At 52.5% G+C, this 57,671-nt stretch carries 44 protein-coding genes and 2 pseudogenes (2 of these 46 cut by a window edge); 15 read left to right on the top strand and 31 right to left on the bottom strand.

All coding sequences use genetic code 11. The features are described from left to right. The 3 genes from treC to NST04_RS13615 form a co-directional block, all read right to left on the bottom strand. Positions 1-1,331, bottom strand: the 5' portion of a protein-coding gene (gene treC / locus NST04_RS13625; RefSeq protein WP_341184676.1) for an alpha,alpha-phosphotrehalase. 388 nt of this gene lie to the left of the window's left edge; only the first 1,331 of its 1,719 coding nucleotides appear in the window; the start codon lies at positions 1,329-1,331; the stop codon falls past the left edge of the window. Between the two features lie 202 nt (positions 1,332-1,533). Next, a complete protein-coding gene (locus NST04_RS13620; RefSeq protein ID WP_341184675.1) occupies positions 1,534-2,637 on the bottom strand; it encodes a Gfo/Idh/MocA family protein in 1,104 nt (367 codons plus the stop codon). 24 nt (positions 2,638-2,661) lie between these two features. After that, on the bottom strand, positions 2,662-3,321 hold the full coding sequence (locus tag NST04_RS13615; RefSeq protein WP_341017837.1) for a ThuA domain-containing protein: 660 nt from the start codon (positions 3,319-3,321) through the stop codon (positions 2,662-2,664). 224 nt (positions 3,322-3,545) lie between these two features. Between NST04_RS13615 and NST04_RS13610 the strand changes: the two genes are divergently transcribed. The 8 genes and pseudogenes from NST04_RS13610 to NST04_RS13575 all read left to right on the top strand — a co-directional run bounded on the left by NST04_RS13610 (position 3,546) and on the right by NST04_RS13575 (position 14,500). Beyond that, positions 3,546-4,373: an AraC family transcriptional regulator gene (locus NST04_RS13610; protein WP_341184674.1), complete on the top strand. Its 828-nt coding sequence runs from the start codon at positions 3,546-3,548 to the stop codon at positions 4,371-4,373. Between the two features lie 121 nt (positions 4,374-4,494). Next, a pseudogene (locus tag NST04_RS13605) lies at positions 4,495-4,683 on the top strand (hypothetical protein); the annotation flags it as partial. 195 nt (positions 4,684-4,878) lie between these two features. Beyond that, on the top strand, positions 4,879-7,038 hold the full coding sequence (locus tag NST04_RS13600) for a hypothetical protein (RefSeq protein WP_341184672.1): 2,160 nt from the start codon (positions 4,879-4,881) through the stop codon (positions 7,036-7,038). Between the two features lie 590 nt (positions 7,039-7,628). Continuing rightward, positions 7,629-9,233: pseudogene (locus tag NST04_RS13595) on the top strand (hypothetical protein); the annotation flags it as partial. Between the two features lie 74 nt (positions 9,234-9,307). Next, complete coding sequence (locus tag NST04_RS13590; RefSeq protein WP_341184670.1) at positions 9,308-10,351, top strand: tetratricopeptide repeat-containing glycosyltransferase family 2 protein; 1,044 nt, start codon at positions 9,308-9,310, stop codon at positions 10,349-10,351. A 197-nt stretch (positions 10,352-10,548) separates the two neighbouring features. Continuing rightward, the gene (locus NST04_RS13585) at positions 10,549-11,580 is read left to right on the top strand and encodes an ROK family protein (RefSeq protein WP_341184669.1); all 1,032 of its coding nucleotides are present in this window, start codon (positions 10,549-10,551) and stop codon (positions 11,578-11,580) included. 102 nt (positions 11,581-11,682) lie between these two features. Further along, positions 11,683-12,882, top strand: a complete 1,200-nt coding sequence (locus tag NST04_RS13580) for an MFS transporter (protein ID WP_341185243.1) — start codon at positions 11,683-11,685, stop codon at positions 12,880-12,882. A 526-nt stretch (positions 12,883-13,408) separates the two neighbouring features. Then, complete coding sequence (locus NST04_RS13575; protein ID WP_341184668.1) at positions 13,409-14,500, top strand: hypothetical protein; 1,092 nt, start codon at positions 13,409-13,411, stop codon at positions 14,498-14,500. 131 nt (positions 14,501-14,631) lie between these two features. On the opposite strand, the gene NST04_RS13570 is transcribed toward NST04_RS13575, so the two are convergent. Further along, on the bottom strand, positions 14,632-15,312 hold the full coding sequence (locus tag NST04_RS13570; RefSeq protein ID WP_341184667.1) for a GDSL-type esterase/lipase family protein: 681 nt from the start codon (positions 15,310-15,312) through the stop codon (positions 14,632-14,634). A gap of 238 nt (positions 15,313-15,550) precedes the next feature. On the opposite strand from NST04_RS13570, the gene NST04_RS13565 reads away from it, so the two are divergent. From NST04_RS13565 to NST04_RS13550, 4 genes are all read left to right on the top strand, one after another. Further along, positions 15,551-16,234, top strand: coding sequence for a pectate lyase (locus tag NST04_RS13565; RefSeq protein WP_341185242.1), 684 nt, complete (start codon positions 15,551-15,553; stop codon positions 16,232-16,234). 316 nt (positions 16,235-16,550) lie between these two features. Continuing rightward, positions 16,551-17,321 (top strand): amino acid ABC transporter substrate-binding protein, encoded by a 771-nt coding sequence (locus NST04_RS13560; RefSeq protein WP_341184666.1) that lies wholly within the window; start codon positions 16,551-16,553, stop codon positions 17,319-17,321. Positions 17,322-17,350: 29 nt separating this feature from the next. Beyond that, entirely contained in the window at positions 17,351-18,010 is a 660-nt protein-coding gene (locus NST04_RS13555) for an amino acid ABC transporter permease (RefSeq protein WP_341184665.1), read from the top strand. Positions 18,011-18,025: 15 nt separating this feature from the next. Then, positions 18,026-18,769 (top strand): amino acid ABC transporter ATP-binding protein, encoded by a 744-nt coding sequence (locus NST04_RS13550; RefSeq protein ID WP_341184664.1) that lies wholly within the window; start codon positions 18,026-18,028, stop codon positions 18,767-18,769. 573 nt (positions 18,770-19,342) lie between these two features. On the opposite strand, the gene NST04_RS13545 is transcribed toward NST04_RS13550, so the two are convergent. From NST04_RS13545 to NST04_RS13500, 10 genes are all read right to left on the bottom strand, one after another. Then, positions 19,343-20,491 carry an AI-2E family transporter gene (locus NST04_RS13545; protein ID WP_341184663.1) on the bottom strand — a complete coding sequence of 383 codons (1,149 nt, stop codon included), beginning with the start codon at positions 20,489-20,491 and terminating at the stop codon, positions 19,343-19,345. Positions 20,492-20,823: 332 nt separating this feature from the next. Next, the gene (locus tag NST04_RS13540; RefSeq protein WP_341184662.1) at positions 20,824-21,888 is read right to left on the bottom strand and encodes a suppressor of fused domain protein; all 1,065 of its coding nucleotides are present in this window, start codon (positions 21,886-21,888) and stop codon (positions 20,824-20,826) included. Positions 21,889-22,197: 309 nt separating this feature from the next. Next, positions 22,198-23,382: an NAD(P)-dependent malic enzyme gene (locus NST04_RS13535; protein ID WP_341184661.1), complete on the bottom strand. Its 1,185-nt coding sequence runs from the start codon at positions 23,380-23,382 to the stop codon at positions 22,198-22,200. 267 nt (positions 23,383-23,649) lie between these two features. Next, positions 23,650-25,008, bottom strand: a complete 1,359-nt coding sequence (locus NST04_RS13530; protein WP_341184660.1) for a 2-hydroxycarboxylate transporter family protein — start codon at positions 25,006-25,008, stop codon at positions 23,650-23,652. Between the two features lie 605 nt (positions 25,009-25,613). Continuing rightward, on the bottom strand, positions 25,614-25,871 hold the full coding sequence (locus NST04_RS13525; protein ID WP_341184659.1) for a hypothetical protein: 258 nt from the start codon (positions 25,869-25,871) through the stop codon (positions 25,614-25,616). 97 nt (positions 25,872-25,968) lie between these two features. Next, positions 25,969-26,676: a response regulator gene (locus tag NST04_RS13520; protein WP_341184658.1), complete on the bottom strand. Its 708-nt coding sequence runs from the start codon at positions 26,674-26,676 to the stop codon at positions 25,969-25,971. 178 nt (positions 26,677-26,854) lie between these two features. After that, on the bottom strand, positions 26,855-28,465 hold the full coding sequence (gene dcuS, locus NST04_RS13515; RefSeq protein ID WP_341184657.1) for a DcuS/MalK family sensor histidine kinase: 1,611 nt from the start codon (positions 28,463-28,465) through the stop codon (positions 26,855-26,857). A gap of 82 nt (positions 28,466-28,547) precedes the next feature. After that, positions 28,548-30,140, bottom strand: coding sequence for a sensor domain-containing diguanylate cyclase (locus NST04_RS13510; protein ID WP_341184656.1), 1,593 nt, complete (start codon positions 30,138-30,140; stop codon positions 28,548-28,550). Positions 30,141-30,319: 179 nt separating this feature from the next. Further along, entirely contained in the window at positions 30,320-30,877 is a 558-nt protein-coding gene (locus NST04_RS13505; protein ID WP_341184655.1) for a 5' nucleotidase, NT5C type, read from the bottom strand. Positions 30,878-31,011: 134 nt separating this feature from the next. Further along, complete coding sequence (locus NST04_RS13500) at positions 31,012-31,158, bottom strand: lmo0937 family membrane protein (protein ID WP_209871657.1); 147 nt, start codon at positions 31,156-31,158, stop codon at positions 31,012-31,014. Positions 31,159-31,360: 202 nt separating this feature from the next. On the opposite strand from NST04_RS13500, the gene NST04_RS13495 reads away from it, so the two are divergent. After that, a complete protein-coding gene (locus NST04_RS13495; protein ID WP_341184654.1) occupies positions 31,361-32,389 on the top strand; it encodes an alpha/beta fold hydrolase in 1,029 nt (342 codons plus the stop codon). A 49-nt stretch (positions 32,390-32,438) separates the two neighbouring features. Here the strand turns inward: NST04_RS13495 and NST04_RS13490 are convergent, their stop codons facing one another. From NST04_RS13490 to NST04_RS13455, 8 genes are all read right to left on the bottom strand, one after another. Further along, on the bottom strand, positions 32,439-33,095 hold the full coding sequence (locus tag NST04_RS13490; RefSeq protein ID WP_341184653.1) for a class I SAM-dependent methyltransferase: 657 nt from the start codon (positions 33,093-33,095) through the stop codon (positions 32,439-32,441). Between the two features lie 208 nt (positions 33,096-33,303). Next, positions 33,304-36,111, bottom strand: coding sequence for an alpha-mannosidase (locus tag NST04_RS13485; RefSeq protein ID WP_341184652.1), 2,808 nt, complete (start codon positions 36,109-36,111; stop codon positions 33,304-33,306). A 22-nt stretch (positions 36,112-36,133) separates the two neighbouring features. Continuing rightward, complete coding sequence (locus NST04_RS13480) at positions 36,134-36,955, bottom strand: carbohydrate ABC transporter permease (protein WP_341184651.1); 822 nt, start codon at positions 36,953-36,955, stop codon at positions 36,134-36,136. Positions 36,956-36,976: 21 nt separating this feature from the next. Continuing rightward, positions 36,977-37,843, bottom strand: coding sequence for a carbohydrate ABC transporter permease (locus NST04_RS13475; RefSeq protein ID WP_036699600.1), 867 nt, complete (start codon positions 37,841-37,843; stop codon positions 36,977-36,979). A 68-nt stretch (positions 37,844-37,911) separates the two neighbouring features. After that, entirely contained in the window at positions 37,912-39,294 is a 1,383-nt protein-coding gene (locus NST04_RS13470) for an extracellular solute-binding protein (protein WP_341184650.1), read from the bottom strand. A gap of 93 nt (positions 39,295-39,387) precedes the next feature. Beyond that, positions 39,388-40,680: a glycoside hydrolase family 125 protein gene (locus tag NST04_RS13465; protein WP_341184649.1), complete on the bottom strand. Its 1,293-nt coding sequence runs from the start codon at positions 40,678-40,680 to the stop codon at positions 39,388-39,390. Between the two features lie 240 nt (positions 40,681-40,920). Continuing rightward, the gene (locus tag NST04_RS13460; protein ID WP_341184648.1) at positions 40,921-42,069 is read right to left on the bottom strand and encodes a GntR family transcriptional regulator; all 1,149 of its coding nucleotides are present in this window, start codon (positions 42,067-42,069) and stop codon (positions 40,921-40,923) included. 435 nt (positions 42,070-42,504) lie between these two features. Then, complete coding sequence (locus NST04_RS13455; RefSeq protein ID WP_341184647.1) at positions 42,505-43,806, bottom strand: MFS transporter; 1,302 nt, start codon at positions 43,804-43,806, stop codon at positions 42,505-42,507. A gap of 235 nt (positions 43,807-44,041) precedes the next feature. Here NST04_RS13455 and NST04_RS13450 point away from each other — a divergent pair, with 235 nt between their 5' ends. Continuing rightward, a complete protein-coding gene (locus tag NST04_RS13450) occupies positions 44,042-44,563 on the top strand; it encodes a DUF3231 family protein (protein ID WP_076154332.1) in 522 nt (173 codons plus the stop codon). A 150-nt stretch (positions 44,564-44,713) separates the two neighbouring features. Further along, positions 44,714-45,325 (top strand): LysE family transporter, encoded by a 612-nt coding sequence (locus NST04_RS13445; protein WP_179090382.1) that lies wholly within the window; start codon positions 44,714-44,716, stop codon positions 45,323-45,325. On the opposite strand, the gene NST04_RS13440 is transcribed toward NST04_RS13445, so the two are convergent. The 9 genes from NST04_RS13440 to NST04_RS13400 all read right to left on the bottom strand — a co-directional run. Then, positions 45,322-46,764: an amino acid permease gene (locus NST04_RS13440; RefSeq protein ID WP_341184646.1), complete on the bottom strand. Its 1,443-nt coding sequence runs from the start codon at positions 46,762-46,764 to the stop codon at positions 45,322-45,324. The genes NST04_RS13445 and NST04_RS13440 overlap by 4 nt on opposite strands. 69 nt (positions 46,765-46,833) lie before the next feature. Further along, a complete protein-coding gene (locus NST04_RS13435) occupies positions 46,834-47,775 on the bottom strand; it encodes an NAD-dependent epimerase/dehydratase family protein (protein ID WP_341184645.1) in 942 nt (313 codons plus the stop codon). A 194-nt stretch (positions 47,776-47,969) separates the two neighbouring features. After that, a complete protein-coding gene (locus NST04_RS13430; protein WP_341184644.1) occupies positions 47,970-49,100 on the bottom strand; it encodes a glycosyltransferase family 2 protein in 1,131 nt (376 codons plus the stop codon). A 97-nt stretch (positions 49,101-49,197) separates the two neighbouring features. Continuing rightward, the gene (locus NST04_RS13425; protein WP_341184643.1) at positions 49,198-50,601 is read right to left on the bottom strand and encodes a hypothetical protein; all 1,404 of its coding nucleotides are present in this window, start codon (positions 50,599-50,601) and stop codon (positions 49,198-49,200) included. A gap of 249 nt (positions 50,602-50,850) precedes the next feature. After that, positions 50,851-52,620, bottom strand: a complete 1,770-nt coding sequence (locus tag NST04_RS13420) for a thiamine pyrophosphate-binding protein (RefSeq protein ID WP_341184642.1) — start codon at positions 52,618-52,620, stop codon at positions 50,851-50,853. A gap of 1 nt (position 52,621) precedes the next feature. Further along, entirely contained in the window at positions 52,622-53,527 is a 906-nt protein-coding gene (rfbA, locus tag NST04_RS13415) for a glucose-1-phosphate thymidylyltransferase RfbA (protein WP_341184641.1), read from the bottom strand. A 90-nt stretch (positions 53,528-53,617) separates the two neighbouring features. Continuing rightward, the gene (locus NST04_RS13410) at positions 53,618-55,942 is read right to left on the bottom strand and encodes a hypothetical protein (protein ID WP_341184640.1); all 2,325 of its coding nucleotides are present in this window, start codon (positions 55,940-55,942) and stop codon (positions 53,618-53,620) included. A gap of 31 nt (positions 55,943-55,973) precedes the next feature. After that, entirely contained in the window at positions 55,974-57,197 is a 1,224-nt protein-coding gene (locus tag NST04_RS13405) for a hypothetical protein (RefSeq protein ID WP_341184639.1), read from the bottom strand. Between the two features lie 66 nt (positions 57,198-57,263). Further along, positions 57,264-57,671 carry the final stretch of a hypothetical protein gene (locus tag NST04_RS13400; RefSeq protein WP_341184638.1) on the bottom strand. The gene runs 774 nt beyond the window's last position, so only the last 408 of its 1,182 coding nucleotides appear in the window; its start codon lies off the right edge, out of view; it ends in the stop codon at positions 57,264-57,266.

The raw sequence follows: 57,671 nt of genomic DNA, 5'->3' as shown, positions 1-57,671 counted from the left end.
GGAGTTCCGGTGGTGAAGCCTGCATTCGAACTGTCATCCCACTGCATCGGCGTACGGGAGTTGTCCCTTGAACGTTCCTGGAGGATCGCGAGCGCCTCCCCGGGACTTGCACCCTGCTCACACAGAATCCGGTACATATTCAGCGACTCAATATCACGGAACTCTTCAATACCCTTCCACTTGGGATTCGGCATCCCGATCTCTTCTCCCTGATAGACATAGGGTGTACCCTGTAATCCGTGCAGTGTGGTCGCCAGCAGCTTGGCGCTCTCCTCGCGGTACGCAGTGTCGTCTGTGAACCGGGAGAGCGCGCGGGGCTGATCGTGATTGTTGAAAAATAAAGCGTTCCAGCCCCCGCCCTCCTGCATCCCGGTCTGCCACTCGCTGAACAGCCGCTTGAGTGCTTCGAAATCGTAAGGCATCAGCTCCCACTTCCGGCCGTTCGGATAATCCACCTTCAGATGATGGAAGTTGAAGGTCATTGAGAACTCCCGCCGCTCAGGATTGGAATAACGGATGCACTGCTCAAGTGTGGTAGAGGACATCTCACCGACCGTGATCAGCTCATGCGGGCCAAACACCTCATCGTACATCGCCCGGATGTATTCGTGGACCCGTGGACCGTCTGTGTAGTACTTCCGCCCGTCGCCCGGCGGCACACTCCCGTCATCATCCGGGAAGCGCTGGTCCTTGGAGATCAGATTGATGACATCCATCCGAAATCCATCCACACCCTTACGGGCCCAGAACAGCATCATCTGGTTCACCGCGCTGCGGACCTCTTCGTTCTCCCAGTTCAGATCCGCCTGTGTCTTGTCGAACAGAGTAAGATAATATTGGCCTGACGCCTCATCGAACTGCCAGGCGGGACCTCCGAACTTCGACTGCCAATTGTTCGGTACTCCCCCGCCTGGCGCCGGGTCCTTCCAGATATAATAATCGCGGTACGGATTGTCCCGGCTGGAGATCGCCTGCTTGAACCACTCATGCTCTGTCGAGGTATGGTTGACTACGATATCTGTCATCAGCTTCATACCGCGCCGGTGCAGCTCCGCTACCAGCTCGTCGAAGTCCTCCATCGTGCCGAATTCCGGGTTAATCCGCTCATAATCCGCCACATCGTAACCGTTATCATGTCCGGGCGAGACATAGACCGGCTGGAGCCAGACAATATCAATCCCCAGCTCCTGCAAATAATCCAGCTTCTCCGTCAGGCCTCTGATATCACCGGTTCCGTTCCCTGTCGTATCCTTGAAGCTCTTCGGATATACCTGATACACTGTGGACCGCCGCCACCATTCCGCTGGCCGGGCCTTACTCTCTTGATTCAAATGAAGCACCTCCATGAATAACTTGTTGAGATACATTAAACTTGTATATACAAGTTCAAACAGAGGGAGACCTCACAAAAAAACAGCGCCCCTCCCCGCAACTGGGGACAGAACGCTGCCTGTTAAATGCTATCTATTACCTTTACACTCTTTGCTTCTTCGCTTATTCGCGCTACTTTTCGCTATGATTAGCTGCTTTCTGCTACTCCAAATATCCCTTAATCAGTCCCGGAGCCAGCGGCTTCGGCTGGTCGCAGGTGGTGGTCAGCTCGGCATAGCGCTTCGAATCGGAGCTGGTGTGGAAGGCGTGCATGATCTCCAGCACATGATTGGCCAGCTCGCCGTTAGCACGCGGGGTCTCTCCGGTCTGGGTGCAGCGGGCCATATCTGCCACACCAATTCCCCGGCTGTTGCCTTCATAGCTGTGCACCACCGGAATCTCCTTGAATTCTGCGCTATGCGCCGGACGCAGGAGGATCGGGCCGCCGAAGGTGTTCGGGTCCGGCACAATCAGGGTGCCCAGCGAGCCGTAGATCTCGATGCGCGGCAGTGTGCTGTGCCAGACATCGAAGCTGGTAATCATCGTGGCAACAGCACCGCTGGCGAACTGAATCGTTCCGGCCACATGCGTAGGGACTTCAACCTCCACCACCTTGCCGAACTTCTTCTCGCTGGTGATCGTCCGTGTAGGGAACGAGGTCTTGGTCATGCCGCATACCGTAGTCGCCGGGCCCAGCAAGGATACCAGTGCCGTCAGATAATACGGTCCCATATCGAACATCGGGCCGCCGCCGGCCTGGTAATAGAACTCTGGGTCCGGATGCCAGCTCTCATGTCCGTGGCAGAGCATGAATGCCGTTGCCGCCACCGGCTCTCCGATATATCCGTCCGCGATCAGCTTGGCGCAGGTCTGTAGTCCCGCTCCAAGGAAGGTGTCCGGCGCGCAGCCGATGAACAATCCTTTTTCCTTAGCCAGCTCCACCAGCTCAGTCCCATGCTCAAGCGAGAGCGACAGCGGCTTTTCCACATACACATGCTTGCCTGACAGCAGCGCTTGCTTACACACTTCGAAGTGGTAATTCGGCGTGGTCAGATTTACGACAATCTCAATCTCCTCCGAAGCCAGCAGCTCCGCTGTCGTCCACACATTCGGAACCCCGTACTGCTCTGCGGCCTGCTGCGCCCGCTCCAGATTAAGATCCGAACAGGCATAGACCTCCGTATTCTTGAACATTCCCGTCAAATTCTCAAAATAAATGCTGCTGATATTCCCGCAGCCGACAATCCCAATTTTTACTTTACGCACACTGTTTCCCACCTTGTCCTTCGTTTATTTGGCTGCCCACAAGAAGCCCCGGCGCATCAGTTCCTTGGCCTCCGGGATATCGAACACATCCGCATGATGTCCAAGCGCGTTATAGAATACCTTGCCCTGGCCCCATTTCTTCGTATAGACTACCGGCATCGTGATGACACCATTGGCCGAATGCTCGCCTTCACTCATCACAAATGTGGTAGTAGCCAGTACATTCACCGCCGGATCGACATGAAGATAATACTGCTCCGACTTCACCATAAAGTCCTGCATGCCTTCCACAATCGGGCTGGAGCCGGATTTCACGATGTTCACTTCATAATCCACTCCATCATTGAAGGGATGTGCCACCCATTGTGATCCGGTCAAAAATTGCCATTCCGTATTGGTACGGAAGGAGTCGCACATCCCGCCGTGACAGCCTGCGATGCCTACGCCGGAAGCCACAGCTGCCAGAACCGCCGAGCACTGCTCCCCCTTGATTTCGCCCATGGTCCAGACCGGTACAATCAGGTTCAGCGCCTTCAGCGCCTCCGCATTATTGAAGCTGTCCAGCGTATCCGAGACTTCAACCTCGAAGCCTTCATTCGTAAGGATATCTGCAAAAATCGCAGCAACCTCGTTCGGTTCATGCCCGTCCCATCCACCTTTTACAATCAATGCCTTCTTTGCCATATCAAGTTCTCCTTTTTGTCCTATTTATTTAAGTTTGGGTTATAGATTGATTTAGATCAGGTCTTCCTGAAGAAATTGTAATCTATCCGCGCCGTTTCTGCTCGTCATTTTGCTTGTGGGAATGGTCATTTTTTGCTAAATTTAAGACTGCATTATGCGAATAGCAGCAAATCACTGAAACCGCTTCCTGACGGACTGCCGGGAGGACGAGAACAGGAGTAAACATGAGAGCGTTTCACGAGAACCGGACGTACGGCTATGCGTTTCCCTTCACTGCCTTTGTGAGCCGGAATATTAATTTCCTCGCCCACTGGCACAATGATCTGGAGATTGTCTATGTCCTGGAGGGTTCGATACGAATGGGCATTAATTCCGAGACACGCGTGCTGACCGCCGGGGATCTGGCCGTATGCAGCAGCGGAGATATCCATTATTATGACAGCAAGAACAGCGAGTCCAAGCTGCTGATGATTATTTTCAATCCTTCACTGATCGGATATCCGGCAGGCTGGCCTCTGAATAAGCGGCTGATGTCTCCTTTTCTGGACCAGAGCCAGTCTGCTTCAGACCAAATTAACCCCCGCCTGTCTGCAATTATGCAGGAGCTGCTGGAGGAGTATCTGGAGAAGCCCCCGCATCATGAACAACTGGTGACCGGCCTGCTGCACGAACTATGTGCGCTGATTCTGCGGCAGATGCCGCTGGATATCGTAAATCCGCATAAGGATAAGCGGCGCATTACCAATATGAAGATTATGCAGGAGGTGCTGGAGTACCTGGATGTCCATTACATGCACCCTATCACCCTGGCCGATGCCGCCCGGCATGCCAATATGAGCTTGTTTTACTTCTCCCGCTTCTTTAAAAGCATCACAGGCATGAGCTACGTGGCGTACCTGAACAGCATCCGCGTCAACCAGGCGGAACGGCTGCTGCTGGGCACCGACAAAAGCATTCTGGATATCGCGCTGGAATGCGGCTTCACCAATATCCGCACCTTCAACCGGGTGTTCAAGCAGGTCAAGCTGCGGACGCCGAGTGAGCTGCGTTAGCATTGTGCTGCCGCTTTTCCAGAGGATTGGCGAAATATCGGATACGCATAGGTTGTTACCGTCTCAGCGGGGAATTTCCAGGAATATGATGAAAGAACCCTACATCAAGGAGGCTAACCTATTGTCAAATCCCAATATTCCTAACATCAGCCCCACGATAAACTTAACCAGGGACGATGTCATTAATCTGCTGTTATCCTCCATTGCTATGGAGGAGCTGGCACTTGCCCATATCATTAACGCCGAAGGCGAGAAAGTCCAATTTGCATTGGGTACGCTGTCAGGAATCAGCGGTCCTCCCAGCCAAGTATGAAGACGAATTGCAACTTCTCATATTTGTAAATTATATAAAATATTACTCTATAACCAAAAGTTAAGGAAGCCAACAAGTAATAGTCGGCTTCCTTATTTATACTACTTATCATTAAAAGATAGGCCCTTATCTATTTCGTCAAAGTTCTTCGAAGAATACGATGGGTTAAACGAAAAGAAGGAGGTTATGGTATTGTCGAACCCCAATATTCCCAACATCACCCCCACGGTTGCATTATCGAGGGATGATGTCGTCAATTTGTTATTCTCTTCCATTGCCATGGAGGAGCTTGGACTAGCCCATATCATTAACGCTGAAGGTGAGAAAATCCAGTACGCCTTGGGCACACTTCCAGGGCTCACCGGCCCTCCTGCCACACTTGCACAGTTGCTGGAGATCAATGACAGCGCCCGGTCCTTGCTGAATACGATCTCCCGTCAGGAGATGCTGCTGGATTCCAGGCTGACAACCGCCGCCAATATTCCGACACTGGTTGGACCTACTGGAGCTCCCGGTCCTACCGGAGCTGCTGGTGCTGTCACCAGCGTTAATGGACAGACCGGAGATGTCGTACTGGATGCCGAAGACGGTGTCTTCCCTATTAACAATGATGAACCTTCCGGCAGTCTGCTGAGAAGCTTCAACCAGCCCGGCGTCTACAGCTCGGCTCATGCCGATGGTAATGCCCCCCTCGACAGTCCAGATGTCCCCCATAAGGATGTGTGGACCATTTATGTCTCCCGCGTCGACAATTACGTTCAGCAGCTCTATATTTCCAATCCAGCGCTCTATTACCGCAGTAGCCAGGATGGCGGTGCCACGTATCCGCTAGGATGGATTCCCATCGGTGAACAAGGGCCCACGGGGCCGACGGGGGCTGGTGTTACCGGATTTACCGGGATGACTGGAGAGACTGGGGCCACGGGGCTTACTGGAGAGACCGGAGCCACGGGGCTCACCGGAGAGACTGGGGCCACGGGGCTCACTGGAGAGACCGGAGCCACGGGACTTACCGGGGAGACCGGAGCCACGGGACTTAGCGGGGAGACTGGGGCCACGGGACTCACTGGGGAGACCGGAGCCACGGGACTTACCGGGGAGACTGGGGCCACGGGGCTCACTGGAGAGACCGGAGCCACGGGGCTCACTGGGGAGACCGGAGCCACGGGGCTTACCGGAGAGACCGGAGCCACGGGACTTACCGGGGAGACCGGGGCCACGGGACTCACTGGGGAGACTGGAGCCACGGGACTTACCGGAGAGACTGGAGCCACGGGACTCACCGGCGCCACGGGACTTACCGGAGCCACGGGCTTGACGGGCGTTACCGGTGTTACCGGCTTAACGGGCGTCACTGGGCTCACCGGCGTCACCGGGCTCACCGGCGTTACCGGAGCTACCGGTACAATGCAATTCCCCAAAGTATATGTTGGCTGCAACGGTGGGCAGTTCGTATATTCCATTAATGCACTTACCAATCAAGTGATCGCTTCCTGGCCTCTTAACCAACCTGGTACGGGTTTAAGAACGGGTTATGGTGCAGCAATTGATACACTTCGTCACAAGCTTTTCTACTCGGATGGATTCAGTGTCGTCAAAGTAGATACACTGACAGATCAGATAGAAACCTATTATCCGGTAGGTGCCCAACCACGCGGCATGTCGATTAACACGATTACCAATACACTTTATGTCACAAATTGGAGTACAAACAGCGTTAACATTTGGTCTATCGACGTTGATTCAGGTACAGTAAGCACGATTACGGTTGGAACAGCGGCCAATGCACAGCCTATACAGGCTGAGGTTGATCCTTTCACGAACAGGGTGTATACCTTACAAGATGCAGTACCTGCACTTACCGTTTACGATGTCAGCACCAGTGCCATTATTCAAACCATTCCATTGGCAGGCTCCAGACCTCATGGCCTTGTGGTAGACCCGTTCCGAAATAAACTTTGGATAACCTATAACGGCTCTAACTATGTTAATTCGTATGATCTCTCCTCAAATATGTTTGAATCCAACATCACAATTGCCAGTAGTACTAGTAATATATCTGCAAATCTGATCACTAATCGGTTGTACGCCACTGGCAATGTAGTCTATGTAATTGATGGAGATAGCCGGACGGTGATCACAGCGATTAGTACAGGCGGCAACTCAAATGAACTACCTGCCGTTAACCCTTATACGACCCTTATTGCAAAATTTCCAGTGAAATCCGTATATCTCCCTGTAGGTCAAAGAAATTATGTGGCCTTTATCGATCAAACAACGAATACTCTAGTTTCTACAATCTTAGTGTCACAAACCCCGCTTTGGAGTGCCATAGATCCTTTTGAGGATTAGATGGGAAAATATATAACAGAAAGAGGTAACTACAGAAGTAATCAAACTTCTTAGCTGCCTCTTTTTGTTATTTATACGCCTGTCATAACAACTTCTTCGCTTACATCTGCACCGAAACGTGAAGCCTGAATAGGCTTATATTAATCATTAATTATGTTGCTGACTCAGCAGGTATCCTGAAACAAAATCCAAATATACAGACAGGAAGTGATAAAGGAATGGCTTTTTTATCAACAGGACCTATCGAAAATAACCCGGTAAGCGGACTAAGGCCCTCTCAGCAGGTTACTGTTAAAATCGTTAACCGCAGCGTTGACTCGGCTTCCTCAATATCCATTCAAGGTTATTATCTAAACGCGGGAACAAGGGTTATGTATGTTAGCGAAATACTCCCTATTGCAGAAAATCAAGTCATTACGAAAAATTATTACGCAGATTTTAATGGTTTTGAATTTACATTTGTTGTACCTGACAATCTCGCTGACATGAATGATCCTGTTCAAGTTTCGGTATGGGGCAAGAGCAGTACAGGTCAGTTGGTAACCGCACACCGACTAGTGTCTGAAGAACTGCTTGGAGAAAACAATGGCGGAGAGGCAGGGGCTACTGGAGCCACAGGAGTGACCGGGCCTGCTGGAGAGCGAGGTCCCCAGGGTCCGACAGGGCCCGCCGGTTCCGGGCAAGGGGCTACAGGCCACACGGGGCCTACTGGCACTACAGGCATCGGGCTCCCCGGACCTACTGGCACTACCGGCGCCGGTCTTCCCGGCCCTACCGGCACTACCGGTATCGGGCTCCCCGGACCTACTGGCACCACCGGGGCCGGTCTTCCCGGGCCTACCGGCACTACCGGTATTGGGCTCCCCGGACCTACTGGCACCACCGGGGCCGGTCTTCCCGGCCCTACCGGCACTACAGGCATCGGGCTCCCCGGACCTACTGGCACTACCGGCGCCGGTCTTCCCGGCCCTACCGGCACTACCGGTATCGGACTCCCCGGACCTACCGGTACCACCGGCGCCGGTCTTCCCGGCCCTACCGGCACTACAGGCATCGGAATCCCCGGACCTACTGGCACTACCGGCGCCGGTCTTCCCGGCCCTACCGGCACTACCGGTATCGGACTCCCCGGACCTACCGGTACCACCGGGGCCGGACCGAGGGGCGCTACTGGACTCACAGGCGTTACCGGTCTCACCGGTCTCACTGGTCTCACCGGGCACACGGGAGTGACCGGACAGACCGGTACAATGCAATTTCCCAAAGTTTATGCTGGCACCAATACTGGGCAGCGTGTATACTCCATCAATGCACTTACCAATCAAGTGATTGCTTCCTGGCCTCTTAACCAACCAGGTACGGGTTTAAACACAGGTTATGGTGCAGCAATTGATACATTTCGTCACAAGCTTTTCTACTCGGATCATTTCAGTGTCGTCAAAGTAGATACATTGACAGATCAGATAGAAACCTATTATCCGGTAGGTGCCCAACCACGCGGCATGTCCATTAACACAATTACTAATACACTTTATGTTACAAATTGGAGTACAAACAGCGTTAACATTTGGTCTATCGACATTGATTCAGGTACAGTAAGCACGATTACGGTTGGAACAGCCGCTAATGCACAGCCTATCCAGGCTAAGGTTGACCCCTTCACTAACCGAGTGTACACATTACAAGATGTAGTACCTGCACTTACCGTTTATGATGTCAGCACCAGTGCCATTATTCAAACCATTCCACTAACAGGCTCTAGACCTCATGGCCTTGTGGTAGACCCGTTCCGAAATAAACTTTGGATAACCTATAGCGGCGCTAACTATGTTAATTCATATGATCTCTCCACGAATACGTTCGAGACCAATATTACAATTGCAAGTAGTATCAGTAATATATCTGCAAATCTAGTCTCTAATCATTTGTTCGCCACTGGAAATGCAGTCTACGTAATTGATGGAGACAGCAGAACTGTGATTGCAACGATTAATACAGGCAACACCGGAAATGAACTACCTGCCGTTAACCCTTATACGACTCTTGTTGGAGAATATCCTGCGAATTCCGTATATGTCCCTGTGGCTGGGAGTAATTTTGTGGCTGTTATCGATCAAAAAACGAATACTCTGGTTTCTACAATTTTAGTGTCAGCAGTCCCGCTTTGGAGTGCCATAGATCCTTTTATGAATTAAAACAGGGGAAGGAATTACTTGAGGAACATATACTCCTCACTAGGAGGATCAGGATGATATCCATTAGTTTGTGTATGATTGTCAAAAACGAGGCACTCACCCTTAATAACTGTCTGGAATCGGTCAAGGGCATCCCTGATGAAATCATCATCGTGGATACAGGCTCAACGGATCAGACCAGGGAGATCGCCAAGGCATGGACGGATCAGGTATATGACTTTCCATGGACGGATGATTTCTCCGCAGCGCGCAACGCTTCCTTTCAATATGCCACGAGGCAATACATTCTCTGGTTAGATGCGGACGATATCCTGCTGCCCGAGCAGCGGTCGAAGCTGCTGCAGTTAAAGGAGACGTTAGCCGATCACGTGGATGCCGTAAGCATGGCCTATGAAATCCCTCAGCAGAAAGACCGCGGAGTGGTAAGCTACACAGTTCGTACACGGCTGGTGAAGCGTGACAAAAACTTCCGCTGGCAAGGCGTAGTGCATGAGGATCTTGCAACCGACCAGCATTATCATTATCTCCCCTCCGACATTAAGGTAACGCATACGAAATCCATCAGCGGGACAGGGGCAAGTCCCTCACGCCGCAACCTGGATATTTATGAACGCCATTTAGCCAGAGGCTATGAGCTTACCATCTCGGAGCGATTCCACTATGCAAGAGAGTGCCATCTGCACCATTTGTATGACCAGGCCATCGAATCCTACGAGTTATGCATGAACCACCCCGATGTCACGCTGGAGAATCAGATCTTTGCAATGCATAAGCTTGCAACTTGTTATGTCCAGGCGGGCCAGCCGCACAAGGAGCTGGAGTTGACGCTGAAAGCGCTGGCCAAGGATGTCCCCTACCCTGCCTTCAGTTGCCGGATGGGGGAACACTTCCTGAAGCAAGGCCATATTGAAGCCGCCATTCATTGGTACAGCACGGCCTATCTTCATCCGTTGCAGGAACGTTACAATGCTTCTGTCGTGGATACAGCCTATCAAACATGGCTTCCCCATGAACAGTTGGCCATGTGCTATGAGCTGCTTGGCGATGCCAAGCAAGCCGGTACCCACAGGCAATGGGCCGAATTTCACAAGATGGGGATTGCGGGGAAAATCCTATAAAACCAGTATCTAACAGAATCCCACCACACGTTCGTACTTGGCAGCAAGTCTACTTCCTGCCCGTACGGACTCTTTTCGTTATACGATGTATATCATTCTGCAATATACCTTGCCATTTCACCGCAAACTAACTACAATACACTTATTACAAGTCTTTTAATAACATCATTAGAATTATCCGGGAGGAGAACCCCGCTATGGCCCAGCCGTCTCATAACACACAACTGGTCAAGAAAATCAATGTAGAACTGGTGAAAAATGCGTTGCGCACCTCCGGCACCGGCACCAAAGCATCCGTCGCAGGACAGACACGGCTAAGCGTGGCTACCTGTGGCACCATTCTGAATGAACTGGTCCAGACCGGTGAAATTCTGGAGCTGGGCTGGGAGGAATCCAGCGGCGGCAGACCGGCAAGGAAATATCAGTTCAATGCAGATTACTCTTCTATTATCTGTATGATTGTGCGTGCAGAGGGCGGCCGGCAATCCATTACCTGTGCGCTTGCCAATCTGAACGGTGAAATCATAGAGGAAGCCGTTAAGGATTATGACGAGATTACTCCAGATACCCTCGGAGAGTGGCTGGATGAGATGATTGCGGACCGTCTGAATGTGCAGGCAATCGGCATCGGCATTCCGGGGGTAGTACAGCAGGACCGGATAGGAATCTGCGATGTCCCCGCGCTTGCAGAGCAGCCGCTCGGACTTTTTCTGAAGGAACGCTATAAAGAGGTAGAGATCATCATTGAGAATGATATGAATCTGACGGTGTACGGCTTGTACCAGAAGCTTCTCCTGGACGAAGAGAGTCATTTTGCCGTGCTGACCTTCCCCAAGAATCATTACCCGGGGGCCGGCTTCATGGTGAACGGACGTTTGCTTAACGGCAACAGCTTTTTTAGCGGCGAGGTCTCTTACCTGCCTTACGGTATCCCCCGAGAAGAACAGCTCCGGCTGCTCCAGGGTGCAGGCGATCCCCGCAAGCTGGCCGTACATGCACTGGTGTCGATCATCAGCATCATCAACCCGGCCACCATTGTTATCACAGGCGATAATATCTTGCCGGAGATGCTGGAAGATCTGCGCAGCGGATGCCTGGACATTATTCCGCCCGAACATATGCCTGAGCTTATTATTCAGCGGGATACCCGGCAAGAGTACATGAGCGGACTGATTACCACAACCACGGAAAGCCTGAATTACCGGTTCCACCTGGTTGAACGAAAGTAAGGCAAATCTATTTTATTATCATCCAGGAGGCTATTTACTGTGAAAGCTCAATCCGGCAATTCTGCCAGCGCACCAGGCAACAAACGTAACACCGTCTATATCATGCAGCTCGTGACAATCTTTCTGGGCTTTGTCGTCTTTGGCATCTCAGAGAATATTAAAGGGCCCGCCATTCCGCGGATTCAGCTCTCGTTCAATCTGGATGAAGGCCAGCTCGGCACCCTGCTCTCGCTGAACGCGCTGGGTTATCTGATCGCCTGCTCCTTCACCGCTGTGCTTGTCCGCAAATGGGGGATCAAGGCGGTCACTATTATTTCATTTGCTTCCATGGTCCTCTCGGGGGTACTGATCTACCTGTCGCACAGCTATCCGCTGTTTGCTTCGTCCTACTTCCTGATGTATATAGGGAACGGGATGCTGGAGATCGGACTGGCGATTCTGGGGGCACGTATTTTCGTCAAAAACACGGGGATGATGATGAACCTCTCCCACTTCTTCTATGGATTAAGCTCAACCGTGGCGCCGCTTCTCGCTACCGGAGTCATGTCGATGAGCGTGTTCGGACATCTGCTGGACTGGCGGGGGATGTATCTGGTCATGCTGTCGCTCTGTCTGCTGCCGATTCTCTCGGCGCTGCGCAGCACATTTCCCGGAGATGATCTTCCGCAGGAGGACCGCACCTCCTTCCGCACGCTGACGCGTGATCCCGCGCTCTGGATGATGGTGATGATCCTGTCCTTCGGCGTGGTCTCGGAGCTGGCGGTGGGCGGCTGGCTGGTTAACTTTCTGGAAAAAGCCTATGCCTGGGACACCGTCCGGGCCTCCGGCCTGCTCTCTGCATTCTTCCTGGTGTTCTCTCTCGGCCGGCTTTTGCTCGGCGCGCTGACAGACCGGATCGGCTTCGTGCTCTCGCTGATTATCTTCTCCTGCTTCTCGGCGGTCTGCACCTTCGCCGCCCTGGCTGGCGGGGAGCGTCTCGCCTTTCTGTTCGCCCTCTCCGGGGCCGGGATTGCTATTATCTATCCTACGGTTATGGCGTTCATCGCCCGCCGGTACCCGAACGGGAGCGACACCGCTATTACCTTCGTGGTGACCCTGATGGGCCTCGGCAGCGTTATCGGCAACTACATTATCGGCTGGGTGATTGAAGCCGTCAAAGCATTCTACGGCTCCACCACCCAGCTTGGCCTACTCCGTGGGCTCCAGGCGGGGTACGGCTTTATCGGCTTATGCGCCGCCGTCTGCTCCCTGTCTGGCATCGTGCTGTATGTGTATTTGAAGCGGCGGCGGGAGTTGATCTGAGAGATTGGAATAAGCCTCATCCGCTATAGTATTTATTCTCTTTATGTCTTGGTTACCGTTAAAATCGATAACCGCAGCGCGAGCTCGGCTTACTGAAATGGAATCGACCTCTAAATTCGCACCAAACCGGAGAATCCGAATATTACTATAGTAATCATTAAGTATGCTGCTGACTGGAGTGTTTCCGTTTATGTGTGCAGACTCGGCATACAATACCGGGCGCATACTTGAACGAAATCTAAGTATACGGATAGGAAGTGACCCAATAATGGCCTTTTTATCAACTGGACCGATCGAAAATAACCCGGTTAACGGAGTGAGGCCTACTCAGCAGGTTACCGTTAAAATTGATAACCGCAGCGTTGATTCGGCTTCCTCAGTATCCATTCAAGGGTATTATTTAAACGCAGGAACCAGAGTCCTGTACGTTAGCGAAGTAGTCCAAATTGCAACAAATCAAGTCATTACTAAGAATTATTACGCTGATTTTAATGGTTTTGAATTTATCTTTGTCACACCTGCAAATATGACTGAATTGAGCGATTTCATTCAAATCTCGGTGTGGGGCAAGAGCAGTACAGGTCAACTGGTAAGCGCACACCGGTTGGTGTCTGAAGAACTGCTTGGACAAAATACCGGCGGAGGGAAAGGGACGACTGGAGCAACGGGGCCGACCGGAATGACGGGGCTTCGCGGTGTAACAGGACCGACCGGTCCAGGGGCGGCAACAGGGCCGACCGGAGTGACGGGGCTTCGCGGTGTAACAGGACCGACTGGTCCAGGGGCAGGGGCAACGGGGCCGACCGGAGTGACGGGGCTTCGCGGTGTAACAGGACCGACCGGTCCAGGGGCAGGGGCAACGGGGCCGACCGGAATAACGGGACCGACTGGTTCAGGGGGAGGGGCAACGGGGGGTACTGGTTCTACAGGAGTTACTGGCGCTACCGGTGTGACCGGAGCTACTGGAGCTACTGGTGTTACCGGAGCTACTGGCGCTACCGGGGCTACTGGTGATACTGGAGCTACCGGTGTTACCGGAGCTACTGGCGTTACTGGCGTTACTGGACTCACGGGCGTTACCGGACTCACAGGCGTTACCGGGCTCACGGGCGTCACCGGACTCACAGGCGTTACCGGGCTCACGGGCGTCACCGGACCAAATATTTTGGCCACTAATGGACGATTTGTACCGGTTAACAACACACAAGTAAATGATGGCGTCACGATTAACATACCGTTCAGTACGGTATTTGCTCAGGGGATTACCCTTGGAGGTACCGGTGGTAACACAAGCATAATAATACAAGAAACAGGCATTTATTTTGTTGCCTACAACATTCGATTGTTCATTAGTGATGTCGCTGCAAGTGCAGATGTTATAACTGTTCTACCTACCTTGGACGGTATAATTGCCCCCTTCCCCTCCTATTTGTATAAAGCAGGCGGAGGAACTGCAGGACCTGGCGGCCTGGCGTTGGCGGCCAGTGGTCTGATAAATGTAACTACGGCTAACTCTGAACTTGTTTTCCCAATCACTGCAACAGGAATTGGGACGTTAAACTTGCAAATCACAGGACAAAATTACAGTAATGTAAGCATATTTAAAATTCCTGAATAATAGTGCTGGAAAATGAGCAAAAGCAGGGTGCCTTTAATCCGATTAAATAATCGCAAAGGTGCCCAGCTTTTTAATAATCATGAAGCCGCCTAGACCTGACAGTGTTATTTTTCACATCCTACGCCTGCCTCTTACAAATACCCCTTAAGATTATTCAGCACCACCGCGTACCCGTTAGCATACATATGAACGCCATCCATCGTGTACTCTTCCTTCAGATTCCCTTCGGCGTCCATCAGTCCCTCATTCACATTAATGAACTCATAGCCGTGCCTGACCGCCAGCTCCTCCACGGCCCGGTTCGCTTCCAGTAGTGCCGCATTGGTTCTCGTTCTGAAGTAGTTCGCCCGCAGCTCCTCATCCATTCCGGGGAAGTCAGCCTTGGCGTTCACAGGATAATAAGCCATGACATACACCTTGCACTCAGGCAGCCTTGCGCCAATCCGGGTGAGGATCTCATCATAATTCGCAAGCAGATTCCCGAGCTCATATTCACCATCCGCTGAACTGATGTCGTTCGTGCCGATATTAATGAACAGCCGCGAAGGCGCAAGCTCTAGCACACATACCTCCAGCGCTTCGAGCAATTCCCGGGTCACATAGCCCGCAATCCCGCGGTTATAGATGATGGTCCGCTTCTCCAGCGTCTGCTGCAATTCATTCACCGGAAAAAACTCCATCAGTGAGGAGCCCGCCAGTACGGTCTGCCCCTGTAGCGCCAAATTGTTCAGGATGCTGTACTTCTTCACCTTCTCTTCTTTCTCCTCCTGCATTTGCTTCTCCCACATGGCGTCAAGCTCTTCCTCAGTCATTCTAAATCCCTCCGTTTCTGCGGCTCTGTTATTCTACTATTGTTATCCTTTATCTATCAGCTTGCAACCCTTGCCTAATTTTGTCTAAAATATGTAAATTGTTCTCATTAAAAGGATTTTGTTCTATGCACACGTGTTCTGAATAGGCTAGATATCGGGTGCCATCAGAGGTGCACATCTGGCTGGCATGCCACAAGGGACCGGTGCGCCGGACCTCATTCTACAGTTGAAGGGCGGAATGTTTTTGAAAAAGGTAGTTGGCTTGCTCCTGTCGGTTGCTCTGTTGTCTTCGTTCTATGTCGCCAGTCCCCCCAAGGTATCTGCCGCAACGCCCATTGTGGTGAACTCGACGATTGTCGTACCGGCCGGACAGACGTATGACGGCAGCGGCCAGACGTTTGTCGCCAATCCCAGTACGCTAGGAGACGGCAGCCAGGCAGAGAACCAGAAGCCCATCTTCCGGCTGGAAAAGAATGCTACACTCAAAAATGTAATTATCGGCGCTCCCGGCGCAGACGGGGTACACTGTTACGGGAATGCGACCATCTCCAATGTGACCTGGCAGGATGTCGGCGAGGATGCCCTGACACTGAAGGCTTCCGGCACCATCAATATTACAGGCGGAGGTGCGTACAAAGCCTACGATAAAGTGTTTCAGGCGAACGCTGCGGGCACGATCAATATCAAGAACTTCAAAGCGAATGACATCGGCAAGCTGGCCCGCCAGAACGGCGGCACCTCCTACACCGTGAATTTCACTTTGGACAACTCGGACATCTCCAATGTCAAGGACTCCATCTTCCGGACAGACAGCAGCAGCAGCGCTGCGCGGATCACCAATACCCGCTACCGCAATGTGCCCACCCTCTTCAAGGGTTATGCCTCGGGCAAGACCAGCCAATCGGGCAATACACAATATTGAAGGTAGCGAAGTAGGAAAACTGGCGTAAACACAGCAGTCTGAAGTTTACCGCATATAACTGTTATCTGAAACCGTCTTCATTCCGGCTCCACCGGGATGTAGGCGGTTTGGCCGTTCAAGCGGACAGCCAAGCACGTATGAACACGCTCAGCTCCGGGCCGGAGGAGATAGATTTATTTTGGACACATCTGCCTCTCTCAACTCTCTCAACTCTATCGACATAAGCTCACATCCTATGCTATTATGATAACCTGATAACGTATTAACGAACTAAAGCAATGGATGCGGCAGGCAATCTACTAGGGGGATTAGAGAGATGAAGAGACAGGGAATATGGGTTCTACTCGTAATTATGGCACTTGCAGTGGTCACTGGCTGCTCCAGTTCAGGCGGTAAGGACGGGAAGCTGGTGATCGGCATCGACGACAAGTTCGCACCGATGGGCTTCCGGGATGATAACAATGAGCTTGTCGGCTTCGATATCGATTATGCGAAAGCCGCTGCCGCGAAGATGGGCCGGGAGGTTACCTTCCAGCCGATTGACTGGTCCGCGAAGGAGTCTGAGCTGAACAGCGGGCGGATTGATATGATCTGGAACGGATACACCATCACGGATGAGCGCAAGGACAAGGTGTTATTCACGAAGCCTTATCTGGAGAATAGTCAGGTGGTCGTTGTGCTGGCGGATTCAGCACTTGCGAAGCTTAAGGATCTGGCCGGTAAAGAAATCGGACTTCAGAGCCTCTCCTCTGCCGCCGATGCCCTGGATGCGAATCCGATCAAGGCCGAGCTTGGCGGCGTGTCTGAATTCACCGATAATGTGCTGGCGCTGACCGACCTGAAGTCGGGCCGTCTGGACGGGGTGGTCATCGATGAGGTGGTTGCCAGATATTACATAGCCAAGGAGCCGGATACGTACAAGCTGATGGAAGAATCGCTGGCCCCTGAGCAATATGGTATCGGCATTAAGAAAGGTAATGAAGCTCTGCTGGATGAGCTGCAGAAGGCGCTGGATGAGCTGAGCAGTGACGGAACAGCCGCCGACATTTCAACCAAGTGGTTCGGAGAGAATAAGGTATTGAACTAGATGCTATCGTTTAGGAGCCGGGTGTAGACATGGATATCGATTATATTATTAGAATCTCCGGACCGATGCTGGAAGGCGCCCGGACTACGGTGCTGCTGTTCCTGATCGTGATCGTGCTGTCCATTCCGCTCGGGATGGTCGTCACGCTGATGGCCAAAAGCACGTTAAAGCCGCTAGCCTGGATCGCACACACCTATATTTACGTCATGCGCGGAACGCCGCTCTTGCTGCAATTGTTCTTCTTCTGCTTCGGCCTGCCGCAGATTCCCGTAATCGGGGAATATCTGGTTATGGACCGTTTTGTAGCGGCGAGCCTGGGCTTTATCCTGAATTACGGCGCTTATTTCGCCGAAATCTTCCGGGGCGGACTGCTCTCAATCGATAAAGGCCAGCATGAGGCGGCCAAGGTGCTTGGGCTTAGCCGTTGGCAGACACTGCGCAAGGTCATTCTCGCTCAGATGTTCCGCGTGGCGCTGCCTGCGGTTGCTAATGAGTCCATCACGCTGGTCAAGGATACCGCTCTGCTGTATGCCGTGGCGGTGCCGGAGCTGCTGAATTTCGCCAAGACGGCGGTGAACCGTGATTTCACCGTCACGCCTTTTGTCGTAGCGGGCGTTATTTATCTGCTGATGACCCTGGTGCTGACCTTGTTCTTCAAGCTGCTGGAGAAACGTTTCAAATTTGAGTAGAAGGGCTGTATCGCTATGAGTAGCATGATTGAAGTACGGCAATTGAAGAAGGACTTCGGCAGCCTCAGTGTGCTGAATCAGATAAGCTTTGATGTGAAGCCCGGCGAAGTCGTTGCGGTGATCGGACCCTCGGGCTCCGGCAAAAGCACCATGCTGCGCAGCCTCGTACATCTGGAGGAAGTCACCGGCGGCAGCATCTCGATCTGCGGGAAAACGCTTGTTGAGAACGGACGCTACGCCAGTACGGCGGCGATTAGAGACATCACCTCAAGCATGGGGATGGTGTTCCAGCATTTCAATCTGTTTCCGCATCTCAGTGTGCGGGACAACCTGGAGCTTGCCCCGCGCACACTGAAGCGGGAGAGTGTGCAGCAGATCACGGCCAAGAGCCGGGAGCTGCTTGCCAAGGTAGGCCTGGCTGACAAAGCCGACGTCTACCCCTCTACGCTGTCAGGCGGGCAAAAGCAGCGGGTTGCTATTGCCCGGGCAATGATGCTCAGCCCGGACATTCTCCTGTTCGATGAGCCGACCTCGGCACTTGATCCTGAATTAACCGGCGAGGTGCTGCGCGTCATCCGCCAGCTGGCCGAGGAGAACATGACGATGATGATCGTCACCCATGAGATGAGCTTCGCCCGTGATGTCGCGGACCGCGTCTTCTTCATGGACAACGGGGACATTGCCGAATCCGGCACCCCGGAGGAGATCTTCGGCAATGCGAAGTTGGAGCGGACGCGGACGTTTTTGATGCGGGAGTAGCTGTGAGTAGAGCTTAACAGCTTGAGTAGTGCGTTGCAGCTTTGCGGCTGAAGCCTCATGCTGGTCCGAACACAGAGCGGCTACCCTTCTGCTCATGGTGATTCTAATTGAAGAAGGTCTATCCCAGCCATATGATGGCTTTTGGGATAGACCTTTTTTGGGATTCAGATCAGTATGCGGTTGTATCGGATGTATACCCACAGCTCAGAACGCAGCGTGTGAAGCAAATGGATTTAGTTCATCTAATTTCGCGCTACAGACACACTTTCAGAGATTAGTTGGATAAACAACACTTACTGGGGCCGACTTTCGGTGAATCCTTAGAATTGGGCAGATTAGATGTACTTTTCCACCTACTCCCCCGTAACCGTCCATTCCGCGCGAAATAAGTGCCTTTTTTCCAACTCTGCCCCGAGGCCGGCCCAGCTCCAGTCTTACTTCAACCTACTCGCTCTTACTTCATCCAACCTTGCTCTTACTTCACCCAACCTCGCTCTTACTTCACCCAACTCGCACTTTCTCTACCTCATTCAAGCGCTAATCGGCACTTAATCTGCCTTATTCAATTACTACCTACTCCCCCGCTTCCGCAGAAGATACTGTGCCCTCGGGCACCGGCTCCGCCGGTCCCATGGGCGCTGGCGGCTCCTCATCCCAGCGCTTGCGGATGAAAAGCTGATACAGCTTGACTGTTATGATTTTGAGCATCATGTAGACCGGAATAATAACCAGGATACCGATGATTCCGCCGAAATCGCCGCCGGCCAGAACGAGAATAATGGTGGTCAGCGGGTGGATATCCATGCTTTTGCCGAAGATATAAGGGGCCACCAGGTTATCCTGAATCTGCTGCGCAACGAGCACGACCACAATCGACAAGACCGCCGTAGACGGGGACTCGATCAGACCGATAATGAAGATCGGCACAGTAGACAGAATGGCCCCGATAAAAGGGATAAAATTCATCAGCACCGCCACCAGCGTCAGCAGCAGCGCATACGGCAGGCCGATAATCAGGAACCCGATGTACATGAGCACGCCGAGCGCCAGATTGACCAGCACTCTGCCGACGATGAAGCTGCCCATCACGTTGTCAATCTCGGCAACCACCCCGGCGCCTTCCTCATGATAGCGTCTCGGGAAAAAGCTCACGAGCTTATCGCCGAACTTCCCGCCCTCCTTTAGCATGTAGAACAACAGGATCGGAAAGGTGAACAGCACAATCGCAAAATTAGAGACAAAAGAGAACAGCCCGGACACATAGCCCGTTGCCAGCGAAAAGCCTGTATTTAAATAGCCTATCAATTGGCTGGACAGGTTCATATTCTCGGGAAGCAGTCCTGACAGCAATTCAGTGTTCTCCAGCTTGCTAAGCTGCTCCCCTACTGCCCTCAGCACACCCGGCATATTGTTGACCAGGTTCAGCAGCTGACTTTGCAGCGAAGGCCAGACCCCTACTGTGAAGCCCAGTAACAGCATAGCAATGACCAGATAGACCAGCAGGATCGCCAGCGTCCGCTTCATTTTGCGGGAGGACAGGAAGTCAATCAGGGGCCGAAGCAGATAATAGAAGAAGACGGCGAGCATTAACGGCACCATCACAACCTTGAACAACGAGATAATGGGGGTAAAAATAAAGTCTACCAGTGAGCTGACATAGATAATGCCCAGCACCAGCAGCACGGCAATACACACGCGGATAAACAAATTCAATTTGGCCATAGTGGACTCCCGTTCTTATATTTTAAGCAGCGTTTCTTATTCACTTAAATATAGCCGGGGATTCTTAATTCAGACTAAACCAAGTCTAAAGATAAGCTAAAGATTGGGTCTTCAGGCAGTCTATCCGTTTTTAAAAATCATCCTAACGGATGAATAAGATTACCTTTGCGCGAACACAATGTATGCTGTTTTTGATATACATTCAGGCCATATGCCTGCTTACGAACACAATGTATGCTGTTTTCCATATACATTCAGGCTATATGCCGCTATACCAGCCCATTCTATTCGGTTGTAGCATACATTATCCAGACTTCAGGCCTTGGCTCTGATTATCCGATAGTCTTGACCACATTACCTTCCTGGTCTTTGATATAGGTTTTGCGGATCTGCACCTTCAATCCTTTGGCGGCAGACAACCGGAGCTCCCCTTCCTTAGGCTGGAGCTTCTCCTCCAGCTCCAGGACCGCCTCTTCCGTCAAGCCGAGGCTGACAAAGTCCTCGTTGACCACACTCTCGTTATCGGGTCTGCGCTCCAGCATCACCTGCAGCTTCTTGCTGGTCAGGGTCAGCGGCTTCCCTTTCAGCAGACGGCCGCGCAGCAGCTTGGCTATAGTCGGTGCCTGCCTTGCGCCTATGGTCAGGACAGCAGGTGCTGTGCCGATCAGGCGGCTTTTGCCCGGCTCATAATCCAGTTCATCCACATACAGAATGCCCGTCTGCGACCCGTCACGCTCGATGCCCTGACGTACCGCCTCCTGGATGACAGGAAGCCGGAGCAGCGAATCCCGGTCAAGATCGGTGATATAGAGAGGGAGCACCTCCTGGCTGGCCTCCAGGAAGGCATTGGTATTCCAGGAAATCATCGCTTCCAGCTCGTCCGCTGTGATTCCTACCATCTGCAGGAATTCCACACGGCCGTTCGGCGTATCCACAGCTGGAAGCTCCGGGTCATCGGTGAACGCCAGCGCCGTCAGCAGGGTATCAGCCCCGAGGCATATGGGGCCATTGGCATCCAGATGATGGCCGGAAGCAAAGATATTGCCGCTGGAGAATACATATCTGGCCATGTTTTGCAGCAGATTGATTGCCCAGGCTGGAGGCTCCTGCTCGCCGCTACTACGCGCCAGACGGAAGGTCAGCTCGAAGCCGTAGCCGCTGTATTCAAGGTCTTCAGACTCCTTCTCATACAGCTCGGAGAACCCGAAGGTTACGAAATGCCAATGCGGGTATGGCTGCTCGGCTGCATAGGCGCTGATTCCGTTCAGCGGGTCATTCCCCCCCAGGCTATAGGGCAGCATTGCAGCATAATGCTTAGGTTCCTGTTGTCCGTATATCCCTGTCATCTGTTTCTCTATCGCATCCCAGCCGATAGCTTCCACTTCATGCTCACTCATCTCTTTCCCTCCGATATCAGATTTATGTACAACCGGGTACTTCCATATCCGGCCCAGAATCTCCCGTTCATTACCCCATTTGCAGGGACCCCAAAACATACAAATTAACCCCACAAAGTGGGGCTTTGGCTTCGATGATGACTCAGATACTTTGCGGGGACCCCAAAACATACAAAATAACCCCACAAAGTGGGGCTTTGGCTTCGATGATGACTCAGATACTTTGCGGGGACCCCAAAAGATACACAAACGGCAAGCTCATCTGACGAGCTTGCCGTTTGTGTATCTTCATTAATATTAATATAGGAATCAGTTAATGCCGACGAGCAGGTTCTTGCGGGCTACGCCGCTCTTGGCTGCCGCTTCGGCTACAGCCATGCGGATTCTCTCTACTACCCGCGGATCGAAGGCGTCTGGGATAATGTATTTCTCATGCAGCTCAGACGGGTCAATCACGGAGGAGATCGCCTCTGCAGCCGCCAGCTTCATGTCTTCATTGATATCCGTAGCTTCACAATCCAGCGCCCCTCTAAATATCCCAGGGAAGCACAGTACATTGTTAATCTGGTTCGGATAGTCGGAACGGCCGGTCGCCATGACTCTTACATGCGGCGCAGCAATGGCGGGATCAATCTCCGGCATCGGGTTCGCCATAGCGAAGACAATCGGGTCGGTGGCCATGTTCAGCACATCTTCCAGCTTCAGCACATCCGGTGCAGAGACTCCGATGAAGACATCCGCGCCTTTGATCACATCGGACAGACTACCGATTTCTAGATAAGGGTTCGTAATCTGGGCAAAATCGCTCCAATGGCTGCGCTCATAATCCGCCAACCGGTTAATCGCGCCCTCCCGGTCCACGCCGATCAGGTTCACCGCTCCGGCATGCAGCAGCATTTTGGAGACGGAGATGCCTGCTGCACCGATGCCGTTGACCACGATTTTGACATCCTTAATATCCTTGCCGCATACCTTGAGTGCGTTCAGCAATCCGGCAGTTACGACAATTGCCGTACCATGCTGGTCATCATGGAAGACCGGAATGTCCAGCTCGGCTCTTAGTCTGGCTTCAATCTCGAAGCAGCGCGGAGAGGAAATGTCCTCCAGGTTAATGCCGCCGAACGTCGGGGCAAGCGCTTTTACAATCGCAATAATCTCTTCGGTATCCTTGGTGTCCAGGCATATCGGCACGGCGTCTACGTCTGCGAACTGCTTGAACAGCGCTGCCTTACCTTCCATAACCGGCATGGCCGCCTTCGGCCCGATATCGCCAAGCCCCAGTACAGCCGTGCCATCGGATACGACAGCTACGGTATTCTTCTTCGTGGTTAGCTCATAAGCCTGGGACTGATCGTCGGCAATCGCCTGACAGACCTTCGCCACACCCGGCGTGTAGACTTTGGACAGGTCGTCTTTGCACAGAATCGGATGCTTCAGGGTAGTTTCAAGCTTACCGCCTTTATGCAGCAACATAATTTCTTCTAATAGTTCCATATTAATTCCTCCATTCAACTGGTTCACCGTTTGTTACATCCCTCTCGGATCTTTCTATATATAGCGGAGCTTCCTGCATCCGAACCTTTCCAGGCCCGGGTGCAGCCCCGTCAACTATGCGTTTCATATGCTCCTGTAGTCATTCTCCGCGATAATGAATGGATTGGCAATACAAAAGCTGACATCTGCAAATTGTCCATGATTTAGACACGATTGAAGGCGATTTCATGTGATTCATGCGAATCGGCTAGTGCTGGTGCGCCTCGCTTAGCCGCCCCATACTGCTATGAGCAGCGTGGCCACAACCACCGTAATAGCTCCACCGATACGTGTAGAAATCTGTGCGAATGGCATCAGCTCCATACGTCCGGAGGCCGACAGAATCGCTACATCGCCAGTTCCTCCTAGACCGCCGCGGCACCCGGTAACAATCGCTGCTTCGACCGGATACATGTTGACCCATTTGCCGGTAAAATAGCCAGTGATCGTCATCGCCACAATCACTGTAGCGCAGACAATAATATAAGGAAGTGAGATCAGGGCCGCGACATCCTTCAGCGGAATGTACAGCATCCCCAGGCCGACCATGAGCGGCCAGGTTAACGTGCCAGACACAAGCTTGTAGAGCTGATAAGCACCCTGCTCGATTTTGGACGGGAGCAGCTTGGAAATCTTCAATAGTGCCGCTGCGAAGATCATCAGGATCGGACCCGGAATGCCGACAAACGGCGACAGCAGGTGTCCGGTGATGAACAATCCGCAGGCGAACAGCAGGCCCGCGCCCATCAGCAGGAAGTCCGGCTTCGCGCTGTCATACGTGCTGCCCGCCAGCTTCTGGCCATCCTTCGATTTCACCAGGACACCGTTCCCGGTAATGGACGGATTTTTGTCAGCCATCCGCTTGAGCAGGCCCGCTCCGATAATCGCAAACACGTTGCCGATCACCGCCGCCGGAATCATCTGGGCCACATAGGAACCGGATTCCCCGCCGAGGATCTGCGAGAACGCGATGGACAGCGGGAGAATGCCTTCCCCAACGCCGCCGCCGATAATAGGCACAACGATGTAGAACAACGTCCGGTGTGCGCTATAGCCGAGCAGCATCCCTACGCCCATCCCCGCAGCGACTGCAGCGATCGTTCCGGCCATCATCGGAATGAAAATACGGATGAAGCCGTTAATCAGCGTGGTCCGGTTCATCCCTGTAATACTTCCGGCTACCAGAATCGAGATGTACAGGTAGAGGAAGTTCGATGTCTTCATCAGCGTGTTGACTGATTCGAGCACCGAAGGGTCGAGCACATTCCAGAACACCAGGAACGATGGGATCATTAGCGAGAGGATCGCGGGACCGCCGATATTTTTCAGAATCGGAAGCTTGAAGCCCAGATCACTGAGCAGCACCCCCAGGACAATAATTACTGCAAAGCCGCCGATCATGTCGTTTGGCAGTTCACCAAGCACAGAAGCCGCAAAAATAATGAGTGCAAATACCACGTAGAGCGGGAGCGGAATAACGCCTACCTTTAAATGCAGAACCTTCTGGACGAAGCCCTGTTCTCCTTGCTTCAGTACAACAGGCTGCTGTTCCGGTACCGAAAGTGGGGGTTGAATTGCTTTTTGCATGTTAACCTTACCTCCTTAACTCTTTTACAAATTCATCATAGCTGCTTTGAAAGCGCTTTTGTTTTTATGAAAGTAATAAAGGGGTTTTGTAAATTATTAAAGTAAGCGCTATCAGGATAGAGGTAGGAGTGAGGGCGGGGGGATTGACGGGGAGTAGTAGAGCACTCTACATGGTCGAATTTGATTATAGGTGCTGGGGAGGAAGTATGCTGGAGTTCCGGCGGGTCAGAGGCTGGTAGTATCATGGGAAGGCAGGTAACATTAGTTAGTATGGGAGCTTAATACGTAGTCTGATTAATTCAGGTGCACTTGTGCTCCTCATTTGAGCTTACCGCTGACTTTTGCCTAATTCAGGTGCACTTGTGCTCCTCATTTGCGCTTACCGCTGGCGTTTGGCTAATTCAGGTGCACTTGTGCTCTTCATTTGCGCTTACCGCTGACTTTTGCCTAATTCAGGTGCACTTGTGCTCCTCATTTGCGCCTATCGCCGACTTTTGCCTAATTCAGGTGCACTTGTGCTCCTCATTTGCGCTTACCGCTGACTTTTGGCTAATTCAGGTGCACTTGTGCTCCTCATTTGCGCTTACCGCTGACTTTTGGCTAATTCAGGTGCACTTGTGCTCCTCATTTGCGCCTATCGCCGACTTTTGCTGGGATTCAAAGGGATTTATCCCTTCCATTTCAGCATCCAGCCCACTTTCGGCCAATTCAAAGGGATTTATCCCTTCCATTTCAGCATCCAGCCCACTTTCAGCCAATTCAAAGGGATTTATCCCTTCCATTTCAGCATCCAGCCCACTTTCAGCCAATTCAAAGGGATTTATCCCTTTCCTTTCGGCTCCCAGCCCACTTTCAGCCCCCAACCCACTTTCTGCCCCCAACCCACTTCCGCTGTCTGCACAACACAAAAAGCCCCGCCGCAGGATGCGCGGCAGGAGCTCCAGAACTAGTTAGTTGGACTTAAATATACTTAGTAATCAAACTCTTGCCGTTCGGAGCGAGCCGGTATTTCTGCACCGGGCGGCCGATGCTGCCGTAGACAAGATCCATCTCCAGCACGCCCATCTCAGTCAGCCCGATCAGGTATTTGCCGGCGGAGACGCGGGAGATGCCGGATACCGCCGAGATATCCTCAGCGGAGAACAGCTCGCTGCCGCAGGCCTCCACGGCACGCCAGATGGTCTGGAGCGTCTGCCGGGTGAAGCCCTTCGCCAGCTCCTGCGAAGATGTCCGCTCCTGCTTGAATCTCGCCAGCCTGTCCAGCTCCGACTGGTTCAGCCGCTCCTGGCTGCGGAACAGCTTATTCTGCTCCCGGTATCCGTTCAGGGCGGCCCGGAGCCTAGCGAACTCAAACGGCTTGATCAAGTAGTCCACTGCCCCGTTCTGCAGCGCTTCCTGAATGCTCTCCTTGTCGCTCGCCGCCGAGATGACGATGACATCGATCTTCACGCCCCTGCGCCGGATCTCGGACAGCAGCTCCAGTCCGTTGCTCTCCTTCATGTAAATATCCAGCAGGATCAGGTCATAGGCCTGCTTCTCCAGCATACTCAGCACTTCTTCCGCCGAGCTGGCCCAGCCATCGGCTCGGAAGCCTTCCACCTGCTGCACATAGAACTTGTTCATCTCCGACACCATCGGATCATCTTCAACAATAAGTACTTTGATCATAATGGCTGATCACCACTCTTCATGGGCTTTCCACCCTTTTCATTTAATTATCTTCACTTTTCATTAATTATCTTCACTTTTCATTAATTATCTTCACTTTTCATTAATTATCTTCACTTTTCATTAATTATCTTCACTTTTCATTCATTATCTTTACTCTTCATCATTCTCATAGGCTTCAGCCATTAGCATCACCCTTCGCTCTATAAGGGATCTGCACCGTGAATTCGGTACCTTCCCCCTCCCGGCTGTCATATATAATCGTTCCGCCCAGCTTGACTATGCTTCGCCGCACCAGATACAGTCCTACGCCCCGATCGCCGCCTTTGGTCGAATAGCCCTGTTCAAACAGGCGGACTCCATTCTCCGCAGATATGCCTGTCCCGTTATCACTAACCTGGAGAGTAATCTGGTTGTCCTTATACCGGAATCCAATCTCGATCTGCTTGGTGTCAGCACCTTGGAGCGCTTCCAGCGCATTGTCCAGCAGGTTGCCCGTAATCGTCACCAGTTCCCGCGCCACCTGGTGATCCGCCGCTTCAGGCAGTATACCCTCATCCCGGATCACCAGCCGCACGTCGGCCTCCCTGATTCTGCTGAGCTTGCCGAGCAGGAATCCGACCATCACCGGGTCTTTGACCTGCCGGACCACCGAGTCTGCCTCGGTCTGGATATTCTGTACAATATCCGTGAGATACTCCTCAAGCCGGTCGTATCTGCGCATAGTATTCAGCCCCATAATGACATGGAGCTTGTTCATGAACTCATGGGTCTGGGCACGCAGCGCCTCGGCGTACAGGGAGATACCGGATAGCCGCTCCATCAGAATACTGATCTCCGTCTTGTCCCGGAATGTGGCAATTGCCCCTTCGATGATCCCGTTCACCCGGACCGGAACCACATTCACCAGCAGCGTAATGCCGCTCTGCTCCACTTCCTTATCCTGCAAGGCTTCCCCAGTCTCCAGCACCTTCTCCATCCGCAGCAGCGGCCAGAATTGCCCGGCTTGTCTGCCTACCGGCTCCTGGTTCAAGCCGACGCTGCCCATCAGCCTCCGGGCCTCGGCATTCACCAGGGTGATCCGCGATTCCTTATCGACGGCCAGAATCCCCTCCTTGGTCGATTGCAGCATGGCGCTGCGCTCCTCCAGCAATTTGGCGATTTCTCCCGGCTCCATGCCGAACATCATCCGCTTGATTTTGCGGGCGAGCAGGATGGCACCGAATATCCCCATCAGCCCGCCGACCAGAATGCCCGAGTAGATAATCCAGCGGTTCTGCTGTACGGCGGAACGGACACTGCCCAGCGATATGCCTACAGCGACTGCCCCCACCTGCTTGCCGTCAGCGGCAAAGATCGGTGAGAACGCTCTCACAGAATAACCGAGCGAGCCCTCAGCCACGGATATAGTCTCCTTGCCGTGCAGCGCATCCGTCTCATCCCCGCCCATGAAGTGCTTGCCGATCAGGGCCGGATCAGGGTGGGAACGGCGAATGCCTGCCATATCCATCACTACCACGAATTGAACGTCATTGATAGCGCTGATATCCATAGCATAACGCTGGATGCTGCCGGAATCCGGCTCAGCAAGCAGTCCGTCCACCACCCCCGGCGTGCGGGAGACCGTGCGGGCAATGGTGATGGCCTTGTTTTCCAGAGAAGCGCGGGCCTCTTCGGAGAATCTCATGCCGAACATCACATACACAATCAGCAGCACCAGCACAACAATCAGGCAGATCATCAGGGTGATGGTGGTCTGAAGGCGTAATCTTTTTGTACCAATTCTCACAATGCTCCACCTTCAGGAAATTTTTCTCGATTATAACGCAAAAGCACTCAAAGCGCGATAATCACAATTCAAAGTAATTCGGCTAAGACTCCGTAATCACCGACTGGTTCCGCCCTCTGCTTTTCGCCAGATACAAGGCCTGATCCGCCTTCATAAGCAGTCCCGTAAGGTCGGCGGCATGTGATGGATAGTGGGCAATTCCCTGTGAAATCGTCAGCTGTGCCGCAATCGGCGCCTGGCTCCGTTCAACCGCAAGACGGATTCGCTCAGCAGCACTGAGAGCTTCCGCAGGTGTAGTCCGGGCCAACAGAATAACGAATTCCTCCCCGCCATAGCGGTAACAGACATCATCCGGGCGAAGCGAGGTTACAATGACCCGGACGACATGCTTCAGAACTTCATCGCCCAGATTATGGCCGTACGTGTCATTGACCTGCTTGAACTTATCAATATCCAGCAGCACCAGTGAAAAGGGTACACCAGAGCTAATCCGCTGGCTGATCGTCTGCTCCAGAGACCTGCGATTCATCAGACCGGTCAGCACATCCGTCTCGGCTTCATGGGTCAGTTGCTCGGTCTGCTGCCGGATATTGGCCAGGGCAAGCGACACCCCGTCTGTCAGTAAATACGCCTCCCGGCTCCAATAGCGCTTCGCTTCCTGCAATTCTATCTGTTCCGTGCCCATTCGGCTCACGACATCTGCCAGATAGACGAAGGGACGCGCAAACTTGCGCGCCAGCAGAATAACGCCCAGCAGCAGCAGAATGAACGGTATGGAGGAAAACCCGATCAGGGTACGGAAATGCCCGATCAGCTCCTGATGAATCTGGCTAATCGGGGAGACAACCACAATGCCCCAGCCATTGGCAGGCACACTGGAGTAACCCGCCAGCATCTCGATGCCCCGGGTGTTCGTAACAGGCCGTTCTCCGCTTTGCTTAATCATCAGCTGCTGCACAACCTCATTACTGCTGACATCTGTGCCGATCCGCACTTTATCCGGGTGATAGACCAGATGCCCTTCAGAATCCACAATATAATAATAAGCCCCCGAATCATCCTCCTGCCCATTGTCAAAAATCTCAGACAGCACGTTATTCTCCTGAAGATAGATGGTGCCGCTAAGAATTCCGGCATAAGTACCCGCAGCATCGAAGATGGGCTGGCTCAAAAATACGATTAACCGCTTGGTATTGGCCGTCAAATAAGGGGAAGAAATATAAGGCTTGCGGAGTGCTAAGGCTTCCTTGCTATTCTCTGAGGTGATGTGCTTGCCTGTGGTCCCTATGCTGGCAGGTGAGACATTGCGGACGAGTCCGCTGGCGTCAACCACGGTGATGGAATTGAAGAAATTGCTGCTGCTGCGCATCAGATCCAGAGAATCATTCACTTGCTGCGGCGGCACAGCTTCTATGTCAGACAGCCTGGCGGCATTGTATTCTAGAGTCCCGTGCATGGACTGAAATAAGGAATCCATCGTCTTGGACATACGGTCAGCATTGAGGTAATTCAGATGAAGCGTGGTCTCCATTAAGGAGCGCTTCTTGGACTCATACGAACCGAGCAGAAGAATACTCGAAGTTAGCAGAACCACCAGCGTTACCAGACCTGTGAGCAGCGTGGTCAGACTCAGCTTTTGACTGTGACGAAGCGTGCGCTTCAACCTAATATACAAACCCGCAATCCTCCTTGGAGCAAAAAACGCAATGATATATTTATCATACCGCAAATACTGATAATGTTCGACAGCGGATTTATGGCAGAACAGGCGGCACATCTATCCCGGACATAGCAGAATAAGCCCGCAGCAGCGAGGCTTATCTTCAAGCAGTTATTCAAGTTCTCAGGTTCACCCTACGCCTGCAAAATCTCATCCACCCGTGCCGATGCACCCTCCCAGGAGGTCATCAACGGAAAAGAGTATTGCTCCCGTACCCTCAGATTCCACGGATGCGGAATACAGAGTACCTTCTTCCCTGCCTGAACAGCGGGCAGCAGATTATGCGGGCCGTCATCAATCAGCAGATCGTAGCCGATCAGATGCTTCCGCTTGCAGGTAAAGAAATTGTCGGCCGGGATATACGGCATATGCTTTTGCAGCCAGTTCCATTTCTCCAGCACCGTCTTCGGGACAGCGGCCGTCACAATAATAACGTCATAGGCGTTGTGCAGCTTCTCCATCTCTTCCACCACATATTCGTCGAACAGCTCCAGCTCCTCGTAGAGACCCGGTCTGCCGAAGAAAAGATCCATGGTGCTGTCCGGATGGCGCAGATGGTCCGTGTTCCAATCCATCATATCTTCATAGCGAAGCGGATGTGTAGGAAACTCAATGTTATTGTGGTATATCGCACGCTTCACGAGATGACAGATGGTATCATCCATATCGACGGCGATGATCGGTTTGCGCATTGAATCTCCTCCATGTACATTTTCATTCATTATAGGCAACCGGGCAATGGGTGTCCAGACGGCACATAAAAAAGCACATGCCTCCTTCACAGGGACACATGCTTTCCTGCCTGTTCATATCCACTCATTTCCCGTTATCTCCGCGACCGTCCCTTGAACAGGTTGATCACGAACAGGACCGCTGCGACAAACAGCAGAAGATGAATCATGTTGCCCATGAAATTAAAGATGAGGCCTAACAGCCATACCACCACTACAAGTCCGATTAATCCCCACAGCATAAGCTTACCGCCTTTCTCTTCCGGTTTTATTTGTTTGTACTTTACCCTTGCGGAGGGGAATTTAAACGGCTAGTCCGGCAGATCCGGCTGTGGAGACAGCTGTTTTCCCAGGTTTTAGGACATTGCTTAATTGCGGGACAGGCTGTTATACTGTTTTTAAATAATACAATTGTATTGTAAAAAAGGAGACGAACCTATCCCCATGACCCACTCTTCAAGTCATCCGAAACCTGCTGCGCCGAAACTGCGAAGCAGGCTGCTTAAGCTGCTGCTTATTCTTGTATCAACCGTCCTATTAATCATAGGATCCGGGTTCATATATGAAGCCATTTCCGCAAGCTCCGCCCGTAAAAGCTATCCTGCACCGGGTCAACTGGTGGATGCCGGTGGCTATAACCTGCATATTCGCCAGTTAGGAGCAGGAGCCCCTACTATTATTCTGGAAGCAGGCAGCGGTGAAACCAGCCTGTCGTGGAGAGATATTCCTGAACAGTTAGCAGAACAGGCTACCGTGGTCACTTATGATAGGGCCGGGTATGCCTGGAGTGAGCAGGCCGATTCGGAACGCTCGGGCGCCAATATTGTGCGTGAACTGCACACGGCACTGAAGAATGCAGACATTCCCGGCCCCTACTTGATGGTCGGCCACTCTCTCGGCGGCATGTATGCCCGGCTGTTCACTCAGACTTACCCGGACGAAGTAACCGGGCTGGTACTGATTGATGCCAGACCCGAGAATGACGACCTGGAGACGAAGCCGATTCTGGCCGCCGAGAATATTGCCGGCAACCCCAGCGCTTCCCTGCTGAGCCTGCTCAAGCGATCCGGTGTGCTGCGGCTATTCCAGGATCAGCTACTAGCAGGGCTCGTTGCGCCACAAGACCGCGGGGCGTTCATTAACGTTATTTCCACGCCAAGTTATTTTGCCGCCAAGGAGCAGGAAGCAGCATTAGCTGTCTCCACCGAGGATGCGGTCCGCGGGCAGAACTTCGGCTCGCTGCCAGTCAAGGTCATCGCCCGCGGCTTGCCTCAGGACTATGCTTCCTTCGGAGTCTCCGAAGATGCGGGCCGGCGGCTGGAAGCGATCTGGCAGGAAGGCCAGCGGAGCATGCTGAACCTGTCTTCCAACAGTGAACTTATAGTCGCCGAGAAAAGCGGGCATATGATCATTCATGATCAGCCGGAGCTGGTCGTCCAGACGATTCTCGGTATGCTCGCCGCAGGGAAGTGATCTTGATTGCAGCACATTGCATGCAGCATGACATTTCAAGCTGCATTCATTATGGGTACATCGGCTTGATTACATTCCAGTTGGCATGCATAGACAAGGTTACCGGGGAACAGCCCTTGGGCATCAGAATGCCAAGCCCATAGCTATGCTCGAATTGTACTGCATAGTACTGCTTCTGAAGATCTTCCCACAGGCGGTGCACGCCGAAGTCGTCTTGCATAGCCGCAATATCATGGAACAGAATAACACCTTGATCCGCCAGCTTCGGCAGCCAGGACTCATAATCATGCTTAACCGCCTCATAGGTGTGAAGGCCGTCAATATGCAGCAAGTCGATGCTTCGGTCTGCAAATTGAAGCAATGCCTCGTCGAAGGTCATTCGCAGCAGATGGGAGATCCCGGGGTAATAGGTGGCCGACGAGGATTGCACGGATTGGTAACAGGATTCATCGTACAGTCCCGAATGCTGGTCGCCCAGCCACGTATCGACTGCGTAACATTCCGTTGCAAGCCCATGATCCTTGACAGACTGACAGAAGGCGAAGTGAGAAGCTCCATAATAAGTTCCTAACTCCACTACCCGGTTCGGCTGTATATGACGGACCAAGTCATAGCCGAATCTGCGGTGCCCTTCCCAAGCGGTATTCAGATGTGTCCCCCGCTCATCCGTCTCAAACACAGGTCTGCTGCTGCTCCATACCGTCATGTACACTCCCCCCGACCCAAGAGATATACGTTAGTGTATTCGGAGCGAGTAGGATTGGCTTGGATATCTGTAACCTCCAAATCCGATAAATTTTCAGATTGTCCGGATTGCGCACTAAATAAAAGCGGTACAAACCCAAGACTCATTCGTGAATGAGCTTGCAGGTTGTACCGCTTATTTTCGGTTTCTATACAATTAGTGCAATAGCTTACTTCTCCAACTGGTACACCTGTGTGACGATCTTGTAGCCGCCTACAGGCTGCTCCGCTGCCGCAAGCTTCGAGACACGGCGCTCCAGCACATCACTCTCATAGACAGCCTCTGCCCCGAAGGCAGGCTGAACCTTGAGTTCAGCCGGTTCGCCGCCCAGGTTGTACCAGCGGGCCACGAGATCGCCCGTCTCCTCTGCCATCTTGAGGGTCGAGAAGGCCAGCGGCGAAGCACTGGAGTTCCAGCTTAACCACTGCCCCGATACCGGCAGGGTCACTCCGCCTGAATGCGGACGTCCATTCACGGCCGGAACACGTGTAGCAGGACCTTGGGTCTGAAGGACCGTCCACGGAATCTGGTACTGGTAAGCTTGGGCATAAGCACCGGATACCGCTCCGTCACCTGTATAAGGGATGATCGCGTATTCTACGGATTGCTGGCCCAGGCACTGTGCCTCCGGCGTCTCGAACACACCCCAGTCTCCGAGTTCAGAGGACGAGCGCAGCAGGGTTACTGCAATGGTGTTCTTGCCGTCCAGCAGTACCTCGTATTCATTCAGGCCCTTGTTCGCAACCGCAAGCCCATGGACTCCGTCCGCTACGCTGACGAAGACCTGCTGATGCTGGGCATTACTCGGATTGATCCACTCTGCCGCAGGCCGGTTATTACGTCTGGCCACCTCGAACACGGAGTCAGCATAGTGGTGGTCCGCTTCAAGCCCTGTAGGGAACAAGGCTCTGAGCCGCTGATCCTTGGCCTGATTATTGAAGCTGGTGCTTACCTGCAGCATTCTGCTTCCAGCTTCCAGTGTATAGTGTGTGGTCAGCACAAGCGGAACCATCTGAGCCGAACGCTGGGCTGTGCGCTCCGTGAACGGTACCATCTGCTGCTTCTCGGTAAGGAAAGTCTCGTCTGCACTGGCCGGAACCTCCCAGCGCAGCACCGTCTGCATCACCACACGCGACGGGGACTGCTCCTTGATTGAAATCTCAGCTGTCAAGCCTTCGGTGGTCAGCACCTCGCTGCCTTCCGGCTGACGGTACACATACTCATTGCCGATATCCCCGGTGTTCTCATAGGCATTCAATCCGGCATAGACCGCACCTGATTGCTTGTCTGTAACAGTCACGGTACCGTTGTCCGCAACCGCAACGATCAGCTTGGCATTCTCCATGGTATGGCCCTGGACATGTACACTATCCAGCACGGCTGCTTCCGCACCGGCGGCAGCGGCAGCGGGAACCATAGCATACGTACGGTACCCAAGCGCAGCCACCTCCGCTGCCGGGAAGCTCATCCGCACCTTACGCGCCATATAAGGCTGGCGGAAGCGGTCCTTGGGCAGCTCATACCCGAAGTGAACCCCGAGATCCTCAATCTGGGCCGGATAGACTTTACCCTCTTCGTCCATAACCTGCCATTCGCCCAGGGGCTCCTGCTTCAGCTCCCGTGCAAGCCCCTGCGGGGTTGGGCCTTGAGGGAAATATCTCTTCGCCGTAATCAGCTCCACCGTCACCGTTCCGGTTCTGGACCAGCCGCTGGTATTAAATACGGTGAACGGAACGGCTTCCGGTCCCCATGCCGCTACCGAAGAGACATCAATGGCTTCAGTAAGCGCAGCCGCGCTCTGGGCGGCAATCGCCTCAGCCATCTGGCTGCTCTTGGCGAACCGGGTCACCATCTCGCGGTGCACCTCATCCACGCTGCAGCCGCAGATGCTGTCATGCGGGTGATTCTGCATGAGCGTCTTCCACGCATAGGTCAGCAGCGCATGCGGATAGGCCTGTACCCCGGCCAGCGCAGCGAACGCCGCCAATGGCTCAGCCACCTTTTCCAGCAAGGTCTGGCCGGATTGGTTCAATTGCTTCAGATACACCCGCGATGAGGCTGTGTTTACCAGTGTGCCCCATCCATCCGTATGCTGGCTGCGCAGCTCCCCTTCCACCGTCACCAGATCGCCTGGAAGATTGTCTTCCAGCGCCTTCAGGTACTCGTCGAAATTGGAATGCACGAACTCCACATCGGGATACAGGCTGGAGGCGGTGCGGATGGCCTCCGACAGATCGGTCTGAATCGGCTGATGATCGCAGCCGTTCATGAACAGCAGATGCGGAGTAGAAGCGAACTTCTCGGCGTCTGCGAGATTCTTGTCCCAGTATGCCTTGGCGGCAACCGGGTCTGCCGGAACCTCCATGCCGTTGCAGTACCAGTTGGCGAACAGCACACCCAGCACCTCGGAACCGTCCGGGGAACGCCAGACCATCTCGGAATAAGGAGACTCGTAGGTATCGTTCTCGCTGACTTCATTATTGAAGCCTGTCGGCTTCACGCCGCGTCCGAAGATGGCATTCGTAATTCCAGCCTGCTGGAGAATCTGCGGCGCCTGGCCCATATTGCCGAAGGAATCGGGGAAATATCCGGTTTTGGAGATGATCCCGAACGGTCTCGCATCCATATGCCCGATCAGCAGGTTGCGCAGATTTGCTTCCCCGCTGGTCAGGAACTCGTCCTGAAGCACGTACCACGGACCGAAATGAATGCGTCCTTCCCGGATATAGCGGTCCAGCCGCTCTCTCTGCTCCGGGCGGACCTGGAGATAATCCTCGCGGATGATGGTCTGTCCGTCCAGGTGAAAATAGCGGTAATCCGGATCTTGATCCAGCGTATCGAGCAGCTTATCCATCAGTTCAATCAATAGCAGATGATGATGTTCATAAGGCATATACCATTCACGGTCCCAGTGCGTATGCGAAATGATATGTGCGGTTTTTTTATTAACTATGTTGTTGTCTATGTTGTTAGCCATCTAGGTAACCCTCCATTATCCCTTATCCTTTTGTCGCTCCGCCCATGCTGAACCCCTTGGACATATACCGCTGGGAGAACATATACAGCACTACGGAAGGCATCGTGTAGAGCAGTGAGAAGGCAGCGAGTCTGCCATATTCGACCATACCATGGCTGCCGAAGAATTGATAGATTGTGACAGAGGCCGGCAGCTTCTCCGGTGTCTGGAGCAGGATGTACGGCACGAAGAAGTTCCCCCAGCTGCCCGAGAAGGTAAAGATCGCAATCGTCGCGATACCCGGAAGCATGAGCGGGGCCACGATTCTCCGGAGTCCGCCCCAGACGGAGGCCCCGTCAATCCATGCTGCTTCCTCCAGATCGATCGGCACGGAGTCCATGAAGCTCTTCATCATCCAGATCCCGTAGGGCAGGGAGGAGGATGTGAGGAAGAGCATGGTCGCGAAGATTGAGTTCTGCAATTTGAAGAACAGGAACATCTGAAATACCGGAACCATAACCGCCGTAATCGGCAGAGCCGTCATGAAGAGGATGCTGAGCAGGAAGCTTTTTTTGAAGCGCATCTCATAACGGGATAACGGGTATGCAGCCAGTACGGATGCAATAACAACAAGGGTTGCCTGCCCTCCGGAGAGAATGATCCCTACGCCGAACGAGCGCAGATTGCCGCTGTCTCCGAGCACTGCCGAGAAGTTATCGAGTGTAAAATTAGGGAATCTAATACCCTGCTGGGCATTTGTATCAAACGAAGCGAGCAGAATCCAGAATAACGGCAGCAGGAAGCAGAGTCCCAGAACCACCAGAATCCCGTATTGGATATTACGTTGAAGCCTATGCTTGACCACAGTGATGCACCTCCTTCAGGGTTAGACCTTGACTTTCATAGATTTCATATAGAACAAGCTTGCAACAATTCCGATCACCAGCAGCACGAGCGAGATCGCGGTGCCGTATCCGAACTGATAATTGACGAAGGCCTGGTTGTACATAAATACCGGTAAGGTCTGAGTGGCCGTTCCCGGTCCCCCTCCGGTCATGGTATAGATCAGTGTGAATACGCCCAGTGTCTGGAGCGTGACAAGCATCATGTTGGTGACGATCGAGCCTTTTACCATAGGAATGGTGATGTAACTAAGAATCTTGAAGTTGCTCGCTCCATCAATCGTGGCGGCCTCCTCAATATCCTTGGGAATCTCATCCAGTGCGGATTGATAAACCATCATCGAGAACGCTGTGCCGTGCCAGATGTTGGCAATGATGACACTCACCATCGGGAAGCTGAACAGCCAGGAGACCGGGCTAATGCCAAACCAGCCGATGATCTGATTAAGGGACCCGTTATCACTGAAGAACGCTACCATACAGAAGGCGACAACGATCTCCGGTGTAACCCAGCCCGCAATGACGATAATGCCGATGATCCGGCGGAAGGTTACATTCTTCTCTTTCATTAGCAGGGCCAGAATGAAGCCGAGCACGACCTGCCCGATGACCGCTGAGAAAATCAGGAACACCAGGGTTCTCCAGACGCTGATCCGGAAATCCGGGTCCTGGAACATGTTCGTGAAGTTCTGGAAGCCGATGAATTGCAGGTTACGGGCAGCACTCCCCGTCAGAGCCATATTGGTAAAGGCAAAGCAAATGGTCAAAATAATCGGTACGATAAAGAATATCAGCAGCAGCAAGACAGAAGGCGTCAGAAATAAAAATGCGCCCCGCGACTTCCTTTTCATAGGTCACTCCCCCTCCAAATCCGAAAGAGGAGAATGGCTTCTCCTCTGCGTTCGAATTCTCAAATCCACTATTTGACTTCTACTTTATCTTCGCCAAGCGAGCGGGTAACATTATCCTTCAGCTGCTTCACAGCATCTTCCGGCGACAGCTTGCCTGAAGCAATGCTCTCTACAATACTCTGAAGCTGCGCAGATACGGTTGCATACTGATCATTGGCCGGGCGGAATTTCGCTACTTCCAGTAAGGCTTGCGCCTCCGCTGTATACGTACGGTCTGTATAGCCTGCTACGTCCACCGAATCATTACGCGGGCTCAGGTTGCCCTCTGCCACTACCCGTCCTGTTGCATTCTCCTGATTCATCAGGAACTCCAGGAACTTCCACGCTGCTTCCTTATTCTGCGATTGTGCCGGAATCGACCAGGCCCAGCCGCCGGACATGGTGATGGCTCCAGGCTCTTGACCGTTCTGCGTCGGGAATGGAGCGAAGCCCATCTTGTCTGCTACATTCTCAATCGGTGCTGCGCCGTTCTCGAACCAGGTGGAGCCGGCCCAGCTTCCGTCTACGGCCATCGCCAGCTTGCCCTGCGGGAACAGCTGCTGGAAGGCAATGCTGCCGGCTTGTCCGTTAAGTGCTACCTGCATCGAAGGGCCTGTCTTATCTACATTGAACAATTGATTAATGAATTTGAAGGAATCAAGGAGTCCGGGGCTGCTTACGACCCATTTCTTAGTTTCATCGTTATAGAGGGTGTCGTTCGTGCCGTACAGAAGCATCTCCAGCGTCTGCATCGTTACGCCTTCTCCGCTCGATTTGCCCACGATCATATTCAGCGGGGTTACGCTCGGCAGCTTATCCTTGATGGTACGTGCGGCTTCCAGCACCTCATCCCAATTAGCAGGCTTGAACGGCACCGGTAAGCCCGCTTGCGCCAGCAGCTCTTTGTTGTACCAGATACCGCGTGTATCCGAGGTTGCAGGTACGCCGTAGATTTTGCCGTCTTCACCGGTCACACCGGCTTTGAGGTTCTCAATGAATTTGTCCTTCCAGTCACTCCAGCCCGCAACCTGCGTATCCAGCGGCTCCAGGTATCCGGCTGCGGCATCCGATTTGATGATTGAGGTATCTTCGGCTACGATATCCGGCGCTGTATCGGGCGACTTCATCTGCAGGACGATCTTGGAGGTGTAGTCCCCTTCGCTGGCCAGCACCGGAGCAATCTTGATCTTGATATCCGGGTTGTCCGTTTCGAACTTTTCAATCAGTCCCGATTCAAAATACTTGGTTAATGTATCCTCGGAGCCCGACGAACGGAAGGTAATGGTGACCTCCTTCTTCCCTTCGGCTGCGCCCGAACCGGAATTCGAATTGCCGCTTGAACAGGCCGTTGTCAACAGAAGAAGAGAAGCCATAGCCGCAGTCATCGAAACTTTGAATTTATTCATTTTCATTTGTCTTTGCCCCTTTTGGTTGTAGTTTCATAACGCTTTCATAAAAGCTTCGAAAAGAACGGACAAGCCGTCTTTTCTACTACACAATCCGGTCTACTTCACTACCCGTAATCCGCAATAATCCATAATCAGTTCGCTGAACAGCATATTCGACCAGGAGAACCATGGACGGGTGAATGCTGCGGCATCGTTGACAGAGAAGCCTTCATGAGTCAGGCCTGTGCCGCCATCTGTGTCCTGAATCAGCTGGAGTAAGCGTTCTTTCTCGCTGCGTTCCGGTGACGTAAGTCCTTGCATAGACAAGGCGATGTGCCAGATGTAACCTTCCGGGGTATGCGGACTGCCGATGCCTTCCGCAACCTGCCCTTTATAGTAATAAGGATTATCCTCGCTGAGGATAAATCTCCGGGTATTGCGGTACACCTCGTCATTCTCGTCCGTGTAGCCGAGGTAAGGCAAGGACAGCAGGCTTGGAACATTGGCGTCATCCATAAGATTGTAGTGACCTAGCCCGTCCGTCTCATAAGCATAGATTCTCCCATAGACCGGATGATTATAGATGCCATGCTCCTGAATCCCCTGATTAATCTCCTGCCCCAGCTTCTGCGCCGCTGCCGCAAGCTCCTGATCCCCGTAGATCTCACGGGCAATCTCTTCCAGATATCGCAGGACAACGACAGCGAACATATTGGACGGCACCAGATAGCCATACTCACAGCAATCATCGCTTGGCCGGAAGCCTGACCAGGTCATCCCGGTATAAGCGGTTTCGCTGCCTTTGCCTTCACGGGTCAATGTATCGGTGAGCGGTGCATCCAGGCGCTGGAACGTATATGGGGAATCTGTCTCGTGATGCTGCTCCACTCTCCACAGCTTGATGATTTCAAGCGCGGCCTTGCGGAAGGTCTCGTCAAACTGCGTGACGCAGCCGCTGTTCTTCCAGAGCAGATAACTGAGCTGAATCGGATACGCCAGCGAATCAATCTCATATTTGCGTTCCCAGATCCACGGGTTCATAGCGGTAAGATCCGATTGATGTCCGTGGCCGTTCGCCTCTTCATTGAAGGCATTGGCATACGGATCAAGCAGAACATAATTCATCTGCCGCTTCACAAGACCTGCAATCATCGCTTCCATGTTAGAATCTTCTGCGGCAAGCAGCAGATACGGCCGAACCTGGGCAGCGGAATCACGCAGCCACATAGCTGGTATATCACCTGTTATAACGAAGGTGGTGCCATCCGCTTTCTGCGAAATGGTGGTGCCAATGGTATTGATCATGCAGTCCTCGAACATCTTGGCCAGCTTGGAAGAGTCTGGCAACTCCCCTTGTACCTTGCCGATCAAATCATATACAGACTTCGGAATTTCATTCTGTAGCTTCACGGGTGTATGTTGCACCTCCAAATGGTATATATCAGTATTTCAAACGCTTTCATCATAGTAAACAAATAATAATAATATGTCAATATATTAATGGTATATTTATAGAATATAATGCGCTATTGGTATATTATATTTGGCTCACACGCCCTAGTGTCGCCCATTCTGAGCGCAACAAAAAAAGCCTTCGCGACGAAGGCTAATTCATTTCCGTTATGATTATAGCGGCCTCTTGCAGTAAGATTATTGCTTGCGGACCGGTGCTGTTGACTTGCCCTTAATCAACTCGGCCGGTAAAAGAATCCGGGAAATCGGCTGCTCGTTCACATGCATAGTGAATACATTCTCATACGCCTGCTTGCCGATACTGAACTGATTCTGGCGCATATGCGTCACTCTACAGCCTTCATAGGACTCCGGGCTGTCGAAGCAAATCAGGGACAAGTCTTCGGGAATCCGCAGTCCCAGCTTGCCCGCCGCCTCTTCGACCAGCAACGCGATACTATATTCGGCTGCGAACAGCGCGGTGATCTGAGGATATTTCCGCAGATGCTCTACCAGCTTGTCTACATCGCTAATACGGGCCTCCGGGTCAAATACATTCGGCATAGTAGACGTGATCGTCTCCATCCATAATTCACGGTTCGCCAGCAGATTATGCTCCATGTGAGCTTCGAGAATACCATCGATCCGTTCCTCTATTGCGGTTGTATTTGCTGGCGGAGGCGCGAGAAATCCGATATGGCGGTGCCCAAGCCCGAAGAGATAGTGTGTAGCTTCCTTGGCCGCCTGAATATTATCAGTACTCACAGAAGAGGCGGGAATCCCCTTTAGATACCGGTCAATCATGACAAACGGGAATTTCTGGATGACCAGCTTCAGGATCTCGGCACTGAAATATTCGCCTTGCGCCGGGAAGATAATCAGCCCGTCCACCCCAAGCCCCAAGAGCTGTTGAATCGCCTGTTCCTCCAGCTCGGGAATCCCGAACGACCGCCGCACAATCAGAAATGCGTCATTCTCCCGCGAAGCTTCTTCCATGCCGTAGATCAGCTCTGTGCCGTACATATCACTGAAGTGTGTAATCACCAGTCCGATGATCCGTTTCTTGCCTGTGGTCCGGACCGTCTGCTGGCTGTCAAACGGTTTCATGATCAGCGAGTTCGCATCGGCTACGAAGGAGCCTCTGCCTGGCTGACGGACGATTAGATGTTCATCAGCCAGCATTTTCAGTGCTTTCTTGGAGGTAATCCGGCTCACCCCAAATTCACTGCACAGTTCTTTTTCTGAGGGAACCCGCTCCCCCGCTTTATATTCATGATTCGTAATTCGCTCACGCAGCGTATGAAATATCATTTCGTACATCGGCTTCGAGCCTGAGTCATTGGCCATATCAAGCACCTCCATTACCGCTTTCTCTTGGAAAGACACAACCTAATATACCATGTTATATTAGTAATGTGAAGCATACGGATAAAAGGAGCGCCTGAGAATTGTTGCAATTATTGCAGGAATCCTCTATACCTATTACTGGCTGAAGTGGAATGTTGCATGAATTGCATAAATTTCTGTGATTAGAGCAAGTTTGCGCTGGATTTGTTGCATTTTGTGCAGGATTTCAGCATAGACCGCTTCAATAGGGCAGGATTGTTGCATTTCATGCAGAATTTCTCAACAATTGTTATTGGCTGTGAAGCCTAGAGCCCATCGCTCATCGTGGCAGCACCCACTGTATTCAGTTTTTGCTTGTAATACACGTTTCCAATAAAAGAAAAATAAGGAGCGCCTCATATGGGGCACTCCTTCAACCATAAAAGCATACAACCCCTACCGGACACGCTGGCGTAGCGGGCTTCCCTTCTTCGCCTTGAATGAATTCCGCTCTGTCCGGCCTTCCCCTTCGGCATCGTCCTTACTGGGCGTTACCGCGAAGAAGGACAGCAAGCCGCCTACGGCCCCGACGCCCGCCATGGTGAAGAACAAGGTCCAATGTCCCCGGTTCATCAAGAGGGACACCACCGGCGGGCCGAGCGCGACCCCGATGAATCTCATGCTGCTGTAGAGGGAAGTTATCGTGCCCCGGTTCTCCTTCTCGATGCCTTCGGTAATCAGTGCATCCATACAGGGCAGAACCACTCCGATCCCGATTCCGCTTAGACTCAGGAACCCGACCATGTAATAGATGTTCTCGCTGAAGCCCGTAATCAGCGTGGCAGCAGTCAGTAAGGCCATGCCGCCGAAGCCGAGCCATTTCATGAGCGGCTTGTTTTTGCCGATGATCTTGCCGCTTCCGTAAGAGGCCAGACATAGCAAAGCAAGCGGAATAGCCAGAACGAAGCCTTTGTAGGCCCCATGCAGGTTATATCTCGATTCGAGGATCTCAGATAAGTAGAACAGCACCCCGAAGGTGGCGAACATGCAGATGCCCCCGATGGCGAAGATGGCGTACAGCCAGCGGCCCTTCTCAAGCAATACGTTTTTAATGCCGCCCAGGAATTCCTTAAGACTGGTCTTCTCCGCCTCCTCCTTAGGCTTCTTGACCAGGAAGATCACTAGAATGCAAGAGATCAGGCACAGGACAGGAATGGCGATAAAAGGCGCATACCATAGCAGCATCCCCAGATAAGCTCCAAGGATCGGGCTGACCACTTTCCCGAAGGTATTGGAGGTTTCAATAATCCCGAGCCCCTTGCTCACCTCCTTCTCGTCCTTGAACAGATCGCCCACGAATGGAATGACGATGGGAAAAGCGCCTGCGGCACCGATCCCCTGGACGAAACGTCCGGCAAGAATGATCCAGTACGCGCTCACTCCTGTGAAGAACCAGGCAGCGGCGACACATCCGGCTCCGCCCAGGGCGGCCAGGATCAGGCTGGGCAGAATTACTTTTTTTCGCCCGAAGCGATCTGATAAATAGCCGGCGATGGGAATCATCAGGATGGCGATCAGGCCATAGACAGTGATGATCATACTGACCTCAAAAGCGCTCACCCCAAGCTCCTTCGAGATCTGCGGCAGGATCGGCAACAACATTGAATTACCCAGTGTCATAATCAGCGGGATGGAGGAGAGCGCAATTAGTGCCCCTTTTGTACCTTTTCCCCCTTGGGACTCTTCGGACCCGTTCATGGACGAACCACCTTCTTTTAGTTTCGCATCCTGCTTATTGTCGGTCTAACGGCTGTATTTATACCCAGGAATGATCCAGCTGATGATTACCTAACTTCACATCTGCTTATTATGGAATGACAGTCAGCCTTTTATCCGTGTCAACAAATTTACAACCTTGCTCTGTAATATCTCTGTTTCCTCCAGGACATGCTACCCCTTGTTCAAATCCAACCGCAAAGGAGCTTGATTACTTATGACAGGAATTCTAGGCGGCAACCCCAAAGATGAGCCGATGCATTATGGAGAGATTTTTACGGTGTGGGAGGCTTCAATGGCTGCCAAGGGCGCCTTATCGTCTTACAGAGCATACATGTATCATGCCGGAGATAGTGACCTGAAGAAAATCATCGCCTCTATGATCGACCAGGCGGAGCTGGAGATCAGCGAATGCGACTCGCTGCTGGCTGAGCAGGGCATTGCTGCTGCCCCGGCACTGCCAAACCGGCCTGAAGCGAGACTGGAGGATATTCCGGTTGGCGCACGGTTCACGGACCCTGAGATTGCAGCCATGGTTGCAGCCACTCTGGCGGTTGGACTGGTGGCGTGCAGCCAGGCGATGGGGATGTCTATCCGTGAGGATATCGGCGCATTGTTCGCCAAATATCATCTCACCAAGGCAGCTATCGGTGTGAAGAATCTGCATCTGCTGAAGAAAAAAGGCTGGCTGGTTCCCCCGCCGCTGCTCGTCAAGAGACCGGAACCGGTCCACGCGTAAAGCAGCCGGTTACAGCATCTGATACAGCAAGAGGCCCGCGATTCTTCGCGGGCCTTCTTCAGGTCTGGTTGTCCTATTCTCCCATCCTGTGGAATAAGCTATCTATATAGAATAAAGGAGGAGGACATCATTAACATTTTCATAGGTTATATGGTGCTGGGATTATCCCTGTCAGCGCCTATCGGCCCTATTAATGCTGCCCAATTGGACAAGGGGCTGCGCGGAGGCTTCATGCCGGCTTGGGTAGTGGGCCTCGGAGCCATCAGCGCCGATATTATCTACATGCTACTGGTATATCTGGGGATGATTCATCTGCTGGATGCTCCGTTCGTCAAGGCCTTTCTGTGGCTATTCGGCTTCTTCGTGCTGGTCTATACCGGTATCGAGAGCATCCAGCATTCTGGGCAGATTGCAGCCGCAGACACGAGAGGCAGTGGGGTCTCCCTGTCCAAATCGTTCGTGTCGGGCTTCCTCATGTCGCTGTTCAATCCCCTCTCCATCCTGTTCTGGCTCGGAATCTACGGCTCCATCTTGGCCAAAGCAGTTAACGAATACCCGATGCAGCAGCTCCTGATCTACAGCGGCGCCATTGTTCTCGGCATACTGCTCTGGGATGTGACCATGGCGGCAGCCTCCAGCATGTTCCGCTCCTTCCTGACTTCGCGGGTGCTGAAGTCGATCTCCGTCCTGTCCGGCCTATCGCTGGTAGGCTTCGGCTTCTATTTCGGGATTCAGGCAGCCCGGCTGCTGTTCTTTCATTAGATTTTGTTCTTCCGCAGCCGAATGCCCTTGATCCGGAAGCCGGGGCCTCCCGGCAACGAGTGGAAGCTTCCTGTATGCGCTTCCTTACGCTGTTCCTTGTCCGCTGCCTCCTGCCCGTGCTTGCTGCGGTAATGCTGGACTATCCAGTCGCTTAGCGCTATCAAGGCTACAATCAAGAGACTGATATAGAAGCCCGGGCGGCTGAGCTTATGGAACAGAGTGCCGGTGACTGCAGCCAGAATCAGCACCAGCCCGCTCCAGCGCTTCACACCGCCAAGCAGACTTGGCCCCAGCAGCTTGGCCGAGGAGAGCAGGATGAAGGCCCAGTTATAGAGAATCATCAGCCCGGCGGCGGTGGTGATGTATTCGTACACTTTTCCCGGCAGCAGCAAGGCCATAATTACAGCCCCCGTCAGACCGCCCGCGATCAGGCACAGCGCCAGCAGCGGATACTTGTCCTTCCATTTCTTCGCGAACACCATAGGCGCATCCCCCTCCTGGGCCAGCGTAAGCATCATCGAGGTAATGGCATACAGTGACGCAGTCATCGTAGAGAAGCCGGCAATAATCAGCACCCCGTTGAACAAATGCGGTATGAACGCGAGATGATCACTGCGCAGAGCCAGCACAAAGGGACTCTCCTTGGGGTTAAAAGCGCTAAGCGGCACCATAATCACCGCAAGTCCAATGGACAAAATATACACAGACGCCAGCCCCAGCAGCATCACCTTTCCCGCCTTCGGCGCTTCCTCCGGCTTCTCCAGCCGGTAAGACATAATACCCAGCACCTCAATCCCGCCATAGGCATAGAACGCGAAAATGAAGGCGGACCATAACCCGATGCCGCCGGACGGGAACAACGCCTTATAGCTCATAGGCACCTTCGGCTGAAATTTGGCACCGCCAATCCAGCCCGCTAGCAGCGCAGCCGCAATTACCAGGAACATAAGAATAGCCGCCACCTTGATGACGGCCAGCACGTTCTCCACCCGGTCGAAGCCCTTGTTGCCGAAGAATACAATCCCGAGAGCGACCAGCGCATACCCCGCTGCAAAAATCCACATCGGTACGTCCGGGAACCAGAACCGCGAGAAAATCGACAGCGCCGTAAGCTGGCTGCCCATAATCAGCAGCTCTGAGAACCAGTATAACCAGCCGCTGCCGAACCCGGCCCAACTGCCGAACGCCTGCTTGGCATAGGAGCGGAAGGAGCCTTGCTCCGGCTGCGCCGCCGTCATACGCGCCAGCGCATCGAAGACCGCATAGGTTCCCGCCGCCGCCAGCAGGTACACCAGCAGCACCGCCGGCCCGCCCATCGAAATCGCCAGGCCCGACCCGAGGAAATACCCCGTGCCAATCGTCCCCGCTATGCCCAGCAGGCTAAGCTGCCACCACTTCAGTTTCTTGTCATTCCCCGTTGATCCAGAAGTCTGCTTCATGAACTCCGTCCTTATCTTGTCAGAATTAGAGAGGTCTCTCAGGCTCTATAATTCCCTGCGGGCGGGGATTCATGAATTTAGTTTTCGGGCCAGATGCCCGTAACCGGTCTGGATGCTCTGTAATGAGGTGTAACGGGGCTGATAGCCTATTTCAGCAGCGCGGTCATTTAGCGAATAATAATTATTTTTGGAGCCGGTAATGGAGTTGTAGGAAGGGCTATCTTGGATTTCATACTTCAGTCCATGGTACTCTGCGAAGTAGTCCAGAATCTCGAATTTCGCCGCTGGCTTCAGAGAATATACATCATAGGCCTCATTCCGTACCTCTCCCTGCATACATAGCTTGATCAACTCGACCAAGTCCGCCGGGTGGACGTAATCTCTGACGATGTTGTCGGCTGAGGTGTACAGAATCTCTCCCGTCTGAAGGTGATGAATGATGTCAGTCAGCAGATACCTGGAATCCAAATCAATGAACGCGCTAAAAAAGCCGAAGATCCGCAAGTCCACAATACCGTATTGGCCCAGACTTCTGTGCTTGGCCTCCATGTTCAGCTTGGTGATCCCGTAAAATTCCTGGGCAGACAGATGGTTAGGATCAAGCTTAAGCCACTTCCCGTCTATAGCCGGCTGATCAAATTCAGATCCGTATACCGCCCCGCTGCTCAGATTGATGTATATAGCCGCCGGATTCTTATGCAGATAGTCCAGAATCAGATTGTCGTATTGCTCGGTGATCTGAAAGACCTGGAACGGATACTGCATAAGGTCACGTGGATTACCAATCCCTACTCCGTTAATTACCACATCATAGTCCGCTGCGTGAGCAAATTCATTGTATTTACAGAGCTTGACACGCTCCTGAAGCTGATTCTCTGTCAGGAAAAGGGTCATCCTGTCCCTGGACCGTGAGAATAAATACAGCTCATATTCCTGCAGTACTGCAAGACCGAGAATTAGATTTTTAGAAATATGGCCTGTGGCTCCTAGTAAGGCGATCTTTATCTTCATAATGTTTACATAGCAGCCCCTTTCCGGTTTACGCTCTTCAATAACCAAGTTATTCACAGCCATGCCCATTTATACGGTATTTCGGACCGGCAAGTCCAGTAGGTCTCGCTTGTCCAGGTGAAAGGACCACGAAGCAACCAGAAATCCATATAAAGAAGCAGGCAGTTGCAACCTTCCAACTGCCTGCTTCTTTATTATTCTTTCTTATACCTTGTCTCTTCGAGCACCTGATGTAATTCGCTTCTTTTGCCCAGCAAGACCTGATTCCCAGGCAAGTAAGCCAAGGCCTGCTCATTATGCCGGTAGGCCTGCTGCCATTCTCCGGCGGCGGCGAAGCAGCGGCTGACCAGGACATGAGGCAGCCAGGTGTAACAGGCCTGGGAGACCGGGCGTTCTCCCGGAGGCGCAGTCTGCCGGTCAATTGCCTGGAGATACCAGTAGATTGCACTCTCCCATTCCCGGCGCTCCTCGAAGAATCCGGCTACAGTGCAGCAGACATCCGCCTGGGGCAGCCCGAAGCCGAAAGAGCGGAAGAGGCTATTCAGCCTGAGCTCCGCTTCACCTAGCTCCCGGTAACATTCTGATAACCGCAGACAACCTGTAATCCTTTCCTCCTTGCAGCCGCTAGGCTCGCGCAATAACTGTTCATAGGAAGCAGCAGCAGCTTGATAGTCCCGGGCATCGAAGCATTCATTCGCATAGTGGAAGAGCAGCCTTCCTTCAGCCATGCCCTCCTCAACGATCCAGCGCTTTAGAATCTTCAGGTTGCGCACCGTATGAACAGTGGACGGACGATGGTCAATGTAGATGTCCGTGTTCATAGCGGAGCTTGCTCCAATAACCAACTCCTCATGAACCCGTCCCTGCCAGCGGAAAAGTCCGCGCCTCACAACACGGGGACGGCACTCCGGATACACTGGTACAACTGGGGGAGCAGGTTGGGAAGACTGCGGAGATAGCCGGGTTCCCATCCGGATTACATCCACCCCCTCCTGTTCCTGCGCAAGCTGCTGCTTCAGCCTGGCCAGCTTCTCAGCTTCCGGCGCACTCAGCAGTTCATCCGCATCCATCCAGATGACATAAGGCATCGTCGCCTGCTCGAAGGAATAGTTGCGGGCGGCTGCAAAATCCTCATCCCACGGATAAGTGAACACCTTCTCTGTATACCAGCCTGCAACAGTGACTGTTCTGTCTGTTGATCCCGTATCCACAATAATGATCTCATCCATCAGGTCTCTGACCGAGTCCAGACAACGTCCTAACACAGCTTCTTCGTTCTTCACAATCATACACAGACTGAACAGACCTTCCTGTTCCGCTTCCATCTCCCCGCCTCCTGAGAATGATCCAATATACAAAAGAAGCCATCCCTTAAAGGATGGCTCATAAACTGCTGATAAGTGAAGCCGATCCATTCTAGGATCAGGTTAATCTGTGGACAGACCATACAACACCTGCATTGGTAGCCCCTAGGTCTACATCAAGCGCCACTCCATTAGACTGATAGATGAGAATGATCACATCACCTGCTGTAAGCTCCACTTCACCTGCCAGGGTGACTGTTCCGCTTCTTAGAAGCGTTCTGAGGGTTAAAGTTCCTCCGATAGCCACATCAAGTACCGGTAATAATCCCGTCACAAGATCTGTAACTGGAGCTGGTGTAGTTCTTTGTACCACTAAAGACGGATTCGCTGCCGGGTCTAAAGCAGCGGCAATGGATGCGTCAAAAGCAAAGTTGATAGTTGCTTCAATAGAATATCTTCCTGTCTCTGGAACGGTATATTCCCCCAAAGCCTGGTCGAATGCCGCATTGCCGTAATAAGGTGCTGTTTCTTCCCAACCAACAAAAGTTGCTGTGGTTCCAGTCACCAAGGTTGGCAAGAATACAGAGAAGCCTTCAGTTGCCAATATGGGACCGGTCGTTCCTGTAACTCCTGTCATTCCTGTAAGCCCTGTAACTCCTGTAAGCCCTGTAACTCCCGTAAGCCCTGTAATTCCCGTAAGTCCTGTAACTCCCGTGAGCCCTGTGACTCCCGTAGGCCCTGTGACCCCCGTAAGCCCTGTGACTCCCGTAGGCCCTGTGACTCCCGTAGGCCCTGTGACCCCCGTAAGTCCTGTGACCCCCGTAAGCCCTGTGGCTCCCGTTTCCCCAGTAAGACCCGTGACTCCGGTAACTCCTGTAAGACCTGTGTCTCCCCGAGCTCCTCCTCCGGGCCCTGTGGTTCCTTGAGGACCTTGAACTCCCGTGGTCCCTGTAGGTCCAGGGGCTCCTGTCGTTCCTGTAGGTCCTGGGGCTCCTGTAGGTCCAGTAGCTCCAGATTCTCCTCCACCCGGCCCGGTAGGTCCAGTAGGTCCTGCTGGTCCAGCTTCTCCTGGCGACCCTGGTAATCCTGACGGTCCTCTCTCTCCTGCCGGCCCTGTAGGTCCCGCCGGTCCTGTTGCTCCGCCGCCGCCGCCTTTGTCTGCACCTAACAATTCTTCCGATACTAACCGGTGTGCGGTGACCAATTGTCCCGATGAATTCTTGCCCCATAGCGAAATCTGCACCGGCTCAACTTCCTCCGATGAATTCGGTGAGGTAATAAATGTGAATTCATATGCATTGACGTCTGCGTAGTAATTCTTCGTAACGACCTGATTCGCTGCAATGTTGAGTAATTCGCTTACGTACATCACTCGCGTTCCTCCGGTCAATTGATAACCCTGAATGGTGAGTGAGTAAGCCGAAGTCTGGCTGCGGTTATCAATTTTGACAGTAACCTGCTGAGTAGGTCTGACTCCGTTCACAGGGTTATTCTCAATAGGTCCTGTTGATAAAAAAGCCATTACATGGTCACATCCTTACAGATTTGGATTTCATTCCAGTATGCGCTGTGAATCATGCCAAATCCGCATGATCAGCGGACCCTCCCGTCAGCAGCATACTTAATGATTAATATAGTAGTATTCATCTATACAGGTTTGGTGTGGACTTAGTGGATGGTCTCGATAGAATAGGCTTCCTCCCCATCCGCCAAATCTTCTCTGCTCTGTGAATACCACTATATGCGCCAAGTCTGGAATGTGTCCGTCAGATCAAGTTGAAATATCCGTTTCGTCCACGAGATCGATTTGCATGATCTTTTTTAATTCCTCCCTGTCCAGGTAAGGATACATGTCCTCAATCGGCCGGTTCACCACCAGCTTGGGATAGACATTGGTATCCTTATCCAGCTTTACCTCAAGGAAAGCCGGCCCATCCACACTCAGGAACTGATTAAGCTGATGCATATCAGCCATCGTATTCATAGTATAAGCCGGGAGCTTATACGCTCTAACAATATCAATGAACGAAGGATTGGGATTCACCGTCGATTGTTGTCTGCCTGCGAAATATAAATCCTGGAATTGCCTGACCATGCCAAGCGAGCTATTATTCATAACGACGATTTTGATGGGCAGATTCAGCCGGACCACCGTATCAAGCTCCTGTATATTTAGTTGAAATCCTCCGTCTCCTGCAATCACAAGCGTCTCCTGTCCTGTGGCCAGACAGGCGCCGATAGCAGCCGGTAAGGCAAAGCCCATGGCCCCCATCCCGCCGGAATTAAGCAACCTTTGATGTCCGGACAGCCTGAAGGATTGCGATGCCCACATCTGATGCTGGCCCACATCTAGACATACCGTATGGAAGTTCTCTGATCTGGAGGACAACAGCTCCATGAACCGGTTCGGTTCAATTTCATCAGCCTGCGGAGTGAAGGAATAGGTAGGATATTGCTTCTTAAGTAGTGTAATATAGTCTAACCATGCAGTAATATCAGGCTTGCTAAATACAGCTAATGCATCATTCATCCTCTCGAGAAATACATTCAGACTGGAGTGAACAGCTAGGCTTACGCTAACTTTGCTGTTAAGCTCGTTAGAATCAATATCTACATGGATCAAGTCAGCGCCGCGCCCGAAGGTATCCGGTCTGGTTCCGGTCTGTCTGGTATCCAGCCTTGAGCCGAGAATAAGTAACAAGTCACAATTCGCCAGGATCAGATTGCTGTAACGGTTGCCGTATGACCCGATCAGACCTGTATATAACCGGTGGTCATGGGGGATGACATCCAATCCCATTAATGAAGTAACAACGGGGATTCCGGTCAGCTCAATGAACCGGGATAATGACGCTGCGGAGTTACCGGCCCTCACTCCCCCGCCCGCCAGTATCAGCGGCCTCTTGGCTGCCTCAAGCCGTTTCAGGACATCTGCAACAACGGCTGCGTCTAAGTCGCCATCATCTTGCATAAGCTCCTGATATTCAACACTATCATAGAAGCTGGCCAGCGTATCAGGTTCCACCTCTGCCCGCTGAAGATTCATCGGAAGATCCAGAAGCACCGGGCCGGGCCGGCCGCTTTGCGCGAGCGCCACAGCCTTTTCCAGCTCATACCTGATCTGATCCGGCTTAGTAACCATGACTGCATATTTGGTTAACGGCTGCGCGACACTGACAATATCCGTTTCCTGGAATCCTATTTGCCGGACCGGACGGTCGAATTTATACTCATATGTGTTTACTTGACCCGTGATGAATAAGCAAGGAACGGAGTCGAAGTAGCAACTGCCTATACCGGTCAACAGATTCAAGGCTCCCGGTCCGCTAGTAGCCATAGCTACACCCAGCTTCCCGTTCATTCTCGCATAGGCCTCCGCTGCGAATGCGCCTGCTTGTTCATGACGGACAGAGACACACTCGATGTCCTCTCTAACCGAGACGGAATCGAGCAAATGGACAATCGCCCCGCCAATGAACTCGAAGACATGGGAGACACCTTGCTGCTTGAGATAATCAATGACATAATCAGATATCTTCAAGTTAACTCCTCCTCCATGGACCTTGTCCGCCCGCAGTAAGTGATTCTTCAGCAATGGTGTTCAGATATTGTCCGTAGGCCAGCTTGCGCAGCGGCCTTGCCAGCTCCAGAAGCTGCTCTCTGGTAATGTAGCCTTTAATGAAAGCAATCTCTTCAATGCAAGCCACGTACAGGCCTTGCCGCTTCTGGAGCGTCTCCACCAGATTGGCTGCCTCCAGCAATGAATCCGGCGTCCCGGTATCCAGCCAGGCCATTCCCCGGCCGAACAGCTCCACATTCAATTGGCCTCTGTTTAAATACTCCCGGTTAACATCTGTAATCTCGATTTCACCACGCCGTGAGGGCTGGATATGTCTTGCGATCTCAACGACCTGGCGGTCGTAGAAGTATAAGCCCGGCACTGCATAATGGGAACGGGGATACAGGGGCTTCTCCTCCAGCGCAACCGCCTTGCCCATGCTGTCAAATTCAACAACACCATAAGCCGAAGGATCTTGTACCCGGCAGCCGAAGATCGTGGCACCCTCCCGCCGCTGGACAGCCCGCTCCAGAATGGAGCTGAAGCTCTGTCCATAGAAGATGTTGTCGCCCAGAATCATGCACACATGATCTGTACCAATAAATTCTTCTCCGATCAGGAACGCTTCGGCAAGTCCGCGCGGCTGCTCCTGCACTGCATACTGGAAGGAGAGGCCAAGCTGTTCGCCGTTGCCCAGAAGATCCTGGAACAGCCGGATGTCTCTCCCGGTGGAGATAATTAGGATATCCCGGATGCCTGCCAGCATCAATACAGACAGCGGATAATAGATCATTGGCTTGTCGTATACCGGCAGAATCTGCTTGGAGATCGACTTCGTCAGCGGATGCAGTCTCGTCCCCGAGCCGCCCGCCAGAATAATGCCTTTCATCCGTCCACCCTCCGGTTCTAATCATTTCTGAAGACAATCCCCGCGGTTTCAGGAACCACAGGGATTGGTCTAAGCACTTGTCGTGCAGTTTTATTTACTCTGCGTTTTGTAGGCTCCGCTAGTGAGGGTATAGAATAGCGGATGATTAGAAGGTTCAGGCGGAAGGTCAAAGGTTCTCATGGAGCGATCCTGCATGCTTATTGAGTAAATATGCTCAGTTCCAATTGCAATGACAAAACGGCTGTCCCTTGTGAAACTAATTCCACCCTGTATGATGGATTCCGGTATTGAAATAAATGATTCTCCTAAAAATGTTCTGGGCTCAATGAGAGTTATCCCCTGGATACTCTGAACACAAAGCATTGAACCATCAGGAGACAGGGCCAGAGCAACCGCATCAACGTTAATAGAGATTGCTGCAACTGACGAATCGGGATTTACAACAGTGATTAAAGAAAAATTGGGCGGGACGTCTGGATCGACATGGTTGGTTATTACTAATGTACTTCCATTATTTAGCTCTACAATACCCCAGGTAGGTAGAGTCGACCCCACGAACCGGGTCCCGTTGTCGCTAAAGTTTCCCACCTTCGAGTAGGCATAAGCGACATTTTGTAGACTGGGTGTTAATCGTACCTCGCTACTGTCCTGTGATACCACTAGAGGGTTCGAAATGCCTAAATACTTTGCAGGCTGAACATCATAGGCTCCACTGAAAATATTCTCGGTAAGCTCCCCTGTAGCAATCCGATAGGCATAAACCTCACCAGTGTAGACATAGAAGAAGACGTATCTGCTGTCGGGAGACGCAGCCGAGAAGAGCACATTCGAGTGCAGGGTGAGCGTTCTGACCGGATCTCTTTTCACCACGTCATAGATCTGCACCTGGGGACTGGCTTCATCCGAGATGAAGAGATAGTGCTCGTCAGGCGTCAACAACAGGTCATTTGCCTGCATTCCCTGATTCAGATCAATGCCCCATTCCACCTTCTGTGCGTATGCGTTGAACTGGTATAATCGGTCTTGGACCGCGAAGTAGATACTGCTGCCCCTCGATGAAGCGTAAGCCGCTGTCAGCGGGAACATGATGTTAGGGTCCATAGTGACCGAATGGGTTGGACCGACCAGAGCATTTAAGGTCTGGACCCCGCCCGCAGCCAGGAAATAAACTTCTTCATCCTGGATATAGGGTGTCCCGCTTCCCACAACCTCTGCTGCCAGATACCGGTTCTCCACGGTCAGCGAGAAGTTGGCCGGTACAGAAAAGTTTATTTGTACTTGAACCGAATAGACTCCCGCTCCGGCATCAGGGGTATGCGTCAGGCTGAACGGGAATTGCACACTCGCTCTTTCGCCGGGATCGGCTGCACCGCTCCCATAACCTTGAACAATGGACCGGAAGTCAAACCACTGAATCACTATACCTTTATAGAGAACATAAATAGAGAGAGGGATTCGTACGGCTGTTGCAAGCGGGAGATAGGAGACTCGGAGATTCCCCTGTAGTTGTACGCGTTGTCCGTCCTCAATCTGCAAAAAGTTCAGGTTGAGAACCGTTAGTGAAGCATTGCTTAATACTAGTGGATTGTTAAGGTATTGGTATGCAGGAGGTGGCACGGGCTCTCCCGTCGCCCCAGTTGCACCTGTGGCTCCTGGCGGACCCGCCGGGCCTTTACCGCCAGTTCCTGTCGGCCCCAGTGCGCCCTCTGAACCCTCCGGTCCCTGCGCACCTCGCGTTCCTTGTACGCTGTACCCCGTAGTGCCTGTTACAGCTACGCCGGTTGCACCCGTAGGGCCGATTCCGTTGTTTCCCGTCTCCCCGGTCGGACCAGTCGGACCATAGCCTACTGGGCCAGTGACAACCGCGGGAGGACCCGGTGTGCCTGTATCTCCTGTCTGCCCGGTCGCTCCGTAGCCTGTTGCCCCTGTCACGCCCTTCTTACCAGGATCGCCGCCATCGCCCATCCGCCCCTGGGTACCGGTTGTTCCTGTCGGGCCGGTTGGGCCGGTCAGTCCTGCCGCAGCTCTACCTGTATTCACAGATGCGATCCCTGCAACAGCTCTGCCTATAGATGGATCTGCTTTGACGTTAATGTAGCTGACGACCCGGGCTCGGATCGTGTAGGCATACGTTCCCGGGTACGCCGCATGGTTGACCGTCACCTGCATTGTTCTAACGGTCTCCTCCGTTCCGGTATGGGACAGTGTGACCAATTGAGTCTGCAGGACATTGCCGGAGAGCATTGTTTCCAATTCTACCCGCAGCAAGGATGGACCGGAAGTGACTCCCTGGAAGACGACAGGAATCTGGAACGTGACATGCGCCTGGGGCTGTGCTGCAACAATGTCAAGAGTCTCCGCCAGGTGAACAGCCGGTCCTGGTGCTCCCAAGGGGAGAGGTATTAGATTCGACATAACTTCACCGCCTTTAAGATTTTCCACAACATCAGATGCTATCAGGAATTACCGTGGATGTTATTACACTTTGGAAGAGTTGAACTAAGTTCCATCCGTCTTGTTCATCACCTGTATACAACAGAGTTAAAGTCAGAGTAGTCGGTGGCCCATCATACATCACAATAAACGGGGAATTCTGAAATATTCCAGAATAGCCAGTTCCTTGCTGTTTTTGGAAATAATCAGCGTACTGATATAATGTATTTCCAGCAGTATCAGTAAGTTTGAAGCCTATTCGGAGTCCAGAATTAGTTGGTCCAGGTATACTCTTAAAATAAGATAACTTTACTATCCCTTCTACCTGACAACTCCCGCTTCCAGGATCAACCGGGAGAGACACAAGCGTTGTAGGGGTATTAAGAGCCACTTCCAAAGCACCGACAGAAACTCTGTAAGTCAATGTTGGAATAAACGCTTCATTCGCTGGTGTACCTGTAGCTCCTATGGGACCCTCGGGTCCGGCTTCACCCTGCTCACCGCTTCCCCCGGACGGATCCCCTGTGGGGCCTGTGGGGCCTGTCGGACCGTCGGGTCCTGTATCCCCTATAATTCCTAGTCCGGTGGCTCCCATGGCCCCTACACCTGTAAGTCCGGTCGCTCCTGTAATCCCCATTCCCGCTGCCCCGGTCGTTCCAGTGGGGCCAGCGAATCCTCCTGCATAACCGGTTTCCCCTGTTGGACCGGTGGGGCCGGTTAGGCCGGTCGGGCCGGTAGCTGAGAATCCAGCCGCTCCCCTTCCCCCTAAGCCTCCAGGTATTCCGGTGCTTCCAGTGAGGCCAGTAGGTCCTGTAGGTCCTTGGGGGCCTATGGGGCCGTTGAATATGACAGGCCCCGGCCCCGTCCGGATCAACGGGGAGCCGACCCGGATATCCGAAGCGATATTCTGAACATGGAGCAGCTTCATTATCAGCTCGTATTGATGAATGCCTGCGGGCAGTTCATCACTGAATCTGACCATGGCTTCAGTCTGTATCCATCCGGCAGACAAGGCTGTGGATTCAACCGACACATCACGGGTTTCGACTAACGCATTTGCCCTCCATAGTTCAACATTCAAGTGTAGATGATAATAGCCGGTGGACTGGATATCCAGCAGCAGAGGAATCGATAACTGCACTTCCGCAGATGGATACGGCTGTTCTACATCCGTCCGGATATCCGTAAGCACCAGTTCTTTGCCGCTTTCAAGGGGAAGCGACGAATAGATGTTCATATATGTTCAACTCCTTTATTTCTCAGATGCTTGTTACACTGACGCGGCTTTTATGAATAGATATCATTAATTTCCTTTGAGGAATACCTTCGCGGTTGCACTAAATGATTTATAGCTGATGGTTGTATTGGTAGACAGATTCGTAACCTCCACATACAATTGATAGTTATGAACACCCGGTGACGGATTCTCATCTACTGCATAGAAGGATAATGATTGTTCAGAAGGAATTGAATTATACGGTGGATTATTCAAATAATCGTAAGAAATACTCCATACTTGATCACCAGTGTCTGGAATTGTCTGACCATCTCGTCTCACCAAATAAGAAATAGCGTTGTTATAATTATGATTAGATGGATTTCCGTAGCTGATTTGGAAGGTACCTGCTACAACTACACATTGATCGGTCGAGGTTATCAGTACCGACGGGAGTTGGCCTACGATGTTCCCCTCAATAGGACTGCTCGACAG

The organism is Paenibacillus sp. FSL H7-0756, from assembly GCF_038006765.1.
GTDB lineage: Bacteria > Bacillota > Bacilli > Paenibacillales > Paenibacillaceae > Paenibacillus_AQ.
This window is presented reverse-complemented; position numbering and strand designations above follow the sequence as displayed.

What these genes read in the sequence shown, in the direction of transcription:
- NST04_RS13615 (WP_341017837.1), bottom strand. Translation starts at nt 3,321, where the DNA reads ATGGCAAAGAAGGCATTGATTGTAAAAGGTGGATGGGACGGGCATGAA.
- NST04_RS13610 (WP_341184674.1), top strand. Translation starts at nt 3,546, where the DNA reads ATGAGAGCGTTTCACGAGAACCGGACGTACGGCTATGCGTTTCCCTTC.
- NST04_RS13590 (WP_341184670.1), top strand. Translation starts at nt 9,308, where the DNA reads ATGATTGTCAAAAACGAGGCACTCACCCTTAATAACTGTCTGGAATCG.
- NST04_RS13585 (WP_341184669.1), top strand. Translation starts at nt 10,549, where the DNA reads ATGGCCCAGCCGTCTCATAACACACAACTGGTCAAGAAAATCAATGTA.
- NST04_RS13580 (WP_341185243.1), top strand. Translation starts at nt 11,683, where the DNA reads ATGCAGCTCGTGACAATCTTTCTGGGCTTTGTCGTCTTTGGCATCTCA.
- NST04_RS13575 (WP_341184668.1), top strand. Translation starts at nt 13,409, where the DNA reads ATGACTGAATTGAGCGATTTCATTCAAATCTCGGTGTGGGGCAAGAGC.
- NST04_RS13570 (WP_341184667.1), bottom strand. Translation starts at nt 15,312, where the DNA reads ATGACTGAGGAAGAGCTTGACGCCATGTGGGAGAAGCAAATGCAGGAG.
- NST04_RS13565 (WP_341185242.1), top strand. Translation starts at nt 15,551, where the DNA reads ATGTTTTTGAAAAAGGTAGTTGGCTTGCTCCTGTCGGTTGCTCTGTTG.
- NST04_RS13560 (WP_341184666.1), top strand. Translation starts at nt 16,551, where the DNA reads ATGAAGAGACAGGGAATATGGGTTCTACTCGTAATTATGGCACTTGCA.
- NST04_RS13555 (WP_341184665.1), top strand. Translation starts at nt 17,351, where the DNA reads ATGGATATCGATTATATTATTAGAATCTCCGGACCGATGCTGGAAGGC.
- NST04_RS13550 (WP_341184664.1), top strand. Translation starts at nt 18,026, where the DNA reads ATGAGTAGCATGATTGAAGTACGGCAATTGAAGAAGGACTTCGGCAGC.
- NST04_RS13545 (WP_341184663.1), bottom strand. Translation starts at nt 20,491, where the DNA reads ATGGCCAAATTGAATTTGTTTATCCGCGTGTGTATTGCCGTGCTGCTG.
- NST04_RS13540 (WP_341184662.1), bottom strand. Translation starts at nt 21,888, where the DNA reads ATGAGTGAGCATGAAGTGGAAGCTATCGGCTGGGATGCGATAGAGAAA.
- NST04_RS13535 (WP_341184661.1), bottom strand. Translation starts at nt 23,382, where the DNA reads ATGGAACTATTAGAAGAAATTATGTTGCTGCATAAAGGCGGTAAGCTT.
- NST04_RS13530 (WP_341184660.1), bottom strand. Translation starts at nt 25,008, where the DNA reads ATGCAAAAAGCAATTCAACCCCCACTTTCGGTACCGGAACAGCAGCCT.
- NST04_RS13520 (WP_341184658.1), bottom strand. Translation starts at nt 26,676, where the DNA reads ATGATCAAAGTACTTATTGTTGAAGATGATCCGATGGTGTCGGAGATG.
- NST04_RS13505 (WP_341184655.1), bottom strand. Translation starts at nt 30,877, where the DNA reads ATGCGCAAACCGATCATCGCCGTCGATATGGATGATACCATCTGTCAT.
- NST04_RS13500 (WP_209871657.1), bottom strand. Translation starts at nt 31,158, where the DNA reads ATGCTGTGGGGATTAATCGGACTTGTAGTGGTGGTATGGCTGTTAGGC.
- NST04_RS13495 (WP_341184654.1), top strand. Translation starts at nt 31,361, where the DNA reads ATGACCCACTCTTCAAGTCATCCGAAACCTGCTGCGCCGAAACTGCGA.
- NST04_RS13490 (WP_341184653.1), bottom strand. Translation starts at nt 33,095, where the DNA reads ATGACGGTATGGAGCAGCAGCAGACCTGTGTTTGAGACGGATGAGCGG.
- NST04_RS13485 (WP_341184652.1), bottom strand. Translation starts at nt 36,111, where the DNA reads ATGGCTAACAACATAGACAACAACATAGTTAATAAAAAAACCGCACAT.
- NST04_RS13475 (WP_036699600.1), bottom strand. Translation starts at nt 37,843, where the DNA reads ATGAAAAGGAAGTCGCGGGGCGCATTTTTATTTCTGACGCCTTCTGTC.
- NST04_RS13470 (WP_341184650.1), bottom strand. Translation starts at nt 39,294, where the DNA reads ATGAAAATGAATAAATTCAAAGTTTCGATGACTGCGGCTATGGCTTCT.
- NST04_RS13460 (WP_341184648.1), bottom strand. Translation starts at nt 42,069, where the DNA reads ATGGCCAATGACTCAGGCTCGAAGCCGATGTACGAAATGATATTTCAT.
- NST04_RS13455 (WP_341184647.1), bottom strand. Translation starts at nt 43,806, where the DNA reads ATGAACGGGTCCGAAGAGTCCCAAGGGGGAAAAGGTACAAAAGGGGCA.
- NST04_RS13450 (WP_076154332.1), top strand. Translation starts at nt 44,042, where the DNA reads ATGACAGGAATTCTAGGCGGCAACCCCAAAGATGAGCCGATGCATTAT.
- NST04_RS13445 (WP_179090382.1), top strand. Translation starts at nt 44,714, where the DNA reads ATGGTGCTGGGATTATCCCTGTCAGCGCCTATCGGCCCTATTAATGCT.
- NST04_RS13440 (WP_341184646.1), bottom strand. Translation starts at nt 46,764, where the DNA reads ATGAAGCAGACTTCTGGATCAACGGGGAATGACAAGAAACTGAAGTGG.
- NST04_RS13435 (WP_341184645.1), bottom strand. Translation starts at nt 47,775, where the DNA reads ATGAAGATAAAGATCGCCTTACTAGGAGCCACAGGCCATATTTCTAAA.
- NST04_RS13430 (WP_341184644.1), bottom strand. Translation starts at nt 49,100, where the DNA reads ATGGAAGCGGAACAGGAAGGTCTGTTCAGTCTGTGTATGATTGTGAAG.
- NST04_RS13425 (WP_341184643.1), bottom strand. Translation starts at nt 50,601, where the DNA reads ATGGCTTTTTTATCAACAGGACCTATTGAGAATAACCCTGTGAACGGA.
- rfbA (WP_341184641.1), bottom strand. Translation starts at nt 53,527, where the DNA reads ATGAAAGGCATTATTCTGGCGGGCGGCTCGGGGACGAGACTGCATCCG.
- NST04_RS13410 (WP_341184640.1), bottom strand. Translation starts at nt 55,942, where the DNA reads ATGTCGAATCTAATACCTCTCCCCTTGGGAGCACCAGGACCGGCTGTT.
- NST04_RS13405 (WP_341184639.1), bottom strand. Translation starts at nt 57,197, where the DNA reads ATGAACATCTATTCGTCGCTTCCCCTTGAAAGCGGCAAAGAACTGGTG.